Raw genomic sequence first — 57,671 nt, 5'->3', positions numbered from 1 at the left:
TTCAGGTCTAATTCCATCCCTTTTTTTAGGGTAAGACAGAATTGCCCAAAAGCTTCTGGTGGTGGTAAATGAGGTTGCAACGCCCCTTGAGTAGCCACAATCGCTAAATTTGTCCTTTGTCCTATCCTGCGGGAAGCCGCTGGCGCGTCTATGTCCCTTGTCATTTGTTCTTGGTTTGTTTCTAATGACAACTGACTAATGACTAATGACTCTTGATTTTTGAGTAAATCTGCTAAAACCTGCATTTGCCCCCAACTCATTTCAGTTTCCGGGTCAAAAGGTTCGTAGGGAGAAGCCTCGGAGGTGGGGTAAAAATGTACTGTTTGCCATCCCATTGCCTCCAGTTGTGCGTAAACGCGTCCAGCTTCTTCTAGGGTGGCGCAAACCACAAACAAATCTTTACCCTGAGACTGCGCTAATGCCGAAGCCACTAGAGTCTTGGGTAGCCTGGGAATGCCATTTAACCGCAATTCTTGTTGTCGATTCAGCTTAGAAATAAATTCGGTGGTGAGCGGCGATCGGCCTAAGGCACGCACAATAGAAGAAAATGACATAAGTACTACTAGCGATGGGAGTCTTTGTGGGTCAGCAAATCTTGAGGCAGTTTATGTCAACTATTTTAAAAGTGTTAACAGCTTTCTTATTCTTTAGGTGGAAGAATAATGCACAGTGACTAATAAATTTAAGAACTATAACTACTACTTTGTGTATAGTCAAAGTATTTATCGAAGCACCTTTAATACTAGATACTAAGGATTGAGCTACGTTTGCTCTGATAAGCGGCAATTTTAAACATGTCCTCCATCACTTTTGAAATTTTAATCATTTTGGTGCTAATTATTGCCAATGGCGTGTTTTCTATGTCTGAGATGGCGATTGTCTCGGCACGGAAAGTAAGGTTACAACAGCTTGCCAATCAAGGAGATGTCAAGGCAATGGCAGCATTGAAATTAGCGGAGTCTCCAAATCATTTCCTGTCAACTGTTCAAGTGGGTATTTCCCTGATCGGTATCCTAACTGGTGCTTTTGGAGGAGCAACAATTGCCAATCGGCTGGCAGTCTATGTGCGACTTGTACCTTTGTTAGCACCTTATAGCGAACCGATATCTTTTGGAATAGTGGTTTTAATCATTACCTATTTGTCACTGATTGTTGGTGAATTAGTACCAAAGCGTCTGGCATTAAACAACCCAGAAAGAATTGCATCGACTGTGGCTATTCCAATGCGTGCCTTATCGGCGATCGCTTCGCCAATGGTATATCTATTAAGTGCTTCTACAGATTTGATCCTGCGAGTGCTAGGAATCACAGCTTCTACTGAGCCGCAAGTCACCGAAGAAGAAATTAAAATCTTAATCGAGCAAGGCACAGAGGCGGGAACCTTTGAGGAAGCTGAACAGGATATGGTAGAGCGAGTCTTTCGTTTAGGCGATCGCCCTGTCAGTTACTTAATGACACCCCGTCCTGATATTGTTTGGCTAGACTTAGACGACTCTGCCGAAGAAAATCGCCTAAAAATGGTTGATAGTGCTTATTCTCGGTATCCAGTTTGTCAGGGAGGACTTGACAATGTGCTGGGTGTTATCCCTGTCACCGACTTATTAGCCAGGAGTTTCCGAGGGGAACCACTAGACTTAACTATCGGATTGCGACAGCCTGTGTTTGTGCCAGAAAGCACCCGTGGCTTGAAAGTTTTGGAATTGTTCAAGCAAACTATCACTCACATGGCGCTGGTAGTGGATGAATACGGCGTAATTCAAGGATTAGTCACTCTCAACGACATCATGAGTGAAATCGTAGGTGATGTTCCTTCAACGGATGGACAGGATCAACCACAAGCTGTACAACGCGAAGATGGTTCCTGGCTTTTGGATGGGATGTTGCCTGTAGAGGAGTTTTTGGAACTTTTTGGGATGGAAGAGTGGGAATCTGAGGAACGCGGCAGTTATCAAACATTAGGCGGTTTTGTGATTACTCATTTAGGTCGTATTCCTGCCGCAGCAGATCATTTTGAATGGCAAAGTATGCGAATTGAAGTAATGGATATGGATGGTAATCGCGTTGATAAGGTGCTAGTCGTACCGAAGGCAGTTAAATCAGCAGATACAAAAAAATCTGATTAGGATTGGGCATTGGGCATTGGGCATTGGGCATTGGGCATTGATAATTATCGTTTACTATTTACCATACGCCATAACCCATGCCCGATTTACGCAATTTATCAAGTGCGAGATAAACGTTTGACCTCTTCACCCGCCAACATCTGATGAGCTTGTTTCAGGAGTTGGGGGATTTTATCGGCGTAGGGATTACGGGTAAGAGATTTCCCTAAATCTAATTCATCTAGCCGATCGGCTTTGTTGCCGGGGAACCAGTGACCGCCATTGCCAAGCAGGTTATAGCGCATTTTAGCGTAGTCTACTAAATCGTAGGCGATCACTAAATTCCGCAGCCACAAAATCACCCGAATATTTACCTCACCAGGGGTTTCGTCAAAGGTTGGTAGATTTGTTTCCCAGGATTTTACCCAATCTTCTCCCAAAGTTGCGATCGCTTCTTCTTCCAATCTTGCTAAAATTGGCGGCAAAATTTCTGATGCTCGATCTAGTAATTCTAAAGTCTTTAGGTGTTCATCAAAATCTTGTGGTTTTGCTGCTCCCAAGCTCAGGGTATGTACCTCTTGATGGCTCAAACAAAACAAATCATTAAACACCATTGGACTCAACGGGGCACAAAGATTTACTAATTTTTGGGAAGGCTCATACAACAAACCTCCTTTATTAGATGGGCTAATAATAAACACCCCCATATCGTGGCGTTTAGCTGCTTCGATTGCCGCCCAATTCCATTGATTAATGTAGTACCAGTGCAGGTTTACGTAATCAAATTGATTGGTATTAATTGTCTGCACAATCATATCTGTCGAGCCATGTGTGGAAAAGCCAATAAATCTAACTTTTCCCTCTGCTCGCAACTGCTGTGCTACTTCCAAACAGCCGCCAGGACGGATGCTTTCATCTAACGACTCAGGATGATTAATGCCGTGCAACCCTAAAAGGTCAACATAATCTAGCTGAAGATTTTTCAAGGATTGTTCAAATGTCTCCCGAAATTCTTTCGCATCTGCCTTTGGATTGATTTTTGTCTGAACAATCAACTTTTCGCGGGGAAACTTGGGCAATATTCTCCCCAATTGCATTTCAGAAGTGCCATAACCACGGGCAGTTTCAATATGATTAATTCCAACCTCGACTGCCCTTCTAATAGTCGCTTCCAAGTTTGCCTGGTTATCAGCAGGAATTTCATGATTGGGAATATCCTCCCATTTGAACTGATATCTCATGCCACCGCAGGAAAACACTGGCATCTGTAATTCTGTGCGTCCAAATCTTCTATATAGCATCAGTGGATTGTGGATTGCTTACCAACTTAAAATCTAAAAACAATACTCATTCCAGCTTCTAGTGCCACAATCATTTCCTCTGTTCAATCTGTGACACTAGCAATATTCATCGCATTCTTAAATCGGTCAGGTCTTTTGGTTATTGGATTTTTACCAATATTCCAGTTCCACAGAATAATTATCTCACTCTAGTTACCACTAGCAAGCGTTTTTCTATTATTATTTCAAGTTTAGACCAAAAAATAGCAAAACAACCCAGCAGTGCTGAGTTGTGCAAAGGTGAATTCACGGAAAAGTTCAAATTAATTTTTTACAATCTGAGATTGTGCCTGAGTTAAGCAAGTTTTCAATTTTTCAGCTAACACTTTTACATGAGGTTCTTTAAGTATGTTAAGGTGAGATCCGGGAATGTAATGGATATCTAATCCTCCAACTACTACCTCGTCCCAGCCAAATTGAGGATCGTATTCTATACCTATAGCTTCGTCCCGATTTTTATCCTCTGTCCGCAAAAGAATAGCTCGACCAAGGTAAGGTGAAAAAATATAGTCGCTAAGAGCTTGAGTGTTAGTATCTATAATCTTTAAATGCTTGTCAGTTTCAGGTACATGAAGTACGTTTTCCAAGTAACGGTTATATGTATTTTGCAGTTCTTGTTTACGCCAATAACTCCATCTCACAACCTTTTGCCAAAGGTAGTTAGGCCCTTGCTGAACAATATTTTTTAAATGCAAAAAAACTCGTTTGAGAAATGGCGCTTGCCAGCTATAACCTGGACGACAACTATCAAGCATAACTAAAATGCCAACTTCTTCGCCTTGCTCATGGAGTTGTTTAGCCATCTCGAAGGCAACTGTACCCCCAAAAGAATAACCTCCGAGAAAATAAGGGCCATGAGGTTGAAGGGCCTGAATTTCTTGAATGTAGTGCGCTGCCATATCTTCAATGCGGGTATGGAAAGGATGTTTTCCATCTAATCCCCGTGGTTGTAATCCGTAAAATGGTTGTTCTGTTCCCAAATGTAATGCCAATTCACGGAAACATAAGACTTCTCCACCCAGCCCGTGAATACAGAAAAAAGGTGGCTTGGAACCGTTGGATTGAATTTCTACTAAGGATGACCAAGATTTTGATTGGTCTAAGGTATCTACTAAAGCCGAGTTTTTTGTTAAATCTTCTTCTTGGCAAATTATTTTGGCTAGAGCCTCTACAGTCCCTGACTGGAAAAGAATAGCAAGAGGCAGGTTTTTATTAAATGTCTTTTCAATTTGCCAAAACAGTTTTACTGCTAGGATAGAATGTCCTCCTAGCTCGAAGAAGTTATCCTTAACACCAATCGGTTGGACGCCTAAAATTTGTTCCCAAATCTGGGTTAACTGGCGTTCCACTTGGTTGCGGGGAGCAACAAAGCTTGCTTCTGGTTCTTGCCTTGATAAGTCTGGTGCTGGTAAAGCGCGACGGTCTACCTTGCCGTTGGGAGTTAAGGGCATGGTGTCCAGCGCGACAAAAGCCGAAGGTAGCATATACTGTGGCAATTTTTTCGACAGGAAGCTACGAATATCAGTAATTGCAATTGCTGAGTCTTGATTAGGTATAATGTAAGCCACCAAACGTCGATCGCCAAGAACATCTTCACGGGCAATCACTACAGTCTGGAGTACATCTGGGTGTTGGGCTAACACCGTTTCAATTTCCCCAGGTTCAATGCGTATCCCTCGGATCTTGACTTGATGATCTCGGCGACCGAGAATTTCTAGAGAGCCATCTGGACGATAGCATCCGCGATCGCCTGTATAATAAAGCCAATCCTGGCGATCGTTTCGAAAAGGGTTCTTGACAAACCGAGAACGGTTTTCTTCTTGGGCATTGATATAACCCAAACTGCGGAATGGAGTTCGGATTACAATCTCACCCGGTTCACCAATACCGCATGGTTGGTTATTTGATGTGAAAACCAGTGCTTGGGTTTGAGGCAACGGCGATCCTACTGGCTGTACACCTGGTGTACACTCAATAGGTACTCGGTAATAACACTTTGCCAAAGTTGTTTCTGTCGGGCCGTAGAGATTAACTATTTCACCAGATTCTGGAAAAGCATCCCGCCACCGAAGCACAAGGGTTTCCTTCAGAGGTTCTCCAGCCAAGAATAACCAGCGTAAGTTACGTAAAGAGACTCCTGACGGCACATTCGCTAACCATAATTGCGCCAGCGAAGGAACTGTATGCAGTACAGAAATTTGCTCATTTTCCAAATAACGCAGAATTCTCGTTGGTTCTAGGTTATCCTCTTCTTCTGGCAAGCATAGGGTTGCACCACTAGTTAAAGGTAAAAAGATATCTCTAAGAACGACATCAAAAGAAAGACCAGTTAATTGGGCAATGCGGTCTTGCTGATTAATTTCAAAGGTCTGTCGCTGCCAGTTCAGAAAATGCGCCAACCCTTTATGACACCCCAGCACCCCTTTGGGCACACCAGTAGTGCCGGAAGTAAAGAAAATATAAGCTGCATCGTCGTCAGCAATTTCAGGTAGATTTACGGTTTCAATCCTCTTTTGGGAATTTATCGCTTTTCCTGTGTCTGGGTTGACACAGATGCTAGTTAAAGACTCCCCTATATTTTCGTCTTCTGGACGCTGACCATCAATATATAATATGTATTTAGCTTTAGCTTCCTGTAGCATCAGGCGCTGGCGTTGGCTGGGAAGTTTCGGATCGAGGGTGAGTAGCACACCGCCACTTAAGAGTACGCCTAGCATACTGGCAATTAGCCCAAAGCTGCGTGTACCATATACAGCTACAACATCTCCCCGCTCTACTCCGTGAGATAACAAAACCTGTGCTAAGGTTTGAGCGATTTTGCCCAATTCCCCATAATTCCAAGTGCGAATTCCTTGACGAAGTGATGAATGTTCTGGGGTACGATTTACCCAAGAGGTAAACATTGTTGTCGTCAACTGATACTGTGGTTCTGGTAAAACCGCCCTTGGTTCTGGCAGCAAAAGTTGCGCTTTTGGTGTCACCAGAGAATATAAACTAATTTTCCTCTCTGGAGCAGCAACAATTTGATTTAGCAAGTGATGGAATTGATGAAGCATTTCCATCATCCGCTCGGAAGTAAACAGATCGGTGTTGTAGACTAAATCAAGTTGGATTCCTTGATTTTGTTCTGTAACGTAAAGGGTTAAGTCAAACTTAGAAGCTGTTTCTAGGATTGAGACTGGTTCGATAGCCACTCCAGATAGTTCTAGTTGGATGTCCCTTAAGTTGAGCATATTAAACCACACTTGAAACAGTGGGTTGCGACTGGTATCTCGCTCTGGTTGCAGTTCTTCTACCAGTTTCTCGAAGGGCATATCTTGATGGGCATAAGCAGCTAATGCCATCTGGCGAACTCGATTTAGCACTGAACGAAAACTGGGGTTGTCAGCAAAATCAGTCCGTAAAACAACGGTGTTAATAAAAAATCCAATTAACTCTTCAATCTCAGAACGGTTACGTCCGGCAATGGGAGAACCGATAAGAATGTCTTCTTGCCCAGTGTAGCGGTGCAGTATTGTCCCAAAAGCTGCCAGCAATGTCATGAATAGAGTGACACCCTCCTGATGCGAGAGTTCTGTGAGTGATGCACTCAAAGTTGGCGGTAGCATCAGAGATTGGGCTGCTCCTTGGTAAGTTTGCACTGGTGGCCGTGGTCGGTCGGTAGGCAATTCCAGTACAGTATTAGCACCTGCTAATTGGGTTTTCCAATAGTTAATTTGCTTAGAAAGTACTTCACCTGATAGCCATTGGTGCTGCCACACAGCAAAATCCGCATACTGAATGGGCAATTTTGCTAATGGAGAAGGCTTACTACTCAAAAAGGCTTCATAAAGGGCTATTAACTGCTGCCAAAGAATACCAATTGACCAACCATCTGAGGCGATGTGGTGCATCATTAACAAGAGTATATGCTCCTGCTCGTCTACTTGGAGCAAAGTAGCACGCAACATTAAGTCAGATTCTAAGTTGAAGGGGCGTTGAACCTCTTGATTTAGGAGAAATTCTACTTGGTCTTTTGTTACCTGAATGATTTTAAGTTCCACTGGCCGAGGCGTGCCAATTACTTGTATCGGGCTACCATCAGGTGATGTAATAAAGTTGGTTCGCAATGCCTGATGATGGACAACGATCGCATCTAATGACTGTTGTAATATACTCAGGTTTAACTTGCCCGTTAAGCGTTGTGCATTGGAGACAATATACGCTCGGCTGTTGGGTTCCAACTGCTCCAAAAACCAGACTCGCTGCTGGGCAAAGGATAGAGGGGCTGATTGCCGATTGGCTATTTGAGAAATGGTCTGATTTTGGGGGTCGTTTTTTGGAGTTTGGTTTTGGGTAATTGCTTGAGCTAAAGTAGCGATCGTGGGATTCTCAAATAAGAGTTGCAACGCTATTTCTATTTGAAAAGCTTGACGAACTCTAGACATCACTTGAGTGGCCAGGAGTGAATGCCCTCCCAATTCAAAAAAATTGTCGTGGATGCCTACTTGCTCCAAACACAAAACTTTCGCCCAAATGCCAGCTAAGACTTCTTCTGTCGAATTCTGAGGTGGAACAAAGTTATTTGACAGCCTAATATAAGATGTATCCGGTGCAGGTAAGGCGCGGCGGTCTATTTTACCGTTGGGATTTAATGGTAGGGTGTCCAAAAAGACAAAGAAAGCAGGCACCATGTATTCTGGCAACCGAGCTTCCAAAAAGCAACGCAATTCAGCTTGACTAGGAATTTGCTCTGGACTGGCAACAATATATGCTATGAGTCGCTTGTCTCCAGGCGCATCCTCTCTGGCTATGACTAAAGTCTGCGTCAGTGCTGGATGTTGAGCTAGTATGGCTTCAATTTCTCCTAATTCAATTCGGAAGCCACGTATTTTAACTTGGTGGTCAATCCGACCAAGGAATTCGATATTACCATCGCTCAAATAACGTGCTAAGTCCCCAGTTTTGTAAAGGCGTGCCCCAGGTTCAGAGCTAAAGGGGTCAAAAATAAACTTCTCTATGGTCAATTCTGGACGGTTAAGATAACCTCGCGCTAGACCAATACCGCCAATGTGCAGTTCACCTGATTCACCAATAGGCACTGGCTGCAAATTGTCATCGAGGATGTGAATCTCTGCATTGGTAATCGGACGGCCAATGGGTGCAATAGCATAATTAGTGCCACGTTGGCAACTCCAGAAAGTGGTATCAATAGAAGCTTCTGTCGGGCCGTAACAATTATGTAAAACATTGTCCAAATTCAATTGGGCAAAGAAGCGTTCTATAAGTTCGCCAGGTAAAGCTTCACCACCGCAGGTAATGTGTCTGATGAATCGGCAATTTTCAATTCCCTTCTCTTCTAATAAGACACGCAGGATAGAAGGTACTAAAGCCAGAACTGTGATTTGCTGCTCAGTAATCACCTTCACAAGATAGGCTGTATCTTGATGTCCACCAGGGCGAGCTATAAATAATTGCCCCCCAAAGCACAATGGCCAGAATATCTGCCACACTGAAGGATCGAAGCTAAAAGAAATAGTCAGTAAAACTTTGTCTGCGTGAGTTAATCCAAAAGTTGTTTGCTTCCAGTGGAGTTGATTGCAGATACCACGGTGAGGGATCATTACACCCTTAGGCTGTCCTGTAGAACCAGATGTATAGATTACGTAGATGAGGTTATCAGCTGTAGTTTGATTTACAGGATTTTCTTGACTGTTTTGGATATTCCCTTGCCAGTTTGAGTCGAGACAAACCACTTGTGCCTGATGCGGTGGTAAGTTCTTGACCAATTTTTCTTGGGTTAACAATACTGCTGTTTGGGTGTCTTCCAAAATAAAGGCTAAACGTTCTGAGGGATATGCTGGATCTAAAGGCACATAAGCGCCTCCAGCTTTGAGAATGCCCAGTAGTCCTATAATCATCTCTAAGGAGCGCTCCAGACATATACCCACAAGTACTTCCGGCCCAACGCCTAAAGAACGTAGGTAGTGCGCTAGTTGATTCGCCCGCTGGTTTAACTGTTGATAAGTAAGTTGTGTATTTTCGCATATTACTGCAATGGCTTGGGGCGATCGCTCTACTTGCATCTCGAACATTTGATGAATGCACAGATACTGATGATAAACTACTTGGGTATCATTTAATTCCTGTAAAAATTGAGTGTCGATAATGTTAGTTAAGGTATTTAAGGTAATCTTTTGCTTATATTCTTCTGATGTCTGACTATTTATCTGCATTTTCTATATTAAGTTCCAGTGGGCATAAATAATTAAAGGTTTATGACTAAAAAAGATATGAGCAAATACAGTTTCCAATCTCTAGAAAATAAGCAGAATACTATTAGTTATCATAGAACTGATATACAGCAATATTAAATGATACAGACGCTAGGAGCACACAGACATCTTGTGCACCCCTACTAATTATTTGAACTCCAAAGAATTGCAAACAGTTATAACACTTATCAAACTAAAAAGTTGCTTGCTCTTTAGTTTTTGACTATTACCAGTGCCTTCATTTCAGCATTGAGCAGAGGTTGATGATAATTTTTTTGGAGGTCTGGCACAGGTTTCCCATCTACAATAACTTTGTAGATTTTTGCATAGCAGTTGCTCGGTAAATTTTCAACAATTCTTGTTTTAAATGCATCAGGACTGTAAGTTCTAGCAAAGCCTTCATATGCACCCCATCCAGCAAAGCTTGCAGTATTGTCAAAAATTGTAATTGCTTTGTCAACATTGGGCTTCTGAATCCGTTTATTGTTCCAGATTTCTGCATATTCGTTAGTTAAAAATAGCGGTGCAATGACAAGTTTTCTGCCCACTTTCAATAAACGTACTGCCTCTTTAATAAACTTAATATCCAAATCATCTTGGAAATGCTCAAAAGAATGATGACAGCTAATTCCATCTAAAGATTCATCTGGGAGAGGGATCGCATCAATAGAGCCACCAATGTACTTAATTCCATCTGTGACTTTTCCGTCCAATAAGGAGTCTTGACAGTAAGCATTCAATTTGAACTCCGAAACTGCCATTAAAGCCTTTATATATTCAGCTTTCTCACCACCAGCAGCATCTAGTATTTCATCACCTTCTTTCAAATCTAATAGACTCATTGTCGTCAGATATTCAAGTGGCTTAGAATGGATGTAATCAAGCTGATTATATTTACTTAATACATCCGAATTTATAAAATCCCTATAATCTTTTTCAGAAAAATATAAATTGTTTATTTCTATTTGGACTTTGCCTATTTCCGAATCATTTGTTGATCGTAAAATCTTATTAACTTTTAAATTGTTTAGACGCAAATTTGTCAGCAAACGCCATTTTTTATTGTTTAAAAACCTGCCCAATCGATCTACTATATCTAATTTACTAGTCACCATACTTTTACCCTGTGTCTTATTGATTGAAATGAAACTCGAAATTATTGCAGTTTAATCCCAAAAATCAAATTTCTGTTTTATCGAATAAATACAAACACTTACACGTAATTATAAAGGTACATTATCCTATCTCAGTAAAATCTACTTGATGAAAGATAGTTTTTACAAAATCTTCATTTTGTCTCTAATTATATAAATTTAATGTAAAGTCATAATCTTATTTTTTTGGATAATTTAGCCAACCTTATAAAACTCAATTAAGTTTGTAACATCAGTCTTCTACTCTAAACTACAGTCTCATCTTAAGGTTGCTGCCCTTTTAAGACTTCATTTAGAAATGTCTATGAAACTGACTTAAGTCAGCAATGTAAAGTTTTATTACAAAAATCAAACTTTTAATGCATTTTATTATAAGTTATGTAATATAATTTTTAATCAGTAATTCTGCGTAAGAACAACAGATAGAATAAGACAACTTTATATTCAAAGCTGAATTAGTCTAAATAAATATGCTAGAGTGATTCCTGAGGTTATATCAATAATTCTATACCTCGAACAAAGAAGTGAAACTCTCCAAGATATCTGCGATATCCACGATCGAGCTGATGTATTAGTAACCTGGAAAATTATAATATTTTATTTTTATGTTTGCCTACTTGCTTGATTCTTAACATCCGCAGTTTTGTTTAATTACTAATAATCTAAATTGGTCAACAAATCCTTTTTTTTATTAAATTTGTACAGACTAAAATGTGATTATATACTGCAATCAAACCTAAATATCTCGTTAGTAAAACAGCACTCAAACCGACCTGGAAAATGTTTTTGATCGAGAACTTAAAGTTACTCTAAAGAAAATGATTAAGACTAAGACTAAAAATTCCAGGTTTATTTGTAAATAAAAATAGTGAAATAGCTAAATTGTCTTGTATTTTTAAGCTCCTATCAAATTTTACCTACACCAAGTGTTCCTACTCATGAGTAATCAAAGCATTACAACAAATAAATTCAGTGAAGCACCTTTGGATTTACGTGCATCGACGTTTGTCACAGTACGTAAGGGTTCGTGGTGGTTAAGATTAACAACATTATTCTTAGTAGACTGTACTCTTTTATTTTTAGCTTGGGTTTTAGCAGCATATCAATCTACTGATGGACACTTTAGTTGGTATATACCGAGCCATTATTTACCTATTTTAACAGCTATTGGGATTCAAATAGGATCGCTAGCTATCGAAGGAATTTATAGAGAAGGTCAAAAACGTTATGACTATTTCAATATTATCAAATCGCTAACTTTTGCTCATGGATTAATACTATTAGTTAGTTTTTTGTATAAACCAGTTATTGATATAACACGTCCAAAATTAATATTATTACCTTGGTTGCTAAGTGTATTTTTTGTTTGTACTGGTAGATATGCTGTAAATATTACTCTTGAATATCTACGCAAACAAAAAAAAATAGTTCGTTCTTCTGTTTTCATTATTTGCGATCCTCAGGATCACGAGCAGATAGAGAGTTTTATAAAAAAAGAAAAGCATTACATTATATCTGGAACTGCGAATGCCAATTCACTAGACAGATATCAGCGTCAGCAAACATTGACTCAGCTTAATCAACTAGGAGTGACAGAAGTTTTTATATCTTGGGATGCGCTAAAAAATAGAATGTTTTTGTGCTGGTTGTTTCAAGCATCTGGGATACAAGTACATATTTTACCGATGGAATTAAAACCAATTTATAAAAACGTACAATTCAACAAAATAGGAGGAATGCCTTGTTTAAGTTTGGATTGTCCAATAATTACAGGTAAAGATTTTTGGATAAAGCGTAGCTGTGATTTTTGTTTTGCAACTTTATTTGTAATGTTCTTATTCCCCATTTATATAGCTATAGCTATAGCTATAAAACTTGACTCTCCAGGCACAGTATTCTACAAACAAACGCGTATAGGTCTACATGGTCAACAGTTTAAAGTATGGAAATTCAGAACAATGAGGTCTGATGCGGAAAAGTTACAAAAAGAATTAGAAGCATTAAATGAAACAAAAGATGGGATTATCTTTAAAATTAAAGATGATCCTCGCATTACCCGTGTTGGGAAATTTCTCCGTCGTTACAGTTTAGACGAATTACCTCAACTTTTTAACGTTATCCTTGGAGAAATGAGTATAGTGGGACCTCGCCCTTTACCTACCAGAGATGTTGAAAAGTTTGCCGAACATCATTTTATTCGACATGAAATTTTACCTGGTATTACGGGTCTTTGGCAAGTCTCAGGTCGCTCAAACATTTTAGATTTTGAACAAGTGATTCATCTCGATATTAGCTATATCGAAAATTGGTCACTAAGGTTAGACTTTGAAATTCTCCTTAAAACAGTTATGGTGGTTTTGCAAAAAGATGGTGCTTACTAAAATAAAAAATCTCTAGCTGGGCAGCTATGATTAGAGAATTTACTTTTCGTATAAATCAATAAAATTATTGCAGTTTTCAGTTTAATTTGTGGCGGATTCAATTTAGATTTTTTTACATTACAGAGAGGATGTTCTAAAAAATCTAGCAGGATATATCCGAAAAAATCATGATGACTCAAAATGAAAGAATTAAGCTGAATTAAGAATTATAAGAATGGTAGAAAAGTACAAATTCATAAGTAATTCCTTCTCAATGATACTCAATCGGTTAGTACAAAGTGTTACAGCCTTTGTCTTAACCGCTTCGATTGCTCGTACTCTAGGAGCTGAGGCTTTAGGGCAGTATCTACTAGCATATAGCTACTATTTTATTTTTGTAGGCATTGCTTCACAAGGGCTAAAAACATTGTTCACTAGAGAACTAGCTCGTGAACCCCAAAAAACATCAGTCTATTTAATGAGTGGTACTTGCTTACAGCTAATATTTAGTTTTTTCAGTTATGGAGCATTGGTGATTGTAGTATTTTTACTTCCCTATAGTACTAAAACCTCGACTGTTTGTTACATAATGGGTTTAACGATCATCCCCTTTGCGCTTTCTAATATCACAGAGGCAATTTTTCAAGCGAAAGAAAAGATGCATCTGATTGCGATCGCTACAGTGCCAGTTTATATTTTACGCCTAATAATCATGATTTGGGCGATGCAACTAAAATATGGAATTGAATATTTAGGGGCGATCCTAGTTTTTTCTGAAACACTAATTTTAGTAATTGAATGGATTTTTATCGCTCGGTTAGTAAAAATAAAATGGCAAATCGATAGAAATTTTGTCTTTAATACAATCAAAAATGCGCGCACATTTTTTGCTATTGAAGCAATAGCTGTAGTAATTGGCAGAATTCAAATACTGATCCTTTCATTATTAGGAAACGAGTTTTTAGTAGGTTTATTTGGCGGAATAACACAATTATTACAACCGTTTTTGATTATTGCTAACAGTATGAGTTTAGCAATATTTCCAAGGCTTTCAAAAGCAGTAGAGCAAGGAAGGGAAAAGCAGAGGCAGATAGCTGAAAATCTTATCGAAATCCTACTAATCATCGCATTGCCCTTATTTCTTGGGATCTTATTGTTTGGCAAAGATTTATTAGTTTTTCTCTATAATGCTAGCTTTGCTGAAGCAAATATAGCTCTTACAATCAGCGCTGCATCACTTATTTTTTTGCCGTTTACCCGCTCACTGACTTATTTACTTGTAGCCAATGGTTTCGAGATAGTGAACCTACGTGAAGTAGTTATTACCAGTACATTAGGGAGCTTAGGAGGTGTGGTATTAGTTTCGCGCTATCAGTTACTAGGTGCAGCTTTAATGGTATTATTGATGACTATTTCTGGTTTTAGCCAGTATATTTATTTCACCTATACTCGTCTATTTTCATTAAATTTATGGCGAATTGTGCGCCGACCATTAATAATAACTATTGTAATGCTACCTATATTAATATTTTTACAAAAACTTAGTTTAAACTTTATATTAACTCTAATTATTGCAACTTGTGTTTATACTTTATTTGTAACTTATTTAGGTATTCGTGCATTTGGAGGGTTTCGGTTTTTATGGTTGAAATTGTTAAGATCGCAGTAATGTAATTAGTCTCAAATAAATTATTATTAACTCATAAATAAAAAAATATAAAAACTGATGAAATAAAGAATTTAAGAGGGAGGATATAATTGTAATTATGATTAAAGTTGCTTTATTACATTTTAGCTTTGAAGATTACACTATTGAATTAGCAAACAGTCTGGTTAAATATGTTGATTTAACGCTAATTCACCCGGAAAAAGTTTCAAATGTCTGTAGCAATGTTCTCGATCCCAACATCCGCGTAATTAGCTTTAAAAAACCACGGATTCGCGATCCACGCAACCTATTGTCGATGTACGCGATGATGCGTATTATCAAAGACATACAGCCGGATATCTTACATGTGCAAGAAACTAACGATCCTTGGTATGATTGGACTTTGTTACTCAACAAAATGCCGCCATTGGTGACAACTATCCACGACATATTCCGTCACCCAGGAGATAGCATGGCTGTATTCGGTTCAGAGTATACTAGGCGTATTGCCTTCTATCGTTCCCAACAATTGATTGTTCATACTCATCAACTAAAAAAGATTCTAATTGAACAATTTCGTATACCTCAAGAGCGAGTCAATGTTTTACCACATGGGGAACTTGGTAGTTTGTATCAGCGTCGGGGTAAGAAATATAGTCAGACTCGCGATCCAAATACGTTACTATTTTTTGGCCGCATCTGGCCATACAAAGGATTGAAATATTTACTTCAGGCTATGCCTTTAATTGCTGAACGTATACCTGAAGTCAAACTGATTATCGCTGGACGGGGAGAAAATATCAAACAATATTTCCCTAATGGTTATGATGAAAAACACTACGAAATTATCAATGACTTTATCCCCCTTGAAGAAGTAAGTAATCTATTTCAACGCAGTACGATAACAGTTCTACCATACATAGAAGCCTCTCAAAGTGGAGTGGCAGCCTTATCTTATGGGATGGGAACCTTGGTTGTAGCCTCTGAAGTAGGGGGATTAAGTGAGATAATTCAGCATAAAAAAGATGGTTTGTTAGTTCCACCTTGTGATGTTCAATCTTTAGCTGATGCCATTATTTATTTGTTAAGCGATCGCGATTTGCAACAACGTATGCAAGCTGCGGCATTAGCTCGCTGTCAGGAAGATTTAAATTGGTCAAATATTGCCGCTCAAACAGCTCAAGTTTATTATAAAGAACTGAATATGCAAAATAAATATTAGTTAATTTATTATGAAAAAAATACTAATTTTTGCTGAACAGGTATTCACAATTTTGAGCTTGCTGATGTATTCAGGGGCAATTTTTGTTGTTGTACTGTCAGGAGGAGCAGGGCAGACTGATTTAGTAGAATATGATAGCTCTGTGATTCGGATTATTTATTCTTTAATCTACTTAGTTACCTTAGTACTACTAATTTTGCGTTGGAAGAAAACTCTTTATTTCCTTAGGAAAGACTTTTGGCTTTATTCTTTAATTTTATTGTCAGCTGTTTCTATTATTTGGTCTTTTGAACCATCAACAACATTAAAAAATAGTTTTTCCCTGATTAATTCCAGTTTATTTGGACTATATTTTGCTTCACGATATAACTTAAAACAGCAGTTACATTTACTTGCTTGGAACTTTGCAATTATTATAGTACTCAGTTTTGTTTTTGCCATAGCTTTGCCTAAATACGGAATACAGAGCGATTTGGATGGCTCAAAGTGGCGTGGAGTATTCACGCACAAAAACGGTCTGGGAGCAAGAATGGTAACAAGTAGTATGACTTTTTTTATACTTGGTTATCAAACTCAAAGACGTAATTGGCTTTTCTGGGCAGGATTTGGCTTGTCAATAATACTCTTACGGCTTTCTGCTTCCGGTTCATCTTTAGTTAACCTATTAATCATAATATTGACATTTTTTGGTTTTCAAATTTGGCGTTGGTCTTACCAGTTCATGGTACCAACCCTAATAATGATAGCTACTATCGGCCAAAGCTTATATTTTTGGTTGTCTAGTAACGCGAATGTCCTGTTCAATGCAATTGGTAAAGATGCGACGCTGACGGGTCGAACAGAGTTGTGGCCATTAGTAATTGATAAGATTTGGAAACATCCTTGGCTTGGTTACGGTTATGGTGGATTCTGGCAAGGATGGAATGGCGAATCTGCCGATATTTGGCTTGCAGCTGCATGGACGCCAAGCCACCCCCACAATGGATATCTCGCTCTTTGCCTAGATTTGGGTCTTTTGGGCTTAGGAGTCTTCTTTTTTGGATTTTGGCGCAATTATCTGCAAGGATTTGCTTGGGTGCGTAGTAGCAAAACAGCATTTGATATTTGGCCACTTATACACATGACATATATACTTTTATCTAGCCTCACTGAGTCTAACTTAATGGAATCAAATAGTTTGACTTGGATACTCTATGTGGCGGCATCTCTCTCAGTCAAAATCTAAAAATCAGATGATTAATCAATATAATTGTAACCAGCTAATAACAGCAAAACTGATAGCTGTCATGATGTGTATATGCATATTTATTATTTAATCCAGTTTCGCCAAGTTATGAATATAAGTTCCATAAATAAGGTATATTTTAGACTTGACGACTGAGTGTTTTACTAAAGTAGCCTTTCACATTTACCCTGGCTATACCTATAAATTCAGGGTTTCAAGCATTTTTCCGAGTAAGTGAATAATTACTGACTAAACTAATTAAAAATTGAAATTATTATGGCATCACCGAAAAAAGTATTAATTATTGTTGAAAATCTCCCAGTTCCCTTTGATAGACGGGTATGGATGGAAGCAACTACTTTGCAAAAAGCTGGGTATGAAGTTAGTGTAATTTCACCTACGGGTAATGGCTTTGAAAAAGATTACGAAATTATTGAGCAGATTCACATTTACCGTCACCCTCTACCACCGGAAGAAAGTTCTGTCATTGGCTATCTCCGAGAGTACAGTTGGGCGATTAACTGGCAATTCCGTCTAGCTCAAAGGGTATGGCGAGAGCGTGGTTTTGATGTCATACATATTTGTAATCCGCCCGATTTACTTTTCTTGGTAGCAGCATGGTTTAAATTATTTCATGGTATATCTATTATCTTCGATCATCACGATCTCAGTCCAGAAATGTATGAAGCTAAGTATCGTCGGCGCGATATTTTTTATTATGGATTACGCTGGGCTGAACGCTTAACCTATGCCACAGCAGATATGGTAATTTCAACGAACGAGTCACACCGAGAAGTAGCTCTTAAGCGTGGGCACAAGAAACCAGAGAAAGTATTTGTAGTTCGTAGTGCGCCGGATCTTTCGCGCTTTCGCCGAATGCCTCCAAACCCCAATTACCGCAGAGGTAGAAACTACTTGATAGGTTACATGGGTGTCATGGGAGAACCAGAAGGTATCGATTATCTCTTAAGAATGGTATATTACATTGTCCACAAAAAAAATCGCTCTGATATTCACTTTATGCTAATTGGTAGTGGTCCTATGGCAGAAAAGCTCAAGGACTTATCCAAAGAGTTAGAAGTGAATGATTTTGTAGAATTTACAGGGTTTAAGCAAGGTGAAGAACTTTTAGAGCGGCTTTCCAGCTGCGACGTGTGTGTAGAACCTTCTCCAACATCTGCTTATAACGAAAACTGCACTATGAATAAAATCCTTGAATACATGGCAATGGGAAAAGCAATTGTCCAGTTTGATTTGCGAGAGGGAAGACGTTCTGCACAAGAAGCATCTCTTTATGCCAAACCTAATGACGAGGTAGAATTTGCCGAGAAAATTTTGGAACTTCTAGATTCTCCTGAACGTAGACAAAAGATCGGAGCCGAGGGACGACGTAGAATGGAGGAAATTCTTGAATGGCAATATCAAGCTCCAAAACTGTTAGATGCTTACGATAAAGTTTGGCAAAGTAGGTAGCTACTTTAACTTTCAGAATTACTATATTAAGTAGTAAGTGAGTTGAGTAATGAGTAGATGTTTATGGTCAAAAATTACAAAATGACTAAAGAACGAGTTTTTTACTTGACTTTGAAATTTTTGCTTTGGCTAAGATAGTTAATATGACAAGGAATCTAGCCGTATAATATCTAAGTAAAAAATCTATCTAAGTAAAAAATCAAGTCTTTGATAATCCAAAAATAAATTTGAATGAATATTAGTGGTTGATGGCTAATGCAAAAAAAATTTAATTTAACCTCTTGTTATTAAAGGGTTGATTTATGGGAAGGCAGTTATAGTTAGGACGTAGTTAACTCACTTGAAATCTCAAAGCTAATAAAGGTTTTGCTCAATAAAGGTACACACACTACCGTTATAGATTTGCACTCAATGGGGACTAAATTTTTCACTTAAATATATACTACAATACATTTCATTTAAGCACTTCTTGCTTCTTTTATTTGCGCCTTTGGCGGTTCGTTAAAAAAAGGATTTCGATAAAGAGTTAAGCTTTAACTGAACCGTATTCGTCTATACTATGTTTTATATTGTAAAATTATACATAATCAGTATTGTCAATTGCACTGGTTTGTGACTGTTATAAGTCAATTTTGAGTTTCTTGCTTAAGACCTGTACTTTGGAAGATTTATGTCAGAAAAATCTATGGAATCTAGAGAATCTATTGATTTAGACCTTAATCGTTACTTATTGATATTGAAACGCTGGTGGTTGCCTGCTTTCAGTATATTTGTGGCGACAGTTATTCTAAGTGCCATATCTACACAATTTCTGAAGCCAGACTATGAAGCAGAAGGAAAACTGTTATTCAGGATTCCCAGTTTTAAAGTAGCAGGCAATAATCTTTACCCTGATACCTCTGAAGGAGGAGAAGCAGGAGATCTGAAACCATTGGTAGCAACTCAAAATCCCATAAGCAGTCAGATAGAAGTTATTTCTTCCCCAGCTTTATTACAACGGACAATAGACAAACTACAACTAAAAGACAACGAAGGTGAACCTTTGGAGGTGAAAGCATTATTAAAAGCCCTGAACCTAAAAATTGTTGGTGGGACAGATGTATTGCGTATTACTTATAAAAGTCACAATCCTGAAGAAGCAGCAGCAGTAGTCAACACAATTATGAGGTTTTATTTAGAAAATGATATTCTGACAAATCGCTCTGAGGCAGGAGCGACTCGTCAGTTTATGGCCAAGCAACTTCCTACAACTCAAGCTGCTGTTAATAATGCAGAAGTAGCGCTACGTATATTTAAACAAAAGCATCAGATTGCAGATTTATCAGAGGAAACAAGGTCAGCTGTTGCGACTATTGGAAATCTAGACAATGAGATGAATACTGTCAAGGCTCAACTGGATGAGGTAAATGCCCAAACCAATCAACTACGGCAGAAAGTAGAGCTAAATTCTCAGGAAGCGATCGCTGTGAGTGCCCTCAGTCAGTCACCAGCAGTACAGGGAATTCTTACACAACTCCAAGAGACCGATCGGCAGTTAGCGGTTGAGCGCAGCCGTTTTCTAGATGATAACCCAGTAATTATTAACCTAGAAGCAAAAAAAGCGAATTTAAAATCTCTCCTACAACAGCAAGTTGGTCAGACTGTTGGCAATCAAACACAAGTTCCCCAGAGCCTATTGCAGATTGGAGAACTCAGACAAAGCCTGATACAAAACTTTCTGCAATCAGAAATACAACGTTTTGGCTTAACTCAAAGACTCTCGTCACTATATAATTCTCGTGCCAGCTATGAACAGCGGGTGAAACTCATACCCCAGTTGGCTCAAAACCAGCGGGAGTTAGAACGGAAAGTTGAAGTTGCAGAATCGACCTATCAAACTCTATTGAAAAAGGTTCAAGAATTACAGTTAGTTGAAAATACAAATACCCCTAGTTCCCGAATTATTGCTCAGGCTTTAGTGCCTGAAGATCCTACATTAACCAAAAAAATAATTGTTTTGGTGCTAGGAGTCATGTTCGGTTTGTTTTTTGCTACCACAACTGTACTTTTTCTCGCGATGAGAGATAGATCTCTAAAAACACTTAAAGAAATTAGAGATGTATTTGGATATACTTTGCTAGGAATTGTTCCTTTGTCTGTTAAAAAGCTTCGTTCCCGTGATTCCAATGCAGAATCTACGTCTCAAACAGTTGCCGTCAGAGATACTCCTCACTCTTTAACGAGTGAAATGTACCGGATGATTCAAGCAAATCTGAAATTCTTAAGTTCAGATAAATTGCTTAAAACCATTGTGATAACTAGTGCAATTCCTAAAGAAGGCAAGTCTACAGTTTCAGCTAATTTGGCAGCAGCGATCGCTCAACTAGGACGTCAAGTTTTATTAATAGATGCAGATATGCGAGTTCCTTCTCAACATCATCTCTGGCAATTAACCAATGAAGTTGGTTTAAGTGAGGTTCTCGTAGGTCAGGCTGAATTTAACATTGCCGTATCTAAGGTAATGGACAACCTTGATGTTTTAACTGCTGGAGTTAGGCCTCCCAACCCACTTGCTTTGCTTGACTCAAAACGGATGGCATCACTCATTGATAGTTTCTCATCCCAGTACAAGTATGATTTTGTAATTATTGATGCTCCTCCACTGCTTTTGGCAGCCGATGCTTTGACTTTAAGCCAAATGACTGATGGTATTTTGTTAGTAGCCCGACCCGGAGTAATTGATTCCAACAGTGCTAATGCTGCTCAAGAGATATTAGAGAGATCCAATTACAACGTTCTAGGTTTAGTAGTCAATGGAGTCATTGATAAAAATGAATCTAGTAGTTATCGATATCATTCTCACGAATACTTTAACCCAAGAGAGTTGAAAAAAGAGCTTAAGGGACTGGCGAAGAAATAAAGCTTCTAAAAAATTATTTTAGGAGTTACATCAAGTCCGGATAAATATTTATTAATAAAGACTGACGTAAAGACGCCAGAAGTTTTAAATAATAAGTAATTAACCGGACTAAGAATTATTTATATAGCGCTCCTAGATCGGATAAGATATATCTTCACTGTTTTGCTTCGTGGCTGTTGCTGGCCTTCTTGAATTGAGTTGTAGACAAAAGCTATATATCAATAAAAACTTTATCCTACAACCCAATGCCATACTTTTAACTACTACCGATTTTCGTATGCTCCTCTATCAGGTGCAGAACCGGACACACGAGGATTGCCTAGAAAATCAGTTTTCAAACTACTCCACTTTAAGCCACTATTAATTGCCGGACTTGTTGATTTCAATCTAAAGTCACGAGCCGAGGCATTAACAAACTGTGGATCTGCAATCATATCGTTAGGCCCTGTAATCTTGATTGTCGAATTATTACGATAAACATTGTAGTTATAACTGACGTTGACATTTTTCATATTGCTATTCGCAACATTACCAGGGGAAGGATACATAATGTTATTGAAAATTTTGACATCAGACGAATAACCCGCATAAATTTCGCCTTTTCCCTTTTTTTTAACTTCTGGACTTTGCTGATTCAAATATGCCGTGTTGTTGATAATATCGATATGCTGACTATCATGGGAATGAATACCTGAACCGCCATTATTGTAGGTGAGATTGTTTGCAATTAAAATCCGTCCTCTATATCCTTTTGAAACATCAACAATAATACCATTACCGTCTGAAATCGTTCCGGAACCAATCCAAGGAACGTACATTCGATTATTGTAGCTTCTGTTATTGGTCACAAATATCTTGTATCCCTGCTTGTTGTCAGAACTCCAATTATTAAGCAGGGAAATGCCACTGCAACCATGAACTGTGTACCAAGCGTTATTGAAAACAGTGTTATTATCCACTTTCACATAATCAGCTTGGATTGCTGAGATACCTGCTCCTCCACAATCATGCACTTTGTTGTTTAGAATATTTATATGATGAGAACGGCCTTTGTTTCCTCCATCAATGCTTATGCAATTTCCGCTAGTAAGCTGATTTGATGTGTTATATTTCTGACTTAACGCATAATTACGGGTGATATTAGCATTGTTCCCTATAACCTCCAGCTCGTTAATCTCGATGTATGAAGCTCCATTTGAAATCGAGATACCATTCCACGTATTGTGCTGAATTTTTGGAAAATGCCCAGGATATGCTTTATATTTAATCCATGCATTTGCAGTTCCAGAACGTTTAATACTTAGTACAGCACCGTTTTTGGGCCCATTTTTGTATTGCCCGTTCATAATAAGTACCGTGTCGCCAGGATTAGTCAGGTTTGCTGCCCTTTGAAGTGTTCTAAAAGCGGATGAGGTAGAAAGTCCGCTATTTCTGTCGTTTCCGTTACCACTAACATAGTATGTTGTCCCAGTTGAAATACCACTGATCAACTTGCGGTTAGGTAGTGGTGTTTCCTGAATAGTGGATGGCTGAGGAACATCTTTAAAGAAAGACTCTGTTATTCTCTGCCCTTGAACCAGACCTGTTAATGCCCAGGGAAGTACAAGAGATGCGCTCAAACTGAGAAAACCGAAACCATGAATCATCATAGGGAAAAAATAGGGTATGTTGCAAAAACTCAATCGTTAACGGTTAGTAACTCTAGCCTTAGTTAATAACCCAGTATTGGATACGGTCGTATCACTGCCACTTGTAAGTTTATACACGGTTTTATAGGTTTAAACCTGCGCATTTTCGCGTAAATATGGCTGAACCACCTTTTGAGCTTGTGTTCCAAAAAATTGCAAACATCTGATAAAGTCACTGAATAAAAATATCAGTATCCAGAGTTACCCTATTCATGAACACCAAGCAACCGTACAAATGGCGTCATTTCCAATTCGACATCATTCTACTGTGTATACGCGGTATCTGTGGTTAAAATAGTATATCTGTCATCAATTAGTTGATTTACTTAAATAATTCTTATGATAATAAGAATCACTGAATGACTAAAAATCAGTGATGAACTAGTATTTACGAAATCTGCTTTCTAAAATATTCTCATTATCATAAGAAATCCGAGTACCTACAATAAAGATTTCAAAAGCCTATCAATGCACATTATGAATTTACAGTGAGAGTTTTAAAGTTTACAGTATTTTTTTATAGGTAATATTACTTAAAATTATTATAATGACGGATATATAAAAGTGGTCAGATAGCTTAGAACATTGGCAAATCAGAAGAGAGCGGCTGTCAGAGTATTTATAGCAGACTTGTATTAACAAGTATCACAGCATTTAGAAAACGCAAGTTGGAAGAAGCAATGTCTTGTGAAGCGTTTGTTATGTGTAACTTGCTTTTGATTAAAGGATAGTGCAATTTTAGGGACGAAGAGGGTTGGCTAACGTCCCCAATTTGCATCTATCTTTTAAACTAAAGTCCGAATAAGTTCAAAAGATTAAAGATAACACCTAGAGGTCCAGTTATGGTGTTGACGGTATCGCCAGTCTTAGCTGAACCAGATCGGTTGACTACTACAACGTCATTATTGCGGAGTATGGGATTAGTTTGCTCATTAATCCCAGCCGAGAAATCCACTTTTACTATACGTTTAGTGACAGAACCATTAGGGTTGAGGCGAATTAAATCAACAGCACTACTACTAGCTCTGGCATCATTAAATCCGCCAGCAGCGAGTATAGCTTGATTTAAAGAACTATTTGGTTGAACGTCTGTCAGGCCTGGTTTTTTAACTTCGCCTACCACACCAACCTGAATCCGTGTAGGAGACAAAGTAGTCGTAGCTAATTGAGTCGCTTCTGCGGGGTTAATTTCAGTTGCCGTCGGAATAACAATTGTATCTCCGTCTTGCACAATGATGTCTTGATTGGCATCACCACTCTGTAACAGTTGCCAAAGATTAATATCTATAGATTGTTCTGAGCCAGTTCTTGTAGGTCGGCGTAGCTTGAGATTACGCACATCAGCTTGTGCTGTAATCCCGCCAGCTAATTGAATTACTCGTGTCACATTTGGTAAACCAGTGGGACTGGCAGTGCCACTGTTAGGGGTTGCGCCCACTTGGCTATCTGTATTACCTGGGGTGACAAGATACGAACCAGGACGGTTAACTTCACCAATAATTGTTACTGTGCGGGGTGTGGTTTGACTGGCGGCAAAGTTGGATGCAAATATATTGCGAGATTCTGCGACGTTGAAGTTGGTTGCTGTTGGCACAACTATAGTGTCTCCATCCCGCAAGGTAATATCCTGCGATAACTTGCCTGTTTGAATGAGCTCTTTCAAATTGAGGGTGACAGCTTGCTCTGAAGAACGTCCTATTCTACGCCGTAATTGAACTTGAGTCACATCCGCAGCTAAAGTCACCCCCTGCGCTGTTGTTAATGCGGCTAATACAGTGGGGTATTGTACGCCTGGATTGTTCCCGGCGCCTCCGCTCAAGTTTAGAGTGTAAGCTCCAGGACGTGTCACCTCTCCAGCAACAAAAATATTGATGGGACGAGGAGACAAGAGATTGACTGAGATTAAGGGGCGTTTGAGGAAGCGAGCATATCTTCTAGCTATTTCGTCAGAAGCTTGTTCAGTTGTTAGCCCTAATACCGATACACTGCCAATTAAAGGTAGGTTGATTGCTCCACCGGGGGGAATTTGGTATTCACCTGTATATTCAGGTACTTCAAATACATTTACACGGATGAGATCGCCGCCTCCTAATGAATAATTAGTATCTAATTGTGTTTGTGTAATTGGTGGTTGTGTTGTTGGTGGTAATGGTTGTCCCTGAGCTAGACTGGCAGATGACACAGCGGCATTGACAGCAGTTAACAAAGCCATACCTACAGCTGGCTGAATTAGGAATTTAGACAAACTTTTGTTAAGCATATTTACTTGAGACTCTGAAACTACAATCAATAAAGTACTGTCTAAACATTTTTATTTTGACTATACCTAAGTATTCATGTTCCCCGACACTCTTATTTTCCTAGAAAAGTGTGATTTTCCGGAGGAAATTTGTTTATTGAAGTTAAATTTTTAGTGAAGTTAGGTTAAAGTTAATGTTGCTTGAATAGAGTAATATCAAAAAACATAGGATTTACGCCAATAAACCCAGTTTCTACAATAAATTATCTGTTAGCTAACAATCAAGTAGTCACGAATAAATTTTTATTGTCAGAGTTAATTTGATGACATTTAAAATATGCGATGAGTAGTAAAGGACTACTAAAATTAGGAACGAGTTCATTAAATAAATACAAATAACCTTGAAAAGATGTCGGAATTTTATTTTTTGTGGATTGCGTTGGCAAAGAGAACTCAAAAAGGCAGAATTTTGGGTTTTGTTCTTCAAGCCAGTAGACAATTTACTACTTAGCAACAAGACTAATTCAAGGGGTTGTTTTTTCTTTGGATCTGTTGAATAAAAAATTCTTCTAAGGATTGACGTGACAAGTTAATGGCGATAATTTTACCTTCCATAAGACGAAGACTGGCAAGAAAATCATAGTAACCGTCTTGTAGTGTACCGTGCCAGGAACCATCAGGCTCAAATATGAGAGTGGGTATCCATTTTTTGAGAATTTCCCAGTCACCACCTTGACCTTTTACTTGATATGTGTCATTTATGCCTAAGAGTTCATTGAGCGAACCAGAGCAAATTAGTTCACCTTGAGCGAGGATGGCAATGCGATCGCAAATCTGTTCTACTTCACTAAGAACGTGGCTGTTGAAAAAAATCGTCTTACCAGCAGCTTTGAGCGCCAGAATAATTTCTCGCATTTGGTAGCGTCCCACCGGATCGAGACCAGACATTGGTTCATCTAGAAAAACCAAATCTGGTTCGTTAATTAGCGCCTGTGCCATACCAACACGCTGGAGCATTCCTTTGGAATAGCGCCGCAAAAGCTTTTTACGGGCATCAGCTTGGGATAAACCGACTAATTCCAATAGTTGGGGAATGCGCTGGCGTTGGACACTTTGGGGAATTTGGAATAACCCAGCAGCAAGCTGTAAAAACTCCCAACCAGTGAGATAGTCATACAAATAGGGATTTTCTGGCAGATAGCCAATATGTTGCTTAACACTGCGATCGCCTATTGGCTTATCCAATAATAATCCCCGTCCAGAGGTAGGATGAATAATTCCCAGCAATAATTTTAAAAGGGTGGTTTTACCAGCGCCATTAGGCCCCAACAGCCCAAAGGTTTCGCCTTTGTAAACCGTTAAAGAACAGTTTTTGAGAGATACGACTTTTTGATTTAGCCAAAAACCAGTGCGATAGGCTTTTCGCAACTCAGAAGTTAGGACTACTGGCGGAGTGTCTGTCGTATTAAGTTGAGAATTAGGGTCATCTGCAACAGACTTCATCTCGGTTAAATCACTATTTATCAGCTTGGTATTAATTAAAAATTACCCAGTAGGCTGATAATAACCATCACAAACGAGTGTGTCAATTAGCTCAAACTGGTGAGTGGGGATTGGGAAGACAAGGGTAGATTTTTCCCAATGCCGAATACAACTCTTGAAGAGGCTGCGCCCGAAGCGTAGCTATGCCGCAGGCTTTACGACTACGCGGTAGTTGAGCACAGTCGAAACTCAGTACAAGTGCCCAATGCCCAATGCCGAATGGCACGCTTGTTAACGGCAAACCTATTATTCGTAAGGCTTTTGGGTGTGGGGTGTGGGGTGTGGGGTGTAGTGAGCAAGAAGTTCATTGATGTTCGCACGAGGATTGTACTTTTCTTACTTTTTCCCTACACCCTACACCCTACCCCCAACACCCAGCCCTAGCAGGGGTTTTATCTTTTCTTAGTGCCATTCGCCCAATGCTCAATGCCTAATCCCAATATTCAATTTGACTCGTGTCATAGAACTCCCTTAGAACTGGGAATAAAGCCAGCACGTCGGGGGTCAATTTCTACCGCCTGCCGTGTTGCTCTTGCAAAGGCTTTAAATGTCGCTTCAATAATGTGATGGGAATTAATACCATCCAGTTGCCGAATGTGCAGTGTCATTTGGCTATGGTTCACCAAAGCCACAAAAAATTCTCGCACCAGTTGGGTGTCATATGTTCCTACCCTCTGAGTAGGAATTTGCAAGCCGTAGCTGAGGTGAGGCCGTCCAGAAAAGTCTAGCGCTACCTGAACTAAGGCTTCATCCAGTGGTGCAAGAAAATTACCAAAGCGGACAATGCCTTTTCTGTCGCCTAGTGCTTGGTTGAAAGCTTGCCCTAAAGTAATGCCTACATCTTCGTTGGTGTGATGGTCATCAATTTCCCAGTCTCCCTTGGCTTGGACATCTATATCAATCAGCCCGTGGGAGGCAATTTGATGCAACATATGATCCAAAAAGGGAATACCTGTTGCTGCTGTACAAGTTCCTCTACCATCCAGGTTGATGGTGACTTGCACATTAGTTTCACCAGTGGTGCGGTGAACAGTGGCAATGCGAGGGGTTTGGGTTGAGCGATCGTAGTTTGAATTAACTTGGCGATTGGTTGTTTGCATGGGGAGTGAAAAGAGTTAGGAGTTAGAAGTTAGGAGTTAAAAATTCATAACTCATAACTCCTAACTCCTAACTTTATCGCGTCACATTCCCATAATTTCATATCCTGCATCTACATATAGAATTTGTCCGGTAATCCCACTGGACAAATCACTACACAAGAAAGCCGCAGCGTTGCCTACTTCTAGCTGAGTGACGGTGCGTCGTAGGGGAGCTACTTCTTCTACATGATGAATCATATCCAAAATTCCACCCACTGCTGAAGATGCCAATGTACGGATGGGGCCTGCGGAGATGGCATTCACGCGGATATTTTGCGGCCCTAGTTCAGCAGCCAGGTAACGCACACTCATTTCTAAACCCGCTTTAGCAATTCCCATAACGTTGTAGTTGGGGATTGCCCTAACACCACCTAAATATGTCAGGGTGACGATACTACCTCCCTCTGTCATCAAAGGTTTCGCTGCACCACTTAATTGCACTAGTGAGTAAGTACTAATTTCTAAGGCGGTGTTGAAGCCAGAACGAGAGGTTTGGCTAAAATCTCCAGTTAAATCGTCTTTGCTGGCAAAAGCCAGACAATGGATGAGGATATCTAGCTTTCCCCACTGTTCGCCAATTGTCTCAAAGGTAGATTTAATTTGGTCTTCATCTTGGACATTACAGGGAAGAAATAAGCTGGGGTTAAGAGGTTCTACCAACTCCGCGACTTTTTTCTCCATCTTGCCGCGTTCATCCGGCAGGTAAGTAATACCCAGGTTTGCTCCAGCTTTGTGCAGTTGTTGGGCGATGCCCCAAGCGATCGAGCGGTTATTGGCAATACCTGTAACAAGGGCATTTTTTCCAGTCAGATTTAGCATATAAATTGTTAATGCGATCGATCATTAGGAGCATACTAGAATCTGAGGCACGTTTTGTCTTTGTTTTATACAGGCTTGACAAAAATGAATATTGCTAAGGGTGTTTGCTGTGACAAAAACCTTGATTTTTTATAAAGATATTCTCAAGATATCTTTATTTGTTCTTCAAAAAACCTTTTGAATATAGCTATTGGAAGTACTTATCAACAATTAGTAGCTGAAAGGATCAACAATTATGTATCATTATAAACAAAGAGTTATGAAGAGATTAGTTGGAGTATAGGAAAGTACAGAAAGGTTGACGGTGCTTTATTCATTTTTCGGGTGTATTCTTAGGTAATCAGTTTTTGTTTTTCCGGCATTGGGTAGGGGAAGGGAGATGATCGTGACACAAGATAAAGCCCTAGCAAATGTTTTTCGTCAGATGGCGACCGGGGCGTTTCCGCCAGTTGTGGAAACGTTTGAACGCAATAAAACGATCTTTTTTCCTGGCGATCCTGCCGAACGAGTTTATTTTCTTTTGAAAGGTGCTGTTAAACTTTCCAGGGTGTACGAGGCAGGAGAGGAAATAACGGTAGCGTTGCTGCGGGAAAATAGTGTTTTTGGTGTATTGTCATTGCTGACAGGAAATAAGTCGGATCGGTTTTACCATGCGGTTGCATTTACGCCTGCGGAATTACTGTCAGCACCAATTGAACAAGTGGAACAAGCACTCAAGGAAAATCCAGAATTATCAATGTTAATGCTGCGAGGTCTGTCTTCGCGCATTTTACAAACAGAGATGATGATTGAAACTCTTGCTCACCGAGATATGGGTTCTAGGTTGGTGAGTTTTTTGTTAATTCTTTGTCGGGATTTTGGCGTTCCTTGTGCAGATGGGATCACAATTGATTTGAAATTATCTCATCAAGCGATCGCAGAGGCAATTGGTTCAACTCGTGTTACCGTTACTAGGCTACTGGGAGATTTGCGTGAGAAAAAAATGATTTCTATCCACAAAAAGAAGATTACTGTGCATAAACCTGTTACCTTAAGTAGACAGTTCACATAAAAACAATTGGAGAAAGGGGAATCGGCGCGTGTTCTATTTTGAAAAATGACACTAATAGCTAGAGGTAAATCTAAAATTGAATAATTTCAGCTATTGCCAATTTCCACTTCTTTCCAGACAATGCTTAAAAGTAGTAGGCTGTATCAGGAAGGATTTCGGTAGCTAAAGATGACCACCGGATACATCCTCATCGCAGCAATTTTGATTCTGGGAGGCGTAATTGCCACCGTGGGCGATCGCATCGGCACACGAGTTGGCAAAGCCCGCCTCTCACTTTTTAAGCTTCGTCCAAAAAACACCGCCGTACTAGTAACAATTTTTACTGGTGGTTTGATTTCAGCATCCACTTTAGGGATTTTATTCGCTGCCGACGAAGGTTTGCGAAAAGGAGTCTTTGAGTTAGAAGATATTCAAACAGACCTCAGACAGAAGCGAGAACAGCTAAAAACCGCAGAAACGCAGAAAAGTCAGGTAGAAAGCGAGCTAAACCAAGCAAGAATTGCTCAAGCAAAGGCACAACAAGACTTGCAGGCAATTAATCAATCCTTGCAGGCGGCAAATGCTAAACAGAGGGAAACGCAAGCCCAGCTGAACCGTACCATTAGTCAACAAGCTCAAACTCAAACTCAACTCCAACGCACTCAAGGCCAGCTAGGACAAGTTGTAACTCAGTACCAAAAAGCCATAGCTGAGTTGCAAAGCGTTTCCAATCAGAGAAAACAGCTACAGGCGGCAGTTGAACTCTTGAAGACAGAACGTCAAAGACTATATGCAGAAGCGAAAACAGCCATTGACGAAGCCAAAACAGCAATTGAAAAACGCGATCGCGAACTTGCTAACCGTCAAGAAGCCATAGAAGCGCGCGATCAAAAAATTGCTCAACTGGATCAACTGATTCAAAAGCGTAACGTAGAAGTTGCAGCACGAGAGCAAGTGATTGCCAAACGGGAATCGCGCCTCAAAGAATTGGAAGCACAACAGGAGGAACTAGAACAGGAAGTTGCCAGACTGGAAAAATATTATCAGTCCTACCGCGACCTGCGTTTGGGTAAGCTGGCTTTAGTTCGCGGTCAAGTTCTGTCTGCTGCTGTAATTCGTGTTACTCAACCTGCCGCTGCTCGTCAGGCAGTGGTACAACTTTTACAAGAAGCCAATCGCAACGCCAACCTCGAATTAAGCGAACCTGGTGCAAATTCGGCAAACTTAGAGCTGTTGCGCGTGACCCAGGATCGGGTCGATCAATTAAGCAAGCAAATTGGCGATGGTAAAGAATACGTCGTGCGAATTTTTTCTGCTGGTAATTACGTCAGGGGAGAAAAGCAGATAGAATTTTTTGCGGATACAGCCCAGAATCAACTGGTTTTTTCGGGAGGCACGGTGTTAGCCACGACTACTGCTGATTCCCAAACCATGACATCTTATCAGTTACAGCAGCGGCTAGAAATACTGATTTCTGCTTCCCAATTTCGTGCCCGTAATGCCGGAATTGTCGAAAATGTGCAAGTAGAGGGGACTTTTCTGCGCTTTGTCAGCCAATTAAGACAGTATAATCAACTTTTGGAGATCAAAGCGATCGCAGCAGAGGATACTTATACAGCCGGGCCATTGAGAGTAAAATTGGTGGCAATAGTTAACGGAAAAATTATTTTTAGTACTTAAAAAATTATTTGCACACTGTTATTAGTAAGATTTAAACATATTGAACAGCAGCCAAAATAGTTGCTGTAGCTGCATTTTTATTTAGCAGACACTACGCGTAGCAAGATCCCTGTAAGGGTACATTTGTAATTTTTTATTTTTAATTTATTATGAATTTCCGTGAATTTTCACCAACGCAACCAGTCATCTTGGGGTTTGATCCAGGTCGAGATAAGTGTGGTTTAGGGGTGATGGGACTGGATCGGCAACTGTATTATCATCAAGTCGTGTTAGCAAAAGAGGCGATCGCTAGCATTGAGACACTGCGCCAAAGGTTTCCGATCTCTTTGATGGTCATGGGCGACCAAACTACAGCCAAACAGTGGAGACAGAGATTATATCAAGAATTGACAGAACCGTTGAGTATTATTTTAGTAGATGAGCGCTACACAACCTTAGAAGCACGCGATCGCTATTGGCAAATGTTCCCGCCCAAAGGGCTAATCAAGCTATTGCCACAGGGTCTACGACAGCCTCCAAGACCCATAGATGACATTGTTGCCATCCTTTTAATCGAAAGATACTTAAATCGCCTCACTGAATCAGCAACCAGCCAATTTTAGATTTTAGACTTTGGCGTGAGCGCTCAGTCGAACACTTTTTTCTTCAATCCAGAATCCAAAATTGAATAACTCCAAACTTTTAAAGTTCCGCCCGAATCGTAAAAGCATAGTCTCCTCCAGGCTCTAGCTGGTAATCTTGTTGCTCTAAGAATCGACCCAGAGGTTCTTTGATTAAGGCGCGACCTTGGGAAGGCTTGACGGCAAGTTCTCCCCGACGAAAATGCCACTGGAAATGCCACTCAAACTCACCCGCACTCACTTCACCTTCAAGGAAGCCGTGTTGCCAGGATTGGCGGGTAATTCTGACATGGGCAATGGTTTCTGGCAGACGTTTTGCACTCACAATGCTTTATGTCAAGTGTGGAATAACAGCCGATGATCTAGGCTACTTATTTTATTTACCAAACATATCTCAATTAGACAAACTGACAAAGTGGGTATTTGTAGTTAACTAGGTTGTGTTTATGAGTAAGATGACTTCAGCATCCTGGAGTTGCGCCACCGATAGCGTAAGCAAACTAGGCGTAGCCTCTCCTAGAGAAGCGTTAGCGAGTTTTACTTCGAGGGTCATAGTTCGTCATAGAGATTGGAAAATAAGTCAAACGAGAAATGCTAATTTTTTCGTTGCTTCTAGCGATCGCATTTCAACTACTGGTACATTTCAGGAATCGTTCCCACTCGCAATGTGAAGCAGTCTCTAGCGTAAATACCCAAACTAAGCAGTGTCTAACACTCGTATCATAATTATGTCGCTGAAAGTCTTTGTTGGGAACCCACAATATATTTATGCCGCAAGATAGCTGTTTTTTGAATCTATATGTACTTCAAATGTTGGGCAAAAGTATCTGAAGCATACAATAAATTAAAAACTACAGATAAAAAGATTTTGTGAATTACGCATAGACTCTTATACGATTGGGTAGTCTTACTAAAATAACTATCTCTAACACCAATGCCTAAAAAAGTAGGGAGAATGTCTTGTGGAGTCCTCATCACAAACTTAAAAAGGCTTTTTAAAAGTTAGTGGTTTCTAAGTGGATTTTCATAAATAACTTTATATATTTTAGCATTTCATTTAGTTTGACTGCTTCAATAGTTTGTCAAAAACGATTTAGGTAGAACTATTAGTTATTACTATTTATATGATGCTCAATTCCCTAACTCAAGTAAGATGTGCCCTCACTCTCAAAATCGATATTATATTTATTAAATGTAAATTTCAGTTTACGTAATGAGGTAAGTAATGGCAATTAAATTGAAAGTTCCGGATATTAAAGGTGATGAGTGCGCTAAGAAAATAACTAAATCTATTCTGACTATGGAATCTGATGCCAAAGTAGATGTGAACGTTGATACTAAAACCGTAACTGTAGATGCTGCGGCTTCTGAAGAGTCAATTAAACAGATGGTTCAATCTGCTGGTTATACTATAGAGGGCTATTAATTAAATTTCTAAATTTCCTAATAAATTTAGAGGAAATAATTTAGCCAGCACAATTACTTAACGATATTTACGTCCGTTTGACGGGCGTAAATGTTAATATATTACTTTACTCGAACGCAACTATTCCTACTCTGATAGCATGGCAAACGGCTATAAATATTGGTAAGTATCAATAATAATTAATTTCACTAAGAGGATGTTTGAAAAGTCATGATTGATGTATTAAATATTTTTTACCCCACCCTAACCCTCCCCTTGTAAAGGGGAGGGAACTGGATTTTTGGTTTCCCCCAATGTATCGGGGGGATTAAGGGGGGTAATTTTAATCACAGCCAACCACTTTTCAAACAACCTCTAAGACCCAATCAAAGATGACTTTTAGAAAATGAAATTAAAAATTTCATGTCAATCATCTTTATTAAGTATAAGTTAGAGTAAATCGTCGTTTATCTGTCAAATAATGTGGTATGTCACACATAGCAGAAAGAAGAATTACATTCACTTATCCTCAAGTCTAAGTACTAGGGAGGATTTCTGATGAATAACTAACTGATAGATAATTGGGGCAGAAAGCTATAGCTAAAAGCATGGAAACCAAACAGCTAGGAAAAACTGGTATCTTTGTAAGTGCGATTGGTTTGGGTGGTATGCCGATGTCAATTGCTAATCATCCTCCTGAATCGGAATCAATCCAAGTTATCCATCGGGCTTTGGATTTGGGTATTACATTTATTGACACAGCCGATTCTTACTGCAAAGATGAGTCAGATAAGCACCACAATGAGCAGCTAATTCACAAAGCACTTAGTAGTTACAAAGGCGATGTTAGCCAAGTGATTGTAGCAACTAAGGGCGGGTTGATGCGTCCCAATGGCAACTGGACAAGCAACGGCAACCCAGAACATTTGCGCCAAACAATTCGAGCCAGTTTTGAGGCTTTGGGCAGTGCTAAACCCATCGATGTTTGGCAATACCATTCTCCCGATCCTAATTACACCATTGAAGAATCTCTTACGCCAGTTAAAGAAGCAGTAGAGGCTGGTTTGATTCGGTTTGTAGGAGTTTCTAACTTTTCCGTTGAACAAATTAAGCGGGCGCGGGATATCGTCGATATTGTTTCGGTGCAAAATCAATACAGCCCTTGGCAGCGACAGCCAGAAAATGACGGCGTATTAGAATATTGCGAACAGCAGGGATTGACCTTTTTACCTTGGAGTCCCTTTGGTGGTAGGCGTCGCCATCAGGATTTGCAAGATATTTCTGCGCTCGCTAAATTAGCTAAAGAAAAAAGCGTGTCGGTGTATAATATCGTTCTAGCGTGGTTGCGTTCCAAATCGGCCGTTATTTTGCCTATTCCTGGTGCTAGCAAGGTTTCCAGCATTGAAGACTCAACGCGTGCTATCAACGTGAAATTATCTGACGAAGAAGTGCAAAAAATCGATCGGGCAACTTAATTATTTGGCGTTGCTAATTCAATGTATAAATCTGGATGTAAAGACGTTGCCATGTAAGGTTTTTACAAAAATTTTGAAATTGCTCAAAATCATTTTTATACCTGAATTCAGCAACGCCAATTCTTCCACTGGCTAACATAAATATGGTAGAACTTGCCTATAAAAAAAGACATGATATTAGAAACACACCGCTTGCTAATGCGTGACTTTGTAGAGACAGATTGGCAGGCGGTTTTTGCCTATCAATCCGATCCTTTGTACTTGCGTTATAACTACTGGACACAACGCACACAGAACGATGTTTGCGAGTTTATCCAGATGTTTATCAATCAGCAAAAAGAGCAACCTCGGACTAAGTTTCAGTTAGCTGTTGTCCTCAAAGAAGAAAATCGGCTGATTGGCAATTGTGGTATCCGTGTAAACGATCCAGAAATGCGGGAAGCAAATATCGGCTATGAACTAAATACTCAATATTGGGGACAAGGTTATGCAACGGAAGCAGCACAGGCAATTTTAAAGTTCGGCTTTGAAGAATTGAGAATGCATCGTATCTGGTCTTGGTGTGTTTCAGAGAACATTGCTTCTGTAAAGGTATTAGAAAAAATTCGTATGCGTCGTGAAGGTTATCTGCGGGAAAAAGAGTTAATCAAAGGCAGATGGTACGACAACTTTCTTTACGCGATCCTTGAGCATGAGTGGCAAGCAAACTAATATTGCTTCTATGAGCTACCTCAGAGACAATATCATAAATTACTGAGAAATTAAGGATAAGACAAGTTCAGAGGGTCGCACAGATGACCAATACTATCCTTAATTTACAAACAGCTACGGAACACGAAGTATTAGCAGTAGTGGGTAAAAAGTATCTGCGTTCTGGTAGACGAATAACTACAGATAAATTATCTCAGTGGGCCAACTTTCAGCCTGGAGGATTATCAGTCTTTCTTTTACAGTTCATAATCCCAAAATACTATAAATTGATGTTTTTGTCTTGATATCTATTAATGTACTTGATACTTGAAAAAATCAAGAAACCTTAACATTTTTGTTTACCCTTTCTCAGAAATTCGCAGATAAAAATTAGTTAATTATGGAGTTGAAACAAATGCGATCGCTACTTTTAACTTTTGCTCAAAATTTAAATTTATCTGAAACTCAGTTGGAAGAAATACTCTCACAACCTTTAACTGAAGTTCTCAATTTACCTGAATTGCAACAAGCATTAAACAGCTTAGATACCAATTTGCTTAAAAAAACCTTGCCCACAGCAGGAGGGGTTTTAGCTAAGGAATTACCACCTTTTTATAACTGGCTAAAAAATGAGTTGGGAGTCAAGCGGGTTCCTGATAGTCCCGATCACACAACAACATGGGTAATTGGTTTTCTCCATAATCAAGAAAGTCTAACTCATTTGGTTGAGTTGCACCGTCCAGTACCTCGTCCGGCTTTAGAAGCTTCTATTCCCCGCTTGATAGGTATGTTTGAAGATGTTGAAGACGCGCAAGTTAGGCAGGAATGGCAAAAAGCGATCGCAGCTTTATGTCTAGTTTTAGTTGTGGCTGCACGCGAACAAGATAGAGCAGCTGTAGCAGTCTGAATTGCTGTCTCCCGCGTGTAGTGGCGTGCAGATGTGCGCCACTACTAATCTATATCTCCAGATGCGATCGCATCCAATTTTTCAACATCAAGGATCGTAATCGTCCCACCCCGACGATAAGCAATTACTGACTTGAGACTTTTAATTAATCGCACGCATTCTTCGTAAGTAATGCCGCTACTTCGAGCCATCCGATAATAAGATAATTTAACTTTTAAACACTCGCCTTGTGGACTAGATTCAGTTCCAGATTCAGCAGCAAAATATTGAATTAATCTCGCAAGGCGAACAATCGCTCTTTCAGAAACTAATCCGTGGACTGTTTGATGTAATTGCTGAATCCGACTGTTAAAAACCATCAGCATTCGTAAGGCGATTTCAGAATTTTCGCCAATAGCTTTTAATAAAGCATCTCGCTCTACAGTGAGGATTTCACAATCAGATTCAGCAGTGACAGTTGCCGGAGAAATTCCATTTCCCAACAAAGCAGGAGCCGCAAAAATTTCTCCAGCAGCTAACGCACGGAGAATTGTTTCTTTCCCCGTTGTTGCTGTTTTAGTAACTTGAATCGATCCATTGACAACAGCGTAGAGTTTTGCTGGTAAACGATCGCCTTCATGGAGAATAATCTCTCCTTTGCGATAGCCTTGTACCTGAGTGTAAGCTTGTAAACCGATCTTCTCTGCCGTTTTTAAACCCGCAAACACGATAATTTGTGAAAGTTGTTCCAGGGACGCTTGCATGATTAGCCTGATATTGCCCAGGCTGGACGATGATGAATCCAAGGATTAGCCGCTTCTAATTGTGCTGCTAGGCTGATGATTGTGGCTTCAGCGGCAGGTTTACCAATTAGCTGTACACTGATGGGTAAACCTTGATTATCAAAGCTGACAGGAATGGCGATCGCAGGTTGTCCAGTTGCATTCGCAGGCGGACAAGGAGCAACCCACTCAATAATATTTTGGAATGTTTCTTCTGGACTGAGCGAAGCCCATTCCCCAACGCGGATAGGTGAATGTAGATAAACTGGCAATACCAGCACATCCACGGTATCGAAAAACGCCACAATTTGACGTGCTACTATCTGCATTTGAGAAACTGCTTGCAGGTATTCTCCAACGGAACCTGTACGTGCAAATAGCCAGCGATTTAATGGCTGCAAAGCTTCAGCAGGAAGTCCCGATGCGGCTACCCCAGCTTGCCAAACGATTTGAAATGGTTCAACTAAACTACTAAAATCTGGGGATTTTTGTTCAACGTGGTGGCCGAGTTGTTCTAACAACTGGACTGTTTCGCGGACACCTTGCTGACAGTTAACGTCAGCTTCTCCCAAAGGAGAAATGCTAGTGTCAAAGGCAATTCGCAAAGCACCGAGTTTTGTCTGAGTAGCGGCGAGAAATGATAGTTCGGGATCTGGCAACCAGTAAGGATCGCCTGTCATGTAACCAGATATGCCATCCAAAAGGGCAGCAGCATCAGCAACAGTGCGGGCGATCGGCCCGTTGACGGCAATTCCAGCGAGGCGTTCGCCTACGGGTGCTTTACTCACTCTGCCTCTGGATGGTTTAAGTCCCACTAAACCACAACAAGCCGCAGGCCCGCGAATTGAACCACCGCCATCAGAACCTTGAGCGATCGCACACAGTCCCGCCGCTACCGCCGCCGCCGCGCCACCACTGGAACCGCCAGGGGTGTATTCTAAATTCCACGGATTTCTCGCTGGGGGAAAACCCATAGGTTCACTGTAGGGAAAAGAACCTAATTCGGAAGTGGCTGTTTTACCAAGAATAGTAAATCCAGCTTGCTTAATCCGCGTTACAACCCCATCATCATAGTTAGGGATATTGTTCAGTAATGCCGGATTTCCATAAGTACAGGTAACACCTGCTACAGCATTGAGGTCTTTAATAGAAATCGGCACGCCAAAAAATGGCGGTAGTTCTGAGGTAGTTGTTAATAATTCTGTTTTGGCTTTGGCATCTGCGATCGCTAACTCTGCCGTCACCGTAAAATAACTTCCTAATTGGGGATTTAATTGCCCAATCCTTTCTAAATATATTTCTACCAACTCTAGCGGTGATATTTCCCGGCGACGAATTAATTGCGCCAACTCTAGTGCTGGGGTAAATGCTAAATCAACTTCATTCATAGGTTAGTGAATGGGTAATTTTGTCTTTCTCTGGGATTTTTAAACTGAAATTGTTACTTTAGCAGGATTTCCGGGAACTATAAATTTTATAGCTCCTAAGATTTGTGACTTGTTTAGGATGCTCAGATGCAATAAACGTGGTTGTATTACTCAAGCTATTTTAATTGTTCTGCATAAACTTTCGACAAATCCCCAAGGGGTATTTATGGCTAACCTAGAAATACTTGTTAGTAAATTGCCAACATTAATTCAAAATTTAAAACTGACTATTGGTGATTCTAATCAAATTATGGAACAAATTATCTTAATCAATAATGCTCAGGAACAGCTACGGAGTATTAAAAAAATAATCGCTCAGGAATTGAGATTCGAGCGCACTAATAATTCTGCGATCGCTACACTTCCTCCATTGAGCGCAGCAGCTACTTTATTTATACCTAATTTGGGATTAGTCGATCCAGCGATCGCAGAAAAGTTTGGAAACTCAGAAACTAAAATTTCATTAACTGATTTACAATCAAAAATTGATGATTGGATTGAATGGGGTTATTTTTTACAAGCGATAGCTGCTGATATTCTTAGCGACATTCAATTAGTAAATCAACTAAATTCTGATATTCTTAATTTAAGTATATCTAATGAATTTCAAACCTTGAATGACAGCTTACAAATTGACTTAGCCTTGGCTAAATCTAATATTTTAAAACATCAAATTGAAAAAATTGGCGATTCTCAAACACAACTCTTACAGTTACAGCAAAAATTAAATTATATTTTTGATACTATTAAAAATAGTCGTAGCTTATTAAATATTTTATTAGGTGTCTCAGCTTTTTATGGTAAATCTGGTTTCGCTTTAGAGTGGTTAGACGATGACCACGAATTAATTATATCGAGTGAGGGAAAATTTCAAGAATTGACAGATATTCTCAATGATTGTGATTCTTTCCAAGAACAAATTGCTGCTTTAATTATTAGGGGTAATACTTTAACTCAACAGGGAGAACAAGCCCTGAAAAACATTGAACAGGAAAGTAGTAGAGAAGCAACCAGTAGCCAGGAAGTAGGAATATTAACAAAGTTTTCAACACCAAAAATAATACGTTCAGCTTTGATTATCACTTCAAGTTTATTAATCTTAACTTTTGCTGGTTTGAAAATTAGAGAACAAAGTCTAAGTTTAACTCAAGAAGGAAGTGCGATCGTCACAGACGATGATTCCGCCATCGCCAACTTTAAATCTGCTCAAAAACTTGGTATGGAGGCTGCTTCTCTAGTTCAAAAGCCACCGCATACTCTAAAAGTCTGGCAAGAAGCAGAAACTAAATGGTATCATGCAATAATTTTATTAGATAACATTCCTGCTAAAACATCAGTTTATGACCGCGCAAAAAAGAAATTAGCTTACTATCAAATTAACTATAAATCTATTAGTCAAAGAGTACTAATTGAAAAGAAAGCTGTAGGAAACTTAGAATTAGCCCACAAGCTAGCAACAGAAGCTAATTTATTTGTTAAAAATTCACCTCATTCACAACTAAGTCGGCAGCAAGCACAAAATAAATGGCGGCAAGCAATTAATTTGTTAGAAGCTATTCCAGAAAGTACGTCTGTCTTTGTGCAAGCTAAAGAGATGCTTTCTATTTACAAAACTAATTATGCAGGGACTAATCAGCAGTCCTAAGAGGATGTTTGAAAAGTTTTCTTCTCGGTAGCAAAACGTTCTAGATCCCCCTAAATCCCCCGATAAATTGGGGGACTTTGATTCCGGTTCCCCCCTTTTTAAGGGGAGCCAGCGCGGTCTTGGGGGTTTCCCCCATGAGCGACTGGCGTGGGCTAGGGGGGATCGGTTAGTGCCTAAAATCACAGCCAACCACTTTTCAAACAACCTCTAAATCATTTATGAAAAATTAGATAGGATTGCTATAGCAGTTATTGAATATTTTACAAATTTGGTTAAACAAATAAAGAGATAAATCGCCCTCTTTTGACGCTTTACCTCTCTCAACAACAGATAATTACAACTAAACAATTACACCTTAGAACGGTCAGTTAAAATCTCATAACCAGTCTCCGTTACCAAAACTGTATGCTCAAACTGAGCCGACAAAGAATTATCCATAGTGACTGCTGTCCAACGGTCAGATAATGTTCGTGTGTGTCTGGAACCCGCGTTTAAAATTGGCTCAATTGCCAGCGTCATCCCTGCTCGGAGTTTAACATTTGGCATCTCACGAGTACGGTAGTTGAATACTGAAGGTTCTTCATGCAGGTTACGACCGACACCGTGTCCAGTAAACTCTTCAACTATACTAAAGCCGTTAGATTTCACATGATCTTCAATTGCTCCAGCTAAGTCAAGTAGGTATACACCAGCCTTTACTTGTTCAATGCCTTTATATAAAGCTTCTTCTGCTACGCGAATTAATTTAGCAGCTTCTTGCGTCACTTCACCGACAGCAATTGAAATGCAAGAATCACCATGAAAGCCTTGGTAATAAGCACCCGTATCTACTTTTAATACATCCCCGACGCGAATCACTTTTTTGGGGCTAGGAATGCCATGTACTGCTTCATTATTAATACTGGAACAGATAGAACCCGGAAAACCGTGATATCCTTTAAAACTCGGTGTTGCACCCATTTCGCGGATGCGTTTTTCTGCATAAGCATCCAAATCAGCTGTTGTCATTCCTGGCTTTACTAGCTCGGAAATTTCTTTGAGGACAGTTGCGACAATTGCCGATGATTGCCGCATGATTTCTATTTCACGCGGCGATTTAATTTCAATTCCTCGGCGCTGTTTTTTCGCAGGTGCAGGCTGAGTCGCTTGAGAAAGTAAGTTACTGAAAATGTTCATGGGAAATTAATAATTACTGGTGGCTTTGACGCTGAAGTATGAATGCTTTCTCTAGATTAATTGAGAAATAATATCTATAATTTAACACTATAGGAGTTAGTACAGTTTAGTCTAAAATTGTGGTGAATTGAGGTTTCAAATTTAAACGCAAAGGGGCGCAAAGTTAAGCGCAAAGGTACGCAGAGAATTTCATGAAATGTTGTATTTATCTCAATTATTTTTAATTTTTGATGGCAATTTCTCCAATCATACCCGCTTCTGTATGTCCTGGTATTGTACAACGTAAGCCATAAGTACCAGATTTCAAGGGCACAAATACCCATTCGGCTTCAGCACTGGGTTTGAGTTCCAGTTCGTGAATGGCTCCTTTGATTTCTACTTTGCCTGCTTCAACTTTTTGTGTCCAGATGCCATCGGCAAAATCTTTAGCGGTAAAATAGTGCTTCAGTTGGCTGGGATTATTAAGCCGTAGTTGATAACGTTTACCAACCTCAAATTCCAAATGATTTGGCTCAAATTTGAGGTCGTTAGCCGCATTACCCAAGCTAACTGTAAATTCTTTGGCTGGTTGCTTGAGCAAATCAAAAGACTTATTCGCCGCCATTGCTGGAGTAGCAGCGATGAAATTTAGAGCTAGGAGTAACGTTAATATCACGTAGTTACACCGTAATATTTGTACCCAAGTAGGAAGTGTGAAACTAAGAGATTTAATTACAAATTCGTAAAAATAGTTATAAATTTTCATCACTAATTCTCAAAAGGCAATGCTGATGAGCAATAACAATTAATAGGTAGTGGGGAAAACCACTTTACCTATTCTTTATATTATCCATGCCCAGTGCCTTATCTCTACCTAATACTTTTCTCTGCTAACACAGATGGCCCAGCAGTAACGACTACGATTTGATCTGGGTGGAGTAACTCACGAGCCGCTTGATTAACTTGAGCAAGGGTAACTTTCTGGATTTTATCAGTGAAGGAGTGCAATTCTACTTTATTTAGTCCATACACCTCATTCATCAGAATTCTATCTGTTAATTCCTCTGGGTTTGCCAGAGAAACGTTGTAGTTGCTGATGAGAGTGCGTTTAGCTGTTTCTACTTCCAGTGCCGTGACACCTTGTTGATGGATTTGTTGTAGAATTTGGCGGGTACTAGCGATCGCTTTACTGCTATCTTCAGGACTAGTCTGCATCTCAATCAAAAATGTCCCTACATTCTTCCCGGCTTGGAAGGAGCTATAAATCCCATAGCTCAAACCTTGGCGATCGCGCACTTCTGCACCTAGTCTACTAGATAAGGTATCGCCTCCCAATATCTGGTTTAATACTAAGGCTGCATGAAACCGAGGATCGTAACGGTTAATGCCTGTGTAACCCATATAAGTTACAGCTTGGGTTTTATCTGGTAAAACTGGGTTGACACTGACAATTTTCTGCGGCATTGCCACCGGGGGATATTTTAATGTGGGTGCTTGGCCGCTAACTTCCCAGTCTCCCAACTTATTTTTAATCAGCGATCGCACTTTGTCTAGATCGAAATCTCCCACCAGCGCTAGCACTGTTGTATCTGGGCGATAATGTTTAGCTTTGAAATCAATCACATCCTGGCGCTGAATCTGCTGTAAACTCTCCTCTGTCGGGAAGGTATGTAAGGGGTGTTTTTTCGGATAAATTGACTGAACAAATACTCTTCTGGCTACTTCTGATGGCTCATCTAATTCCTGTTGCAAATCAGTTAAAGTTTGTTGACGATGCAGTTCTAACTCTTTGCTAGGAAAGGTACTATTCTTCACAACATCTGCTAATATCTCTAGGAGTATTGGCAAATCATCTGCTAAACTATCACCTTCAATATGTACACCTTCGCGGTAGGTTTGAAAGTCTAGACTTACCCCTCGTTCTCCTAAGACTTTAGCAATAGTTAAAACATCCTTGCTCTTAGTACCATTTAGCAAATTGTCTGCCACAAAAGCAGCCAATCCGGCTTTATTCTCTGGATCGAATTCCGTCCCAGCTTGAATATAACCGCTCAAGGTAACGGTAGGAGTACTCCGATCGGGTAACAGTAATATCCGCAATCCGTTAGTCAATTTAAATTCCTGGGGTAAGACTTGGGCAATCGCATCTGTAGCCAAATCCGCCGACGGTAAGTACTTTATCACCTCAGAAAAAAGCACGGGTACGCCAGGAGAGAAGTTTTCTGTAGTTTGGGCTGAGTCTGGTTTGTCAGCAACTTCTGTTATCCGCTTCTGGGTTGGTTCAAAAAAGCCAACTGTCCGCGCTTCTTTTGTCAGATATTTGTTAATCACAGCAACAACATCCGTCGGCTTCACCAAACGAACAGCTGCCAAATAGCGGTCTGTGTAGCGATAATCACCAACAGTTGTCTCATCAGTGCCCAATCGGATTGCTTGAGAAGTTATATCACGGTTACTCAAAATTACATCTGCTGTTAATTGAGTTTTGGCTCGTTCTACTTCCTCAGATGTCACACCTTTTTCTGCTACATTGGCGATCGCACTACTCAACATTGAGTCAATTTTTTTCAAATCTTGTTTAGCTCCAGCCGTTACCAACAACTCATACCAGCCAGATTCTCGCAAACTGGTAACGGATGCTGTAAGTTCACTAGCTAAACCTGATTCCACCAATGCCTGATAAAGTCTAGAATTCCGTCCTTCTGTCAAGATGTAATCCATCACATCCAGCGCCGGGACATCCGGTTGGTTTGCATCCGGTAACAGATACACAACTTGTAACAGCCGCCCTGCTCCCGGTTCTCGCAATACGATGGGAGTGCTGAGTGAGGTAGATGGGGTAAAAGTATTTTTACTGCTAACTTCTAACTCCTCACTCCTAACTCCTAGCTCCTCACTCCTAACTTTTTTTGGTAATTTACCAAACACTTCTTTAATTGTTTCAAGAGCATTTGCAGTTTGAAAATCTCCAACAATCACTAAGACGGCATTATCGGGACTGTAAAAATTGCGGTAATATTTTTCTACCTGCTCAACTTCAAATTTCTCGACATCAGCTTTGGTGCCACCTACAGGCAACCCATAAGCATGATTGGGAAACACCGCTTGCATAACGGCGCGGTTGAGGCGATATTCTGGACTATTTTCGTAACCCTGTAACTCGGAAATTACTACCCGCTTTTCACTGGCTAATTGCTCCGGCTCAATCTGGGAATTTCGCATTCTGTCTGCTTCCAGCACCAAGAGCGCTTTCAGCTTGTTTCGTTCCACAGTACCGTAATATGCAGTTTGATCGTAGCTGGTGAAAGCATTAGAATCACTACCTAAAGCACTAAACAAACGTCCAAATTGAATTGGACGGTTTTTTGTACCTTTAAACATCATGTGTTCTAGCTGGTGGGCAATGCCATTCACGCCTGGTTCTTCGTTACGCGAGCCAACCTTGTACCACACTTGCACCGTCACCACTGGCGCAGTATGCACTTCCTTTGTCAGGACAGTTAGACCATTCTCTAGTACTGTCTTGCGGACATTTTCTGTCAGTGTTGAGGGCATTATTCTTTTTGCTAGCAAGGTTGACTGATATTTTTCTTTGTTAGTAAATATAACTGGATGTTGGCTATGAGCAGGTCGATCGCTCAACAAAAAAACAGCTACTAGCCATAAACTTAAAAGTAATATCGGCAAGGGATATTTATAAAATTTAGAATAAAATTTGGAAAATCCATACATGTATTTAGCAGATTTATCTGTAAATTAAGTTACATAGTTATTTTTAAGAATGACTACACTCTAATCTGACGAAAAAATCTGTGACTTCAGTAACAATACAGAAAAAAAATATATTAGCAACAAAGCTAATAAAAAAGCTGAATTACGAGAGTTTTGCTAAAATCCGAATGAATTCCAGAGGTAAGCCATCAGTATCGGCGATGAAAGCCACTTCGTAAATGCGATCGCCTATTTGCTGTTGTGTCGGTTCTAAAAGCACCTTCAACGGTTCTAATCCTTCGGTTTGACTCTCAGCCGCCAATAATACACATTCTTGCAAATTTGTCAACCAGCTAGGTAAATCTGGTGTAATCTCTGTTAAATCGAACGAGAGATGATAATACCCTACATAATGTTCGTCAGCAAAGGCATCTGGGGCTGGTTTTGGTTCGGGAATTTGGATCAGTTCAATTCTGCCGCCCAATCCTTCCATCCAGCAAGCTAAGGTGTAGCCTGTGGTAAAGCGTTCTGAGATTGTAAACCCTAAAAGTTCGTAAAAAGCGATCGCTCGATGAATATTCGCAGTCCGAATAGAAGCGTGGTGCATAACAAAAGTTAGGAGTTGTAAGTTATGAGTTATAAATTGAATTTAACTCCTAACTCCTAACTCCTAACTCCTAACTTTACTCAAACAACCTGAAATAAGGGTAGCGTACAGGGACACCAGGCTCTTTTTCCAAGTCAAAATTAATCACTTCCCAACAGGCATCATCTGAGCTATCGGGGCTAAACTCCACGGGTAAACCGTACAAACGTGCCGCAGTAGCTTCTGGTTGTCCAGAACGCCAAGGCGTGCTGCGTTCTAAGTAGCCACTCATTAATTCCTGATAGCGTCGAGCAATAATCACTCGTGTTGCTCGAAAACCTTGGGTATAGAGCTTGTCTAATGCTTCGTGAATTTCAAAGCGAATACCATCAGGATGAGTATGTTGTCTATACCATTCATTATTCCATCTCCGCCAATGACGCCCCGATTGCAAATGGATTAACTCTCCATTTTTAGGATTAGCTTCAAACGCGCCATGACGCGGACACAGATAGGTATCTGTGAGTGTCAACGCCGGAATAGTCTGGCGACAATGGGGACACTGTATTTCCGGCCCAAACATCGGGTACTGCAAACCTGGATTCATCATGAAGTGCGTACAAACATAGTTTTGTCTTCACCAGCACTAGTGGGTTGGATTATACACTTCGGCTCAACCACTTTGGGTTACTTGCTCGCTGCTGCATAGACACGGTGTTGCGGCAGGAACATTGTTCACTAGTGTTTTCCTCAGCGTAGAGGCTTGACGCTGTGATATCCTGGTTGTGCAACCAGCCTCAAAGGTTGGTGTTTCTCCAGTGTTCCTGGGTACCATATTCATATTCTATCGTGTCTACCGCTTCTTACTGGACATCTCCTGATTTTTCTCAAGCTGCCTTCATTGCGGACAATGCTGTTGTTATGGGTTCGGTAAATATAGCAACAGGAGTGAGCATTTGGTATGGAGCAGTGGTGAGGGGAGATGTAGAACGAATTGAAATTGGCGAATGCACCAATATTCAAGATGGTGCAATTCTACATGGTGACGCTGGTTTTCCAACAATTTTAGAAGATCATGTTACCGTAGGGCATCGCGCTGTAGTACATTCTGCTTACATTGAGCGTGGAAGTTTGATTGGCATTGGCGCAGTGATTTTAGATGGGGTACGAGTGGGCGCTGGAAGCATTATTGGTGCTGGCGCAGTGGTAACTAAAAATGTACCGCCTTTGTCATTAGTTGTCGGTATTCCAGGTAAAGTATTACGGCAAGTAACAGATGTTGAAGCCGCAGAACTGATTGAACACGCTAAACGTTACCAAAAGTTAGCTTTAGTTCATGCTGGTAAGGGTACTGATATTGGTTTTAGCAAGGCTTAGAGAGTAGGGAGTAGGGAGTAGGGAGGCAGGGGGGCAGGGGAGCAGGGGAGGCAGGGGAGGCAGGGGGAGAAGAATTAATAACCAATGCCCAATGCCCAATGCCCAATGCCCCATAATTTAAACATTCTTTACATTTGGATTTGGAAAAATTGCCCACTTCAGCTAAAAATAAAAATGAGAGCTGTTGACAAAACTTTAATTTCTACTTAAAAGAGGGGTTCTTAGATATGGATATCGATTTTCGTATAGCGATCGTTTTAGCACCAGTAGTCATTGCTGCTAGTTGGGCAGTGTTTAATATTGGCGCTGCGGCTTTAAGACAATTTCAAGGCTTTTTCGATAGAGAAGCTTAAATTCATTAATGGGGCATGGGGCACGGGGTACTTGTACTGAGTTTCGACTGCGCTCAACTACCGCGAAGCCGAAGTATTGAGCATTGATTATTCATCTTGTCCCCTTGTCCCCTTGTCCCCTTGTCCCCTTGTCCCCTTGTCTCCACTCCCTACTCCCATTCCTTGGATATCGATTCTGTAATACAACCCCTGCAACGCTTTGGTGTCCATTTGGGACTCGATCGCATTGTCAACCTATTGGCAAATATCGGGAATCCCCATCACCAAGTCCCGGTAATTCATGTTGCTGGCACTAATGGCAAAGGTTCAGTCTGTGCCTATATTTCCTCAGTACTCACAGAGGCTGGTTATCGTACAGGACGCTACACTTCACCCCATCTAGTTGATTGGAGGGAACGTATTTGTCTGAACGAACAGCAAATTTCCTCTGAGGAATTGAGTCAATTATTAGAAAAAGTCCAAGCGGTTATTCGTCATCAGGACGAATCGGCAACTCAGTTTGAAGTAATTACGGCGGCTGCTTGGTTATATTTTGCTCGGCAGCAAGTTGATGTGGCTGTGGTAGAAGTCGGACTGGGAGGGCGCTTAGATGCAACCAATGTCTGCTTGGAACCTTTGGTTACACTCATTACTTCCATTAGCCGGGAACACTGGCAACAACTTGGCCCTACCATCGCTGACATTGCTAGAGAAAAAGCAGGTATTCTCAAACCTGGATGTCCCGTTGTGGTTGGGCCATTACCACCAGAGGCAGACCAAGTGGTGCGATCGCGCGCCTTAGAATTACAATGCCGAATTTTTACGCCTCAACCCGCCCGTGAAATCACTACAGGATGGGCAGAATATCAAACAATTCAAAATTCTAATTTAATTAAATATCCGTTGCCGTTAGCCGGACAAATTCAGTTAACTAATTCGGCTTTGGCAATAGCTGCTTTAGAAATTCTCCAACAACAGGGTTGGCAGATTTCAGAAGAAGCCATAATTAACGGCATGGCCAAAACTAAATGGCCAGGGCGGATGCAATGGATTACTTGGAACAACCATAAATTATTACTTGATGGCGCTCATAATACCGCCGCCGCTCAAGTTCTTCGCCAATATGTTGATAGCTTAGACGCAGTTAACCATAAGCCCGTCAATTGGATTGTGGGAATGTTTGCCGATAAGGATCATGCTGATATTTTTACCGCATTACTGCGACCAGGCGATCGCCTTTATTTAATGCCAATACCAGTAGAACCCTGGCCTGGTAGAACTTCTGCGGATCTAGACTACTTATCAAATCTAGCTTACAGCCTCTGTCCCGAATTAAGTGATCGCCAAATCCATCCAGATTTATTCACAGCACTAGCAGCTGCAACCTCAACCGCTACCACAGACGATTTAATCGTTTTGTGTGGTTCCCTTTATTTAATCGGCGACTTTTTAGCAACCACCAATATATTTCATAAATCATAATTACGAATTACGAATTACGAATTACGAATTACGAATTTACCTCTGATTCCACTCCTGCGCCGCATCTTCTACAGCTTTATCTACAGTTTTCTGCCCTAACATTGCTGCTTGCAAGTTTTCGTAAACTGCCTTTTGCAGTTTATTAAAATCCTTCAATGTCGGGGTCAATATTTCTGCCTTTGGCAGTTCTTGAGCACTCATTACTCGTGCTTTTTCTATTGTTGAAGCATTAGCTGAAACATCTTTAAAGTAACTATCAGACAATGCTTTGATTGTAGAAGGCAGAACATTTGCAGCTTTAGCAAAGGCTAACTGATTTTCGTCATTGGTGACAAATAAAGCAAACTTCACAGCGCCATCTGGTTGTTTGCTATCGCGAGGAATAACTATGTTCATCACCGCGACATTTTTCTTGCCTGTGTCACCAGTGAGTTGAGGTGCTATTTCCGAAGCTTGAGCAATTTTGGGGGCATTATTAGCGATCGTTTTCAGGAACTCTGGCCCAGAAGCTAGAAACGCAGTCTCTCCAGATTGGTATAAATCGATCGCGTGGCGATGTCCTTGAGTTAAAGCCTCTTTAGGAAGCAAACCTTTTTTATACAAGTCTACCCAATACTGAAACGCAGCTTTTCCTTGTGCTGAATTAAACGCCGCTTTACCTTCAGCATCTATGAGAGTGACTCCCATTTGCACGAAAGATTCCAACACTTCACCAGAATCTTGCGGTACGAAAGTTACAAAAAAAGCATATTTCCCCGTCTTGTCTTTAATTTGTTGCGCTGCTTGTGCCAATTCTGCGTAGGTTACGGGGACTTTATTGATACCTGCCTGTTTTAATAAATCAGTGTTATAAATGGTTAACCGTGTGGTGAGATACCAGGGAATCCCAAAACTCTTACCATTAAGCGTGCTTGCTTTCCAGATATTCGGCAAATAGGAGGAACGTACATCATTCGGGACTTTCGCATCTAAATCTAACCAGGCATTTCGTCCGGCAAGTTGGGAAGCAAAACCCGGATTCAAGTTAACTACATCAGGTGGCGTTTTTGCGGAGACAGCTGTTAATATTTTGTTCTCCATTGCTGCCCAAGGTACATCGACCCAGTTAATCTTTATACCTGGATTTTGCGATTCAAAATTCGCAATTAGGCTTTTGAAGTAGTCGGTAAATTGAGGTTGGAGTTGCATTGTCCAAAACTCAACAGTTCCCGCTCCTGAAGTAGCTTGTTTTGTACTTGTATTAACATTACCTGTACTGCAACTTACAATCCAACTGGTTAATAAGCCAAGCAGTACAAAAGCAACAAGTTGTTTAAATTTTCGCAATTGAATCATTTTCCCAGTATTTTTACGCTTGATCGGTGTGAAAAGCTTAGACAGAATTGTTGAGATTATAGGCTAAATAAATTACCCGTAAAGACGTAATATATAACGCCTTTACCGCAACTAATTTAAATTTTCAATTTAGCAGTCCAGCGGGCACAACTGTGGTAAAAAGCTTCAATAGTCTGTTTGGCAAATCGAAAAAAGGAGTAGGCATTGAACTTGCTCCCGAACGGGTGAATGTAGTTCAGCTACGCAAGCAGGGTCAAGGCTTGAAACTAGAAATCTATACATCGGTAGCAGTTCCAGAAGGGATAGTTACCGATGGTCAAATCAGCGACCCTCCAGCAATGGCGCAATTAATTCAGCAGGCGCTAGCTGAGAGCAAAATCAAAACTTCTCGCGTTGCTACTGGTGTCCCAGGACGAGATTCTATCGTTCGGATTATACCAGTGCCAGCAGAGTTAGACGATAAAGAACTGCGAGAAATGGTGCTGAACCATGAAGCAGGTTTGTATTTACCTTATCCTCGTGAAGAGGCTGATGTAGATTATCAGAAACTTGGGTATTTTGTAGATGAAGATGGCATTGAAAAAGTACACGTACTCTTAGTTGCCACCCGCAAGGAGATCACGGATACCTATATAAGTACCTTCGAGCAGGCAGGATTACAAATTGATGTTTTAGAAATTAACAGTTTTGCTCTAATTCGGACTATTCGCGAACAACTGCGACAATTTGGGCCGCAAGAAGCAGCAGTACTAGTTGATATCGAGTTCGATAGTACAGAAATAGCCATCATCGTTAACGGAGTGCCGCAATTTTCGCGCACAGTCCCCATCGGGACTTATCAAATGCAAACTGCCTTAGCAAGGGCAATGAGCTTACCTACATCACGAGATATGGAACTGTTACACGGAATGGTTATTCCTGCAACTCCCATAGACGGGGGTAAAACTGGCGTTACCGAACTCGATCCTGGCATGGCTGCCATATTGAGAGTCTTGGGAGAACTAACGGATGAACTGCGCCGTTCCATCGATTTTTACCTGAATCAAAGTGAAAATTTGGAGGTAGCGCAGATTTTATTAGCCGGCCCAGGAGGTGGACTTCAACAGCTAGATGAATTTTTTACCCAACGATTGAGTTTGCCAACTACCCAAATAGATCCAATTGGGTCTTTATCTTTGGAAGTTGACACTGATAAATATCCACAGGTACAACGCTCTGGCTTGGCGATCGTACTAGGTCTAGGAATGCGGGAGGTGTAATAAAATGTACAGCCTAGATGTTAACTTTCTTAAAGACCGCCCAGCATACCAGAAAAAGCCAGAGAAACAAGGAGGAATAGCCCTAAAACTTCCTACGGGGGATTTGACACTACTGTATGTAGGAGTTGCAGTAGGTATAGGTCTTCCGGTTTTATTTGGAGTTGGTTGGTGGTTGCTGCAAGGGAAGATTGTTGAATTAGATGGTCAGATTGCACAACTAGATCAAGAAAGCAAGAGGTTAGATACAGAAATAGGAAATATTAACAAAATCAAAGACGAGACAAAGGCAATTAAAGGGGAAACCCAAGCTTTAGTTACTGTATTTGACCAAATTCGACCTTGGTCAGCAATGCTGCAAGATTTGCGCGATCGCATCCCAACGGCAGTGCAAATCGAGAATATCAAGCAAATCCCACCCATTGCAGTAGCGGCAGGTCAGCCACCAAATAATCCCGCAGGGGGATTAGAAATTAACGGATTGGCTCGTTCCTTTAATGATGTCAATGATTTCTTATTGAGTTTACAACAGTCTCAGTTTTTGAAGTCCACAGAAACCAGAATTGTGACAGCAGCATTAGTAGATGCTCCCTTAACATCAAGTGCGAGTCAATCTTCTAATAATGTCGTAATTAAGCCACCTCAAGTAGTTAAATACACTATTCAATCGAGCATGAACGACGTTCCAGCGTCGGAATTAATTCGAGAGTTGGAAAAAAAAGGCACAGTGGGATTAGTAACTCGAATTCGTAATATGCAACAAACAGGAGTCATTTCAAAATGACGCTGAGTGATGATTTAAATTTTTCCGAACAAGGTGGGGAATTCGATCAAGCAACGCCAGGCGCACCCGTAGTATTTGGTATTGCCTTCACACCAAAAATTATTGGGATCTTGGTAGGGGTAGTTGGTTTAGCGGGAGCAGCTTATATATTTTTAAACCTGCTGATGCCAGCTTGGGAAAGCTATCAGCAGCAGCAAGCCAAAAGCTCTGAACTGCAAGCGCAAATTGAGCAAAAAAAAGCCAATATTAAACAGATTGACAAAGTTAAAGACGAACTAGCACAGGCAAAGCAGCAAAAAGTTCAGGTTTTAAGTTTATTTGCTAACGAAAAAACCTTAGATACATTACTGTTGGATTTGAACCGCTTAATTGAGTCTGGCAATAGCGCAACTTCTATTAATGCAGTAAGAGCCAAACTGAAGAGATATGTGCCGATTTCCCAAAAACCAGAACCGATTACCGATGGAAGTCTAGGACTAGGGGTTGACGGCAAGCTGCAACGCAGTACTATCAGCGCTGAGATTACAGCAACTTATGAACAAACACAATCGATAATTCGTAACATTGAGCGGTTACAACCTTTGTTAATAGTTAAAGATTATCAAGCAACTTTGGCTCCAGCAGAGACAAGATCCCCATTAGATAAAACGCCGATGCAGGTAGGCCCAGCAGCGATTAATACATCATTCCAGTTACAGGTATTGATGCCACTTAGTCCAGAAGAAATTGCCGCAGCAGCGAAAGCTGCCCCGAAAAAGTAGTCAAATTAGAGCTAGGACGAATAATAGAATTCGCGGCTACACAAGCGTAGACAAACCCTTCCCACACACTAAGGAAATAATTGAGGATTTTGAAACTCACTTTCGCCCTTGGTCTTCTGGCAGGGTAGGTGGGCAAAGTCTCGTGTAGTTAAGCCAACGCGATCTTCTCCAAAAAAGAGATGCTAGCGCCAATGGTGAAACCCCATAAGCAATTGGCGTGTGGTTTCTAAGCGCCTACTCAAAATTGTTTGTAAACAAGGTTTTATAAGGTGAGGAATGAACTGTGAAACAGCTTCACGGTAATAGTTTTATTTTAGCTACTGCTGCTTTTGTATTTTTGGCAGCTCAACCAGTTTGGGCACAAATTAGTCAAGTTACTAATGTCCAGTTAAATACAGTTAATGGTGGAATTAGCGTTGCTTTGAAAACTTCTTCCGGGTCGCGCGCCCAAGTTTTCACTACAAAAAGAGGCAAGGCTTTAATCGCTGATGTTATCAACACTCAATTACGATTACCACAAGGTAATAGCTTTCGTCAAGATAACCCAGCACCAGGAATTACCTCTGTTGAAGTTAGTCAGCTTGATGCTAATAGTATTCGGGTAACGGTAACTGGGAGCAACAATGCACCTGGCAGTCAACCCGTGATGCGATCGCCAAATGGAATTACACTCAGCTTTAGCCCTTCAACAGGCTCTACAGCATCAGTGCCAACGCCAACAGCCCCAACAACCCCAACATCCACAGCACCACCTGTTACAACTCCAGCCCAACCTGGTCAAAATCCAGGTGTTCTCGTTCCTAACCCGGAAGTCACCATTGACGGACAACCTGCACAAGCTGCTGGGCCAGGTCAACCTGTGAGTCAGGCTCCACCGTTCTTACCTCGAGCCGTCGCCCCACCAGTGGGAGATATTGCTATTTCTGCTACTGATGCTTCTCCTAGTACCGTTGACTTAGCAACTCAGGAACGTGTACCTCGTCTAGTACTGCGAGATGCCCCAGTACGTGAGGTTTTGTCATTGCTTGCTCGTGCTGCCGGTTTGAACTTGGCTTACGTAGGAGGTGAGCAAGGTGGTGGAGGTCAGCCAGGTGGCGGTACTAATGCACCAGCAGTTTCTCAAACAATCTCGCTAGATATAGAAAATGAGCCAGTGCAAGATGTATTTAACTACGTTTTGCGCCTCAGCGGTTTAGAAGCTAACCGTAGTGGTCGTACAGTTTTTGTCGGGGCTAAACTACCTAATGCGACCCGTGATATGGTTATGCGTAGTATGCGGCTCAATCAGGTTACGGTAGGAGTCGCCCTGAATTTTTTGGTCGCTTTGGGAGCAGAAAGTGCCGTCAGCCGCGAACGACAAGTTACTAGCGTTAGTGCGGTAGCTGTAGGTAATGCGGCTGCCCCCATCACCCAAACTCAGACGACCACGGAAACCCAAGTTCAACCTCTACGCGTTGATTTTAAAGACTCTAGTCCATTATTAAGAGGTTTACAAGCATTAGGAGACGAGCGCACCAATTCCCTGACCTTAATTGGCCCTCCTAGACTGATTGAGATTGCGATGGCTCAACTAACTCAGCTTGATATCCGCCGTCGTCAAGTGGTAGTCAACGTCAAGATTATTGATGTCAACCTCTCGAACATTCAAGACTACAACACTAGCTTTTCTTTTGGGGTTGGTAACAATTACTTTAGCAATGATGGTGGTATCGCCTCTCTGAATTTTGGAGGTAAAAGACCAGCTACTAGTGATGAAGTAAGAACTAGCTTGACTAGTACACCGATCGTGAATGATGTCTTTAGCACTGTTGCAAAGCCAATAACATTTACCAAAAGTCTTCTCGCCAGTTTGCAAGCTCAAGTGACAAATGGCAATGCCAAGATTTTGACTGACCCAACCTTAATTGTGCAAGAAGGTCAGCAGGCTCTGGTCAATCTGACTCAAGAAGTAGTGGGAAATATAACCCTTGAAACAACTGATACTTCTGGTGGTTCTAGGACAGAAAGAACAATTGAGAAACAAAAAGTTGGCTTAACCTTGAGTGTAAAAATTGAGCGGATTGACGATAATGGGTTCGTTTCTTTATCGGTTGCCCCTACTGTCAGCGCTCCTTCCGCCCCAGCAAATACAGGAAATGGACAAATTATTTTAGTGTCTGAGCGCTCTCTTACTTCTGGCTTAATTCGCTTACGAGATGGTCAGACACTAATCCTAAGTGGTATTATTCAAGACCAAGATCGGACAGCTGTCTCCAAAATTCCTATCTTAGGCGATCTTCCACTGATTGGTTCGTTATTTAGAAGTACAAACCGACAAAACCAGCGTCAAGAGGTGATTGTGTTGCTTACACCTCAGATTATGGATGACTCTGAGAACTCCTCCTACGGCTATAACTACGCCCCTAGCCCAGAAGTGCGGCAAATCCTTGAGCGTCGGGGGTTGAAGGTTCCTGGCAGATAATTAAAGATAACGAGTAAGTGAGTCATTTCTGCTAAAGGCTCAGATCCTCGACTTCTTAAAGAAGTCGAGGATCTTCTTGTTCGCAAGTAGGATTAAATTTAAACGTTATTCTACAATAAAAATACCCAATTACAATAAAAGTAATAGTAATGGGTAAATACTAATGATTTCAGAATAAGAGTTATTAACAAAGTGGCACTTTCTTCCACAAGATAAACAAGAGTAAGTTTTAGATTTTGTTGAATTTCTTTGTGTGAAAAACTTTGCAAATAAAACCCCATTGGGAAAACGTTATTTATAATTTTCGTTAAAAAACTTTAACTGAAGATTTGTAGCCAGTTAGCTAACAAAAAGGTAAATACTCTGATGACAGCACTTACATTAAACCTCAATTCTGTAATTCAACTGACAAGAGAGCAATTTTATCAATTGTGTGAAGAAAACCCAGATTTAAAATTAGAACGCAATGCGGAAGGAGAGTTGATTATAATACTACCTACGGGAGGAGAAACAGGAAAAAGTAATTCTACTATTAACGCTCAAATATGGTTTTGGAACGACCAAAATCAATTGGGCGAAGTTTTTGATTCATCAACTGGATTTACTTTACCATCCGGGGCTGACCGTTCTCCAGATGTTTCTTGGGTGGAAAAATCTCGTTGGGATGCTTTGACTAAAGAACAAAAAGAAAAATTTATTCCCCTATGTCCTGATTTTGTAATTGAGATACTTTCGCCTAATGACAGCTTGAAAAAAACTCAGAACAAGATGCAAGAGTATATCGAAAATGGTTGTCGTCTAGGTTGGTTGATTAACCGAAAAAAACAGGAAGTAGAAATTTATCGTCCAGGACAAGATGTGGAAGTTTTAAAATATCCTCAAACTATTTCCGGCGAAAATGTTTTACCTGATTTTGTACTCAATATACAACGAATTTGGTAAAAGGTTCGTAGGGATACAGTACTGGAAAAAGTTTTGTTGCAAAGAACTGAACTATGGTGGCAATAACAACATCCGCAGAAAATCGGGTTATACTCCAAAACATTAGCTGGCAGACATTTAAAACCATGCTGGCTGAAATGGGTTCAGATCGTAATTCCCGACTGGCTTATGACAGTGGAACGATAGAAATTATGACCCCACAAATGCCGCACGAGAACTCAAATCGCTTAATAGAAGTTTTTGTTGGTGTCCTGTGCGAAGAGTTGGGCTGGGAAATTAGACGCGCTGGTTCATTAACTTTAACGCGGGATGATTTGCAGCGAGGAGCCGAGCCAGATAGTAGCTACTACATTCAAAATGAAGCGCTAGTTCGAGATAAAGAAAATATTGACATAGCTATCGACCCGCCCCCTGACCTGGTGCTGGAAGTGGAATATTCCAGGTCTGCAATAGACAAACTTAAGCTTTATGCTGCAATGGAAGTCCCTGAATTTTGGCGCTATAACGGCAGTGTGTTGCGAGTCTACACGCTTGCAGGTGGGCAATACTCAGAAGTCGAAACCAGCCCTACTTTTGCACCTGTGTCGGTCAAGGAGATTCCTCGGTTTATCCAAGAAGCGAAGAAGAATGGGGAAATTGCTACTACCCGTGCTTTTCGGGCTTGGGTGCAACAGAAAATTTCTGCTAGGGAATAGACATGTCCTTAAAACAAAAGTTATGGAAAAATGATACAGAAATAAAAATT

Annotated in this window: 44 protein-coding genes (1 of these 44 running past the window's edge); 26 read left to right on the top strand and 18 right to left on the bottom strand. The window is 40.5% G+C overall.

Annotated features, from left to right (window positions below):
• Window positions 1-554 carry the start of a transcription-repair coupling factor gene (mfd, locus tag RMX89_RS12905; RefSeq protein WP_322689208.1) on the bottom strand. The gene continues 3,028 nt to the left of window position 1, outside the view, so only the first 554 of its 3,582 coding nucleotides appear in the window; it begins with the start codon at window positions 552-554; its stop codon lies beyond the left edge, outside the window.
• Between the two features lie 240 nt (window positions 555-794).
• On the opposite strand from mfd, the gene RMX89_RS12900 reads away from it, so the two are divergent.
• A complete protein-coding gene (locus RMX89_RS12900) occupies window positions 795-2,123 on the top strand; it encodes a hemolysin family protein (RefSeq protein WP_322671717.1) in 1,329 nt (442 codons plus the stop codon).
• A 98-nt stretch (window positions 2,124-2,221) separates the two neighbouring features.
• On the opposite strand, the gene RMX89_RS12895 is transcribed toward RMX89_RS12900, so the two are convergent.
• From RMX89_RS12895 to RMX89_RS12885, 3 genes are all read right to left on the bottom strand, one after another.
• Entirely contained in the window at window positions 2,222-3,403 is a 1,182-nt protein-coding gene (locus tag RMX89_RS12895) for an aldo/keto reductase (protein WP_322689207.1), read from the bottom strand.
• A 302-nt stretch (window positions 3,404-3,705) separates the two neighbouring features.
• Window positions 3,706-9,657 carry a non-ribosomal peptide synthetase gene (locus tag RMX89_RS12890; RefSeq protein ID WP_322689206.1) on the bottom strand — a complete coding sequence of 1,984 codons (5,952 nt, stop codon included), beginning with the start codon at window positions 9,655-9,657 and terminating at the stop codon, window positions 3,706-3,708.
• Between the two features lie 251 nt (window positions 9,658-9,908).
• Entirely contained in the window at window positions 9,909-10,811 is a 903-nt protein-coding gene (locus RMX89_RS12885; RefSeq protein ID WP_322685410.1) for a methyltransferase domain-containing protein, read from the bottom strand.
• A gap of 977 nt (window positions 10,812-11,788) precedes the next feature.
• Here RMX89_RS12885 and RMX89_RS12880 point away from each other — a divergent pair.
• From RMX89_RS12880 to RMX89_RS12855, 6 genes are all read left to right on the top strand, one after another.
• On the top strand, window positions 11,789-13,231 hold the full coding sequence (locus tag RMX89_RS12880; RefSeq protein WP_322685411.1) for a sugar transferase: 1,443 nt from the start codon (window positions 11,789-11,791) through the stop codon (window positions 13,229-13,231).
• Window positions 13,232-13,445: 214 nt separating this feature from the next.
• Window positions 13,446-14,879, top strand: coding sequence for an oligosaccharide flippase family protein (locus RMX89_RS12875; RefSeq protein ID WP_322689205.1), 1,434 nt, complete (start codon window positions 13,446-13,448; stop codon window positions 14,877-14,879).
• A gap of 97 nt (window positions 14,880-14,976) precedes the next feature.
• On the top strand, window positions 14,977-16,080 hold the full coding sequence (locus RMX89_RS12870) for a glycosyltransferase family 4 protein (RefSeq protein WP_322685413.1): 1,104 nt from the start codon (window positions 14,977-14,979) through the stop codon (window positions 16,078-16,080).
• Window positions 16,081-16,090: 10 nt separating this feature from the next.
• Window positions 16,091-17,305 (top strand): O-antigen ligase family protein, encoded by a 1,215-nt coding sequence (locus RMX89_RS12865; protein WP_322685414.1) that lies wholly within the window; start codon window positions 16,091-16,093, stop codon window positions 17,303-17,305.
• Between the two features lie 276 nt (window positions 17,306-17,581).
• Window positions 17,582-18,778, top strand: coding sequence for a glycosyltransferase family 4 protein (locus RMX89_RS12860; RefSeq protein ID WP_322671725.1), 1,197 nt, complete (start codon window positions 17,582-17,584; stop codon window positions 18,776-18,778).
• A gap of 670 nt (window positions 18,779-19,448) precedes the next feature.
• Window positions 19,449-21,677: a GumC family protein gene (locus RMX89_RS12855; protein WP_322671726.1), complete on the top strand. Its 2,229-nt coding sequence runs from the start codon at window positions 19,449-19,451 to the stop codon at window positions 21,675-21,677.
• A 263-nt stretch (window positions 21,678-21,940) separates the two neighbouring features.
• On the opposite strand, the gene RMX89_RS12850 is transcribed toward RMX89_RS12855, so the two are convergent.
• The 5 genes from RMX89_RS12850 to fabI form a co-directional block, all read right to left on the bottom strand.
• Window positions 21,941-23,326 (bottom strand): choice-of-anchor Q domain-containing protein, encoded by a 1,386-nt coding sequence (locus tag RMX89_RS12850; RefSeq protein ID WP_322685416.1) that lies wholly within the window; start codon window positions 23,324-23,326, stop codon window positions 21,941-21,943.
• 829 nt (window positions 23,327-24,155) lie between these two features.
• Window positions 24,156-25,625 carry an SLBB domain-containing protein gene (locus RMX89_RS12845; RefSeq protein WP_322671728.1) on the bottom strand — a complete coding sequence of 490 codons (1,470 nt, stop codon included), beginning with the start codon at window positions 25,623-25,625 and terminating at the stop codon, window positions 24,156-24,158.
• Window positions 25,626-26,123: 498 nt separating this feature from the next.
• Window positions 26,124-27,107 (bottom strand): ABC transporter ATP-binding protein, encoded by a 984-nt coding sequence (locus tag RMX89_RS12840; RefSeq protein WP_322689204.1) that lies wholly within the window; start codon window positions 27,105-27,107, stop codon window positions 26,124-26,126.
• A gap of 497 nt (window positions 27,108-27,604) precedes the next feature.
• Window positions 27,605-28,246, bottom strand: coding sequence for an imidazoleglycerol-phosphate dehydratase HisB (hisB, locus tag RMX89_RS12835; protein WP_322689203.1), 642 nt, complete (start codon window positions 28,244-28,246; stop codon window positions 27,605-27,607).
• Between the two features lie 81 nt (window positions 28,247-28,327).
• Complete coding sequence (fabI, locus tag RMX89_RS12830) at window positions 28,328-29,104, bottom strand: enoyl-ACP reductase FabI (protein ID WP_322689202.1); 777 nt, start codon at window positions 29,102-29,104, stop codon at window positions 28,328-28,330.
• 379 nt (window positions 29,105-29,483) lie between these two features.
• Here fabI and ntcA point away from each other — a divergent pair, with 379 nt between their 5' ends.
• The 3 genes from ntcA to RMX89_RS12815 all read left to right on the top strand — a co-directional run bounded on the left by ntcA (window position 29,484) and on the right by RMX89_RS12815 (window position 32,416).
• Entirely contained in the window at window positions 29,484-30,155 is a 672-nt protein-coding gene (gene ntcA, locus RMX89_RS12825) for a global nitrogen regulator NtcA (protein ID WP_017652326.1), read from the top strand.
• Between the two features lie 168 nt (window positions 30,156-30,323).
• Window positions 30,324-31,814 (top strand): DUF3084 domain-containing protein, encoded by a 1,491-nt coding sequence (locus RMX89_RS12820; protein ID WP_322689201.1) that lies wholly within the window; start codon window positions 30,324-30,326, stop codon window positions 31,812-31,814.
• A gap of 149 nt (window positions 31,815-31,963) precedes the next feature.
• Window positions 31,964-32,416: a resolvase gene (locus tag RMX89_RS12815; protein ID WP_322671733.1), complete on the top strand. Its 453-nt coding sequence runs from the start codon at window positions 31,964-31,966 to the stop codon at window positions 32,414-32,416.
• 79 nt (window positions 32,417-32,495) lie between these two features.
• On the opposite strand, the gene RMX89_RS12810 is transcribed toward RMX89_RS12815, so the two are convergent.
• The gene (locus tag RMX89_RS12810) at window positions 32,496-32,759 is read right to left on the bottom strand and encodes a DUF3146 family protein (protein WP_069070640.1); all 264 of its coding nucleotides are present in this window, start codon (window positions 32,757-32,759) and stop codon (window positions 32,496-32,498) included.
• Between the two features lie 121 nt (window positions 32,760-32,880).
• Here RMX89_RS12810 and RMX89_RS12805 point away from each other — a divergent pair, with 121 nt between their 5' ends.
• The 6 genes from RMX89_RS12805 to RMX89_RS12780 all read left to right on the top strand — a co-directional run bounded on the left by RMX89_RS12805 (window position 32,881) and on the right by RMX89_RS12780 (window position 36,911).
• Entirely contained in the window at window positions 32,881-33,105 is a 225-nt protein-coding gene (locus tag RMX89_RS12805; protein WP_322689200.1) for a hypothetical protein, read from the top strand.
• 554 nt (window positions 33,106-33,659) lie between these two features.
• The gene (locus tag RMX89_RS12800; RefSeq protein WP_104908368.1) at window positions 33,660-33,860 is read left to right on the top strand and encodes a heavy-metal-associated domain-containing protein; all 201 of its coding nucleotides are present in this window, start codon (window positions 33,660-33,662) and stop codon (window positions 33,858-33,860) included.
• 587 nt (window positions 33,861-34,447) lie between these two features.
• A complete protein-coding gene (locus RMX89_RS12795) occupies window positions 34,448-35,314 on the top strand; it encodes an aldo/keto reductase (protein ID WP_322689199.1) in 867 nt (288 codons plus the stop codon).
• A gap of 171 nt (window positions 35,315-35,485) precedes the next feature.
• The gene (locus RMX89_RS12790) at window positions 35,486-36,025 is read left to right on the top strand and encodes a GNAT family N-acetyltransferase (RefSeq protein WP_322689198.1); all 540 of its coding nucleotides are present in this window, start codon (window positions 35,486-35,488) and stop codon (window positions 36,023-36,025) included.
• Between the two features lie 83 nt (window positions 36,026-36,108).
• Window positions 36,109-36,309 (top strand): hypothetical protein, encoded by a 201-nt coding sequence (locus tag RMX89_RS12785; RefSeq protein ID WP_322689197.1) that lies wholly within the window; start codon window positions 36,109-36,111, stop codon window positions 36,307-36,309.
• A gap of 110 nt (window positions 36,310-36,419) precedes the next feature.
• Window positions 36,420-36,911 (top strand): hypothetical protein, encoded by a 492-nt coding sequence (locus tag RMX89_RS12780; RefSeq protein WP_322689243.1) that lies wholly within the window; start codon window positions 36,420-36,422, stop codon window positions 36,909-36,911.
• Window positions 36,912-36,955: 44 nt separating this feature from the next.
• On the opposite strand, the gene RMX89_RS12775 is transcribed toward RMX89_RS12780, so the two are convergent.
• Both RMX89_RS12775 and RMX89_RS12770 read right to left on the bottom strand, forming a co-directional pair.
• Window positions 36,956-37,654: a Crp/Fnr family transcriptional regulator gene (locus tag RMX89_RS12775; RefSeq protein WP_322689196.1), complete on the bottom strand. Its 699-nt coding sequence runs from the start codon at window positions 37,652-37,654 to the stop codon at window positions 36,956-36,958.
• Window positions 37,655-37,656: 2 nt separating this feature from the next.
• A complete protein-coding gene (locus tag RMX89_RS12770) occupies window positions 37,657-39,060 on the bottom strand; it encodes an amidase (RefSeq protein WP_322689195.1) in 1,404 nt (467 codons plus the stop codon).
• Between the two features lie 205 nt (window positions 39,061-39,265).
• On the opposite strand from RMX89_RS12770, the gene RMX89_RS12765 reads away from it, so the two are divergent.
• Window positions 39,266-40,744, top strand: coding sequence for a hypothetical protein (locus RMX89_RS12765; RefSeq protein ID WP_322689194.1), 1,479 nt, complete (start codon window positions 39,266-39,268; stop codon window positions 40,742-40,744).
• A gap of 348 nt (window positions 40,745-41,092) precedes the next feature.
• Here the strand turns inward: RMX89_RS12765 and map are convergent, their stop codons facing one another.
• From map to RMX89_RS12740, 5 genes are all read right to left on the bottom strand, one after another.
• Entirely contained in the window at window positions 41,093-41,920 is an 828-nt protein-coding gene (gene map / locus RMX89_RS12760) for a type I methionyl aminopeptidase (RefSeq protein ID WP_292785339.1), read from the bottom strand.
• Window positions 41,921-42,140: 220 nt separating this feature from the next.
• Entirely contained in the window at window positions 42,141-42,665 is a 525-nt protein-coding gene (locus RMX89_RS12755) for a plastocyanin/azurin family copper-binding protein (protein WP_322689193.1), read from the bottom strand.
• A gap of 104 nt (window positions 42,666-42,769) precedes the next feature.
• Window positions 42,770-45,631 (bottom strand): pitrilysin family protein, encoded by a 2,862-nt coding sequence (locus RMX89_RS12750; protein WP_322689192.1) that lies wholly within the window; start codon window positions 45,629-45,631, stop codon window positions 42,770-42,772.
• 142 nt (window positions 45,632-45,773) lie between these two features.
• Window positions 45,774-46,217 carry a VOC family protein gene (locus tag RMX89_RS12745; protein WP_322689191.1) on the bottom strand — a complete coding sequence of 148 codons (444 nt, stop codon included), beginning with the start codon at window positions 46,215-46,217 and terminating at the stop codon, window positions 45,774-45,776.
• A gap of 76 nt (window positions 46,218-46,293) precedes the next feature.
• A complete protein-coding gene (locus tag RMX89_RS12740; RefSeq protein WP_322664825.1) occupies window positions 46,294-46,806 on the bottom strand; it encodes a TIGR02652 family protein in 513 nt (170 codons plus the stop codon).
• A 239-nt stretch (window positions 46,807-47,045) separates the two neighbouring features.
• Here RMX89_RS12740 and RMX89_RS12735 point away from each other — a divergent pair, with 239 nt between their 5' ends.
• The 3 genes from RMX89_RS12735 to RMX89_RS12725 all read left to right on the top strand — a co-directional run bounded on the left by RMX89_RS12735 (window position 47,046) and on the right by RMX89_RS12725 (window position 49,387).
• Window positions 47,046-47,573, top strand: coding sequence for a gamma carbonic anhydrase family protein (locus RMX89_RS12735; protein ID WP_322671745.1), 528 nt, complete (start codon window positions 47,046-47,048; stop codon window positions 47,571-47,573).
• Window positions 47,574-47,800: 227 nt separating this feature from the next.
• Complete coding sequence (locus RMX89_RS12730) at window positions 47,801-47,926, top strand: photosystem II protein Y (protein ID WP_322671746.1); 126 nt, start codon at window positions 47,801-47,803, stop codon at window positions 47,924-47,926.
• Between the two features lie 162 nt (window positions 47,927-48,088).
• Window positions 48,089-49,387 (top strand): folylpolyglutamate synthase/dihydrofolate synthase family protein, encoded by a 1,299-nt coding sequence (locus RMX89_RS12725; RefSeq protein ID WP_322689190.1) that lies wholly within the window; start codon window positions 48,089-48,091, stop codon window positions 49,385-49,387.
• Window positions 49,388-49,423: 36 nt separating this feature from the next.
• Here RMX89_RS12725 and RMX89_RS12720 read toward each other — a convergent pair whose 3' ends face one another.
• Window positions 49,424-50,722 carry a sugar ABC transporter substrate-binding protein gene (locus tag RMX89_RS12720; protein ID WP_322689189.1) on the bottom strand — a complete coding sequence of 433 codons (1,299 nt, stop codon included), beginning with the start codon at window positions 50,720-50,722 and terminating at the stop codon, window positions 49,424-49,426.
• Window positions 50,723-50,874: 152 nt separating this feature from the next.
• On the opposite strand from RMX89_RS12720, the gene RMX89_RS12715 reads away from it, so the two are divergent.
• The 6 genes from RMX89_RS12715 (at window position 50,875) to RMX89_RS12690 (ending at window position 57,621) form a co-directional block, all read left to right on the top strand.
• A complete protein-coding gene (locus RMX89_RS12715; RefSeq protein ID WP_322671748.1) occupies window positions 50,875-51,981 on the top strand; it encodes a type IV pilus biogenesis protein PilM in 1,107 nt (368 codons plus the stop codon).
• A 4-nt stretch (window positions 51,982-51,985) separates the two neighbouring features.
• On the top strand, window positions 51,986-52,762 hold the full coding sequence (locus RMX89_RS12710; protein WP_322689188.1) for a PilN domain-containing protein: 777 nt from the start codon (window positions 51,986-51,988) through the stop codon (window positions 52,760-52,762).
• Window positions 52,759-53,523, top strand: a complete 765-nt coding sequence (locus RMX89_RS12705) for a pilus assembly protein PilO (protein ID WP_322689187.1) — start codon at window positions 52,759-52,761, stop codon at window positions 53,521-53,523. Before RMX89_RS12710 ends, RMX89_RS12705 begins: the two co-directional genes overlap by 4 nt.
• A gap of 283 nt (window positions 53,524-53,806) precedes the next feature.
• Window positions 53,807-55,984, top strand: coding sequence for an AMIN domain-containing protein (locus tag RMX89_RS12700; RefSeq protein WP_322689186.1), 2,178 nt, complete (start codon window positions 53,807-53,809; stop codon window positions 55,982-55,984).
• A gap of 366 nt (window positions 55,985-56,350) precedes the next feature.
• Window positions 56,351-56,926 (top strand): Uma2 family endonuclease, encoded by a 576-nt coding sequence (locus RMX89_RS12695; RefSeq protein ID WP_322689185.1) that lies wholly within the window; start codon window positions 56,351-56,353, stop codon window positions 56,924-56,926.
• Between the two features lie 53 nt (window positions 56,927-56,979).
• Entirely contained in the window at window positions 56,980-57,621 is a 642-nt protein-coding gene (locus RMX89_RS12690; RefSeq protein WP_322689184.1) for a Uma2 family endonuclease, read from the top strand.
• The last annotated feature ends 50 nt before the right edge of the window (window positions 57,622-57,671 follow it).

The organism is Nostoc sp. DedSLP04 (assembly GCF_034530775.1).
Classification (GTDB): Bacteria; Cyanobacteriota; Cyanobacteriia; order Cyanobacteriales; family Nostocaceae; genus Nostoc.
The sequence above is the reverse complement of the archived record's forward strand: the minus strand, read 5'-3'. Positions and strand labels throughout refer to the sequence as shown.

Coding starts and splice junctions, on each gene's coding strand:
- RMX89_RS12900 (WP_322671717.1), top strand. CDS start 795: ATGTCCTCCATCACTTTTGAAATTTTAATCATTTTGGTGCTAATTATT.
- RMX89_RS12895 (WP_322689207.1), bottom strand. CDS start 3,403: ATGCTATATAGAAGATTTGGACGCACAGAATTACAGATGCCAGTGTTT.
- RMX89_RS12890 (WP_322689206.1), bottom strand. CDS start 9,657: ATGCAGATAAATAGTCAGACATCAGAAGAATATAAGCAAAAGATTACC.
- RMX89_RS12885 (WP_322685410.1), bottom strand. CDS start 10,811: ATGGTGACTAGTAAATTAGATATAGTAGATCGATTGGGCAGGTTTTTA.
- RMX89_RS12880 (WP_322685411.1), top strand. CDS start 11,789: ATGAGTAATCAAAGCATTACAACAAATAAATTCAGTGAAGCACCTTTG.
- RMX89_RS12875 (WP_322689205.1), top strand. CDS start 13,446: ATGGTAGAAAAGTACAAATTCATAAGTAATTCCTTCTCAATGATACTC.
- RMX89_RS12870 (WP_322685413.1), top strand. CDS start 14,977: ATGATTAAAGTTGCTTTATTACATTTTAGCTTTGAAGATTACACTATT.
- RMX89_RS12865 (WP_322685414.1), top strand. CDS start 16,091: ATGAAAAAAATACTAATTTTTGCTGAACAGGTATTCACAATTTTGAGC.
- RMX89_RS12860 (WP_322671725.1), top strand. CDS start 17,582: ATGGCATCACCGAAAAAAGTATTAATTATTGTTGAAAATCTCCCAGTT.
- RMX89_RS12855 (WP_322671726.1), top strand. CDS start 19,449: ATGTCAGAAAAATCTATGGAATCTAGAGAATCTATTGATTTAGACCTT.
- RMX89_RS12850 (WP_322685416.1), bottom strand. CDS start 23,326: ATGATGATTCATGGTTTCGGTTTTCTCAGTTTGAGCGCATCTCTTGTA.
- RMX89_RS12845 (WP_322671728.1), bottom strand. CDS start 25,625: ATGCTTAACAAAAGTTTGTCTAAATTCCTAATTCAGCCAGCTGTAGGT.
- RMX89_RS12840 (WP_322689204.1), bottom strand. CDS start 27,107: ATGAAGTCTGTTGCAGATGACCCTAATTCTCAACTTAATACGACAGAC.
- hisB (WP_322689203.1), bottom strand. CDS start 28,246: ATGCAAACAACCAATCGCCAAGTTAATTCAAACTACGATCGCTCAACC.
- fabI (WP_322689202.1), bottom strand. CDS start 29,104: ATGCTAAATCTGACTGGAAAAAATGCCCTTGTTACAGGTATTGCCAAT.
- ntcA (WP_017652326.1), top strand. CDS start 29,484: ATGATCGTGACACAAGATAAAGCCCTAGCAAATGTTTTTCGTCAGATG.
- RMX89_RS12820 (WP_322689201.1), top strand. CDS start 30,324: ATGACCACCGGATACATCCTCATCGCAGCAATTTTGATTCTGGGAGGC.
- RMX89_RS12815 (WP_322671733.1), top strand. CDS start 31,964: ATGAATTTCCGTGAATTTTCACCAACGCAACCAGTCATCTTGGGGTTT.
- RMX89_RS12805 (WP_322689200.1), top strand. CDS start 32,881: ATGAGTAAGATGACTTCAGCATCCTGGAGTTGCGCCACCGATAGCGTA.
- RMX89_RS12800 (WP_104908368.1), top strand. CDS start 33,660: ATGGCAATTAAATTGAAAGTTCCGGATATTAAAGGTGATGAGTGCGCT.
- RMX89_RS12795 (WP_322689199.1), top strand. CDS start 34,448: ATGGAAACCAAACAGCTAGGAAAAACTGGTATCTTTGTAAGTGCGATT.
- RMX89_RS12790 (WP_322689198.1), top strand. CDS start 35,486: ATGATATTAGAAACACACCGCTTGCTAATGCGTGACTTTGTAGAGACA.
- RMX89_RS12785 (WP_322689197.1), top strand. CDS start 36,109: ATGACCAATACTATCCTTAATTTACAAACAGCTACGGAACACGAAGTA.
- RMX89_RS12780 (WP_322689243.1), top strand. CDS start 36,420: ATGCGATCGCTACTTTTAACTTTTGCTCAAAATTTAAATTTATCTGAA.
- RMX89_RS12775 (WP_322689196.1), bottom strand. CDS start 37,654: ATGCAAGCGTCCCTGGAACAACTTTCACAAATTATCGTGTTTGCGGGT.
- RMX89_RS12770 (WP_322689195.1), bottom strand. CDS start 39,060: ATGAATGAAGTTGATTTAGCATTTACCCCAGCACTAGAGTTGGCGCAA.
- RMX89_RS12765 (WP_322689194.1), top strand. CDS start 39,266: ATGGCTAACCTAGAAATACTTGTTAGTAAATTGCCAACATTAATTCAA.
- map (WP_292785339.1), bottom strand. CDS start 41,920: ATGAACATTTTCAGTAACTTACTTTCTCAAGCGACTCAGCCTGCACCT.
- RMX89_RS12755 (WP_322689193.1), bottom strand. CDS start 42,665: ATGAAAATTTATAACTATTTTTACGAATTTGTAATTAAATCTCTTAGT.
- RMX89_RS12750 (WP_322689192.1), bottom strand. CDS start 45,631: ATGTATGGATTTTCCAAATTTTATTCTAAATTTTATAAATATCCCTTG.
- RMX89_RS12745 (WP_322689191.1), bottom strand. CDS start 46,217: ATGCACCACGCTTCTATTCGGACTGCGAATATTCATCGAGCGATCGCT.
- RMX89_RS12740 (WP_322664825.1), bottom strand. CDS start 46,806: ATGATGAATCCAGGTTTGCAGTACCCGATGTTTGGGCCGGAAATACAG.
- RMX89_RS12730 (WP_322671746.1), top strand. CDS start 47,801: ATGGATATCGATTTTCGTATAGCGATCGTTTTAGCACCAGTAGTCATT.
- RMX89_RS12720 (WP_322689189.1), bottom strand. CDS start 50,722: ATGATTCAATTGCGAAAATTTAAACAACTTGTTGCTTTTGTACTGCTT.
- RMX89_RS12710 (WP_322689188.1), top strand. CDS start 51,986: ATGTACAGCCTAGATGTTAACTTTCTTAAAGACCGCCCAGCATACCAG.
- RMX89_RS12705 (WP_322689187.1), top strand. CDS start 52,759: ATGACGCTGAGTGATGATTTAAATTTTTCCGAACAAGGTGGGGAATTC.
- RMX89_RS12695 (WP_322689185.1), top strand. CDS start 56,351: ATGACAGCACTTACATTAAACCTCAATTCTGTAATTCAACTGACAAGA.
- RMX89_RS12690 (WP_322689184.1), top strand. CDS start 56,980: ATGGTGGCAATAACAACATCCGCAGAAAATCGGGTTATACTCCAAAAC.